This window comes from Microvirga arsenatis, assembly GCF_009910705.1.
GTDB classification, from domain to species: Bacteria; Pseudomonadota; Alphaproteobacteria; order Rhizobiales; family Beijerinckiaceae; genus Microvirga; species Microvirga arsenatis.
The window spans coordinates 1-57,121 of record NZ_JAAAXJ010000008.1; the positions used below are offsets into that span (position 1 = coordinate 1).

Consider the following 57,121-nt stretch of genomic DNA (forward strand, 5'->3'; position numbering starts at 1 on the left):
AACCGAAGCGGTGTACTCACCAAAGCGCAAGACTGGTCGATGTCTATTCCACCCGGCCCTCTCGGGCCGGCGCAAGGACACCGCCGCCTACGCTTCTCTTTCCTTCTCAACAATGTCAAAGAGCAAAACCCATCCCAGCAGGGACGGAAAAGAACCTCAAACACCCCGGCCGTCCCGAGCGGACCAGCCAGAGCCCGAAGCTCCCCACAGCACAAGCTCAACAAAGAACCGCGCCGCCGATGAGGATGTTCTATCCGAACCTCTCCGGAAGGTCAACAGCAATTTCGAAATTCCTTCGAAATTTTTTGCCTTCCCCCGCCAGATTTCAAGCATAGGCAAGCTTCACCGTTCGCAAAAGACGTATTCGTCCCCTGCGTTTACTTGATCCAGATCAACGAATTCGATCCGGATACATTCACCTGTCGTCAGAGGAGCCGCTCGGACGTGCCAATGACTGGCGTCTGCGGCTCGTGGCGTGGCCATAACCTTTCGAGATCATGGCCGGGACCGTCACGCGTTGCGGGATCCGAGGACCTCGGCTGCGTCAGGTCTCTTGTGAGATTGAAGCCTGCCCGAACTGAATTCCGGCGGGGCTGCGGATATGTCGATTCCCGGATCGTTTGTCAACACCCGAGAAGCGTCGGGTGTTCGACTCGCCTCAATCCGTAGGCTGCGTGCTTTGACCCGGGGATCGTTGGAGCGGGTAGCGGGAATCGAACCCGCGCGTTCAGCTTGGGAAGCTGACAGGCTACCATTACATCATACCCGCCTGCTCCTATTCCTACCGGAAGCCGCTGCATGGCGTCAATTGGAGATCACGGGAATGGACGAGATGCTGCCGATGGGGCAAGGCTCCCCCTTTCGCCAACCCGGAAGCGATCATCCAGAATGCAGCATTCCATCGCCCAGGCCCTCGGCACGGTCGCCGCGTCCGAGCAGCTCCTTTTCGACCTCTATGTGCGCCTGCGCGCCGACCTGCGAAAGTGGTCCAACATCACGTTCCAGACGCCGCAGGCGCGCATGGGCTATGTCGGCCAGCACCTGACCTCCGTGGTGACGGGCTACCGCGGCGGGCGGTCAGGAGCACGCGGGAAGGACCTCGTGCTTCCGGACGGCTCCTATGCGGAAATCAAGACCTGCACGCGGGTCGACCAGCTCGGGAAATGCAATGCCTGCGACGCGCCCGTGGCGAGCATCGAGCAGGCCTGCTCCGAATGCGGCAGCACGAAACTGAAGCGTAACGACGACTCGAAGTGGCTGATCGGGATCCGGCACGACGACGAGCTGCGCCAGCTCTTCGATCCGCAATGGTACTATCTCGTCCTGTTCGACTTCGCCGACTTCGCGCAGGCGGCCGACATCAACGCGCGGATCTACCGGGTCGATCCGCGGCAGAGGGGCTTCGCCTATTGCATGGTCGACTACTACTTCAACATCCGCGCGCGTTCGACCTCGAAGGCGCCGTTCAATCTCTGGCCGTTCCAGCTGAAGTTCTATCTGATGAAGCCGGAGCTGATCTATCACTCGGTCATCGGCGCCAAGGATACGATCAGCACCCTGATCTTTCCCGGCCGGGATCGCCCGCAGCCGATCCCGCTGCCGTCCCTGGTCGAATTCTCGCGCGCCAGCAACCTCTCCGATGCGGCCATCGATGCGCTGCGGGACCGCTTCGGAGTGAGGCTCGCCTCAGGGAGCAGCAAGGCCCTGTGCCTCGACATCCTGCAGCGCACGAGACTGGCGGATCGCTGGAGCGACGAGGAGCTGGCGGATGTGCTGGCTGAGGGCCTGTACCGGGACGGCATTACCGGTCACGAGGAATGGCTCCCGGCACAGCTCCGATGAATGAAAGGCAGGTCCGGGAACGCCCGGACATGCCATGCCGGCTATGAAAACAGCTCCGCGTTGAGGGCGGCGATGTCGCGCCTCTTCCGAAGCTGGGCGGCGGCCAGGGCCATCTGGTCGGAGACAAGGCTCAGGAGCTGCTCCAGCCTCTCGCCGTTGAGGCGGCCCGGATCGGGGACGAGCAGTTCCGCCGCGTCGTCGGGATAGAGGTGGGCCGTCTGGCCGCGGATCATCCTCTGGAGAACCTCCTGCGCCTGCTCCGTGCGCAGGTAGGCCAGGAGATAGAGCGGCGAGATCCGGTCCGGGTTCGCCCGCACCATCATCACCTCGCCGACGAAGGTGCATTCCGGAGGGATGAAGTCCGGCACCTCGCCCACCATGTCCACCTTCTTGCCGATATATTTCGGCGCGTGGGCCGTCGAGGTCAGCACGATGTCGGTCGGCCGCAGGATCAGGCTCTCGGCCCTGCGCGAGGCCCTGATCTTCTCCATATAGGCGCGGGACACGAAATTCCGGTCTCGCGCGAACCAGTCGATGCCGCTGCCGGTAAGATTGCCGACCTTGAGGATGAAGAAGCCGTCCTCGTCCAGGTATTGATCCCGCGGCGGCGTCTTGCCTGTTGCAACCACCGTCGCGATGTCGCCGAGCTTGAAGCCCTGCGCGCCGGAGGCCCGCGATTTCGCCGGGCGGGTCAGCTGGATGCAGAAATCCGAGAACTCCTCTCCCGGCTTGACCCGGACCGCGTGATCGAGCGCCGGCCCGCCTTTGAAGTAGGCACAGAGCGCGCGGCTGACCTGCGGCAACTCGTTGCCGGAGCGCTCGCGGCCCGTGGAATCGTAGCCGATATTGCCGGGGCGGGCGTGGAACACCAGGCCCGGCTCATGGTGCACCAGGTCGCCGCCGCCTCTTTTGACGAAGAAGAGTACCGAGGTCGTGGCCTGGGTGCCGGCGGTGTAGAAGGTTTCGGGCGGCAGCGTCACCGCCGCGACCAGGACGCCCAGGGTGTCGATGATGGAGCGCGCTTTGGAAAGCCGCGTGGTGGTCAGCACGCTGTTGGGCACCACGATGGCGAGAATGCCGCCGGGACGCAGAAGCTGCAGGCAGCGTTCGAGGAAGAGGAACTCGCTCGGAAAGCGACTGGTCGGATTGCCGGCGGACGATGTCCTGAACTCGTCCTCGCTCACCACCGACGGATCCACGTAAACTCCGAACGGCGGATTGGTGAAAACCGCATCGAAGCTCCCATGCGCGAACCAGTCCGGGGCGTCGCCGGCCTGCTTCAGGGGCATGAGGGAGTCGAGCTGCGCGCGATGGAAGCGCCCGCCGATGCGGGCGCCGATATTGATCTCCGCCAGCCGCAGGATGCGTTCGTTGCGCTCGCAGGCCCAGACGTCGTGATTCGGCTGCGCCCCGGTGCCCGAGCCCGCGATCCGGCGCCACCTCAGCAGGGAGTGCAGCAGGAAGCTGCCCGAGCCGCAGCAGGGATCGAGAAGCCTGCTTCCGGGGGCGAGATCGACCGCATCGACCACCATCTGGACGACCGTGTCGGGCGTGAGGAACACGCCGAGGCCACGCCGCGAGGCGCCCGTGAGGAAGACCCGAAGGGCGGCGCTCTTGAGATCGAAGTCGAGGCCGCGCAGATCGACCTCGCTGATCGTGCCGACCACCTGGTGCAGGGTGCGGTCGCTCAGGCGCAGCGCCGGCGCCGAGACGGACGGATCGTGCTCCTCGCGCTCGCGCAGGAAGCGGGCGAACAGCGCGCGGAACTGCCGGGCGGCCTCCTCGGGCCTGGCGCGGGACAGCTCCCGGAAGTCGACGCTGCCGCCGCCCTCCGGCGCGTGGAGGAACACGAACAGAACCTTGGTGAATTCGTCCAAGGCATCGTCGGGCTGCAGCCCGTCGCCGTTGCGGATGAGATCGTGCGCCCGGCCGAACACGCGCGCAATCTCATGGGCCGAGACCTCCGCCTTGACTGGAAAGAGCGTCTCTTGCTGGGCCGAGCTGGTTTTCATGGGCAGGGATCCGAGGCCATAGCGGGCCGTGACATGGCACAGCTTGGTTCTGGCAGATTCGGCCCCGGCCGACAATTGGAATGAATTCTAAATTTTTAGCCCGGACCGGCAGGCCCGCGGCCGGTCAGCGGAAATGCTTGGAGAGCTTCAGCCCCTGCGCCTGATAGTTCGAGCCGGCGCCGGCGCCGTAGAGCACCGCGGGCCGCTCGGCCATGCGCTCATAGACGAGGCGGCCGACGATCTGCCCGTCCTCCAGGATGAAAGGCACGTCGCGGGAGCGCACCTCGAGCACGGCGCGGGCCCCCTCCCCTCCGGCTCCGGCATGGCCGAAGCCCGGATCGAAGAAGCCGGCATAGTGAACACGGAACTCGCCCACGAGCGGATCGAAGGGCACCATCTCGGCGGCATAGTCCGGCGGCACGTGCACCGCCTCCTTGGAGGCGAGGATGTAGAACTGGCCGGGATCGAGGATCAGGGTGCGGGAGGCATCCGCGTAGAGCGGCTCCCAGAAATCCGCGATGCGGCAGGAGCCCGGCTTGTCCACGTCGACCAGCCCGGTATGGCGCTTGGCCCGGTAGCCAATGAGGTTGTCGGAGCCGAAACCCGCCAGATCCACGCTCACGGCGACGCCGTCCTGGATCGAAGGCTCGGCGGAGGTCACCACCCGCTCGCGCCGGTGCAGCGCCAGGAGGTCGGCATCGCTCAGGCGCACCTCGCCCTTGCGCAGCCGGAGCTGGGAGAGCCGCGTGCCCGTGCGCACCAGCACCGGAAAGGTGCGGGGCGAGATCTCCGCATAGAGGCGGCCGCGGTAACCGGCGCCGATCGTGTCGAATTCCTGGCCGTGATCGGTGATCACCCGCGTGAACACGTCGATCCGGCCCGTCGAACTCTTGGGATTGGCCGCTGCGGACAGGTCCTCCGGCAGGGCCAGCTCCTCCTGGAGCTCGGCGATGTAGACGCTGCCCGTCTCAAGGATGGCGCCACGGGCGAGGTCGATCTCGTGGAAGCTCAGCTGGTCGAGGCGGTCCTGCACCGTGTGCTTGCGGCCAGGCAGGAAGCTGGCGCGCACCCGGAAGGCCCTGCGCCCCAGCCTGAGGTCGAGGCTCGCCGGCTGGACCTGGTCGGAGGCGAAGGGCGTCTCCGGCCTGATGGCGCCCGCTTCCGCAAGGCGCATGATGGCCTCGGCCGATTGGATCCCGTCCTTCAACGCAACCATGTCCGTCTTCCGGGGCCCCTGCCCCTCTCGCTGTGAAGTCTGGCAGTATCTCTAAGGGTTGTTACGGAATTCTCAATCGCTTTCCTCGGGCTCGTCCCGAAAGACGTGCCAGGCGAGCGTCGCCCGGGCGAGCGCGCTCATGACGGTCAGCCCCGCGAAGGCATAGGCCAGGATCGGAAAGGACCGGGGGAACAGGATCATGGCGGCGAAGAACAGGATCGTTTCCGTGCCCTCCATGAAGCCGGCGGTGAAGGAGATCGATTTGACACCCCGGACGGTGGTAGTCATCCCCCGCTTGGCTCCCACCGCCGCAAAGGCCAGAAATCCTGCCCCGTTCACGTAGAACGAGAACAGGAGCACGGCCGCCGGCAGGGCGAAGGCCTGCGGTTCACGCAACGCGAAGGCCAGGGGCACGGCGCCATAGAGGGCGAAGTCGCAGACGATGTCGAAGAAGCCGCCCCGGTCCGTGCTCCGGCCGGCGCGGGCGATGGCCCCGTCGAGCCCATCGAGGAGCCGGTTCAACCCGAACAGGACGAGCGCCGCCCCATCACGCTGCAGGACGATCATGAGGGCCGCCGCCAGGCCGAGGCCGAGCCCGGCGAAAGTCGCCGCATCGGCGGAGATCCCTGCCCGCGCGAGCCCCTGCCCCAGCCGCTCCAGCAGCGGATCGATCCTGCGCCGCACCCATCCGTCGAGCATGGCCCGCTCTCCCCTGCCTCGATTGACGAGGTGTGAGGAGGGCCTTACCACGGGCGGGTGGAACTTCTCTACTGGCTGAAGGGGACCCATGTACAAGGCTGTGACCCGCGGCATCTCCGTGACCGTGACACCCCGCTACATGCCCGAAGAATCATCTCCCGACGACGGCCGCTACTTCTTCGCCTACACGGTGGAGATCATCAACACGAGCCTGGAGCGGGTTCAGCTCCGAGCCCGCCACTGGCGCATCACCGACGAGAACGGCCACGTGCAGGAGGTGCGCGGCCCAGGCGTCGTCGGCGAGGAACCGGTGCTGGGGCCCGGCGAGAGCTTCAGCTACACAAGCGGCTGTCCGCTCACGACGCCGAGCGGCACCATGCAGGGCACCTACCTCATGGAGACCGCGAGCGGCGAGACCTTCGAGGCTGAAATCCCCGCCTTCTCGCTCGATATCCCGCGCGCTAGGCGCGTGCTGCACTGAGGATCCTGATGCCCCGCACCGGCCAGCGGCTGACGCCGCTCGAAATGCTCGCGAAGCTCGTGTCGTTCGACACCGTGAGCACGAAGTCGAACCTGCCCCTGATCGCCTTCGTGGAAGACTACCTGCAGGGCTGGAACGTGCCTTACGTCCGCGTGCCGAACGAAGCCGGGGACAAGGCGGCGCTCTATGCGACGGTGGGCCCGCAGGACCGCGGCGGAATCGTGCTCTCGGGCCACACCGACGTGGTGCCGGTCGAGGGGCAGAGCTGGACGGCGGACCCCTTTACCCTGCGCGTCGAGAACGGGCGGGCCCATGGGCGCGGCGCGGTGGACATGAAGGCGTTCGACGCCCTGGCGCTCGCGCTGGTCCCCGAGTTTAAGGCCGCGAACCTCGCCACGCCGATCCACATCATGCTCTCCTACGACGAGGAGACGACATGCCTCGGCGTCGTCGACACCATCCGCCGGATGGGCCGCGACCTGCCTCTGCCGAGGGCAGCCATCGTGGGCGAGCCGACGATGATGGAGGTGGTGGACGCGCATAAGAGCGTCGTGACCTTCTCCACCACCGTGCACGGCTTCGAGGCCCATTCCTCCAAGCCCTATCTCGGCGCGAGCGCGGTGATGACGGCGGCCGAGCTGATCGCGGAGCTCAACCGCATCGCCGACGAGATGATGGAGCGCGGGGACACGAGCGGGCGCTTCGACCCACCTTATACGACCGTGCATGTGGGCACGATCGCGGGCGGCACGGCGCGCAACATCCTCTCCAAGTCCTGCACCTTCCACTGGGAGTTCCGCGGCCTGCCGAACCTCGACCCGCAGGAGATCCCGAACCGGCTCGACGCCTTCGCGCAGGAGGTTGCCCTGAAGCGCCTCAACCGCTTCGGCGCGTTCGGGCGCATCGAAACGAAGCTCGAAGTGGCGGTGCCGGGGCTTGCGCCCGATCCGGGCTCCTTCGCGGAAACGCTCGCCCTGCGGCTCGCCGGCAGGAACCGGACGCAGACCGTGCCGTTCGGCACCGAAGCCGGGCACTACCAGGCGGCCGGCATCCCGACCGTGGTCTGCGGCCCAGGCTCCATCGACCAGGCGCACCAGCCCGACGAGTACATCACCCTCGACCAGTTGGAGGCCGGAGCCGCCTTCATGAGGCGGCTCGCGGCGGCGTGCGCGAGTTCTTGATTACCCTCGCCTCGTCATGGCCGGACCTGTCCCGGCCATCCCAAGGAGTGAAAGCGCGGCGCTCCATCAATCGGGATCACCGGCACAAGGCCGGTGATGACGTGAAGAGAGTTAGGGGTCCTTAAGCGCGACCTGCGGGCTGCGCAGTGGCAAGCTGGATGCGGTCCTACGATTCCGATTTCGCGATCTCCGCCTCCACCTCCGCCGGATCGAGGTCGTAGAAGCGGGAGCAGAACTCGCAGGTGATGCCGATGCGGCCGTTGTCGCCGACCATGTCGCGGCGGTCCTGCGGGGAGAAGCGGCGCATCATGCCCATGATGCGCTCGTGCGAGCAGGTGCATTCCTCGTGCACGTGCTGCCCTTCGAAGACGCGCACGCCGCGCTCGTGGAAGAGCCGGTAGAGCAGGCGCTCGCTCGAGACCGCCGGGTCGATCAGCTCGTGATCCTCCACCGTCGCCAGCAGGGATTTGGCCTCGACCCAGGCATCGTCCTCCGACGGGCCTGCAAGGTCGTTCGAGGGATGGCCCTCCGGGATGTCGCCCGGATCGAGATCGGCCTGGCGCAGGCGCTCGGGGGACGAGGGCAGGAACTGGATCATCAGGCCGCCGGCGCGATAGGCACGACGGCCGTCCTCGAACTGCTCGGCCACCGCCAGACGCACTTGCGTCGGGATCTGTTCCGACTGGCGGAAATACTGGTGCGCGGCTTCCTCGAAGCCCTGGCCCTCGAGGGCGACGACACCCTGGTAGCGGCTGCGCTCGGAGCCCTGGTCGATGGTCATGGCGAGATAGCCCGAGCCGAGAAGCTCGCCGGTCCCCGGTGAGGCCTGGGCGAGCGCTTCGAGCCTGTCCTTGTCGAAGCGGGCGGTGGCGCGCAGACGGTCCGGGGCGTTGAAATCCACCACCACCATGTCGATGATGCCGTCGGTCTTGGTCTGAAGCTGGAAGCGCCCCTCGATCTTGAGGGACGCGCCAAGCATGACGGTCAGCGCCGCGGCCTCGCCGATGACGCGGGCCACCTTGTCCGGGTAGCCGTGGCGGGCCAGGATCGTATCGATGGAGGCTCCGAGGCGCACCACGCGCCCGCGCACGTCGAGGGGCTCGACCGCGAAGGGCAGGACGACGTCATCGTGACCTTCGAACGAAGCTGAACTCATGCGCTTGCTGCTCCCAGGCACCACGCCAGGATTCCCTTCTGGGCGTGGAGCCGGTTCTCGGCCTCGTCGAAGACCACCGATTGCGGCCCGTCCATGACCTCGTCCGTGACCTCCTCTCCGCGATGGGCGGGAAGGCAGTGCATGAAGACCGCGTCCTTGTCGGCTACGCCCATGAGTCTGCTGTTGACCTGATAGGGCTTGAGCAGGTTGTGGCGGCGGAACTCGTCGTCGTCGCCCATGGACACCCAGCAATCGGTGACGACCGCATGGGCGCCGTCGGCAGCCTCGAAGGCATCGGTGGTCACGCTAATCTCGGCCCCTTCCTGTTTCGCCCAGGACAAAAGCTCGGGACGCGGGGCAAGTTCCGGCGGGGTGGCGATCTTGAGCCGGAAATTGAGCCGCGCCGCCGCATGGATCCAGGAGGCCAGCACGTTGTTGGCATCGCCCGTCCAGGCGACCGTCTTGCCCTCGATGGGACCGCGATGCTCCTCGAAGGTCATGATGTCGGCCATGATCTGGCACGGATGCGTCATCTTGGTCAGGCCGTTGATCACGGGGATCGTGGCGTACTGCGCGAGTTCCGTCACCATGGCATGGTCGAGGGTGCGGATCATGATGGCGTCCACATAGCGCGACAGCACCCGCGCCGTGTCGGCGATGCTCTCGCCGCGGCCAAGCTGCATCTCCTTGCCGGTGAGCATCAGGGTCTCGCCGCCGAGCTCGCGCATGCCCACGTCGAAGGAGACGCGGGTGCGGGTGGAGGGCTTGTCGAACACCATGGCCAAGACCTTGCCCTCGAGCGGGCGCTCCTTGGCCTTTTCGCCCCGGCGGCGCTTGGCCTTGATGTCCGAGCCGATCTTGAGGAGGGTGCGGATCTCCTCGCCGGAGAAATCGCTGAGGTCGAGGAAATGACGGGTCTTCATTGAACGGCTCCCCGCTGGGCGGCCGATGCCTGCTCAGCTTCCAAGGCTTCGCAGGCGGCCTCGATGCGGTTGACGGCTTCCGAGATCTCCGCATCGCCGATGATCAGCGGCGGCAGGAGCCTGGCGACGTTGTCGCCTGCCCCGATCACGAGCAGCTTCTGCGCCCGGGCGGCGGCGATGAACCCGGTATTGGGGACCACGGTGCGCAGACCCATCATGAGACCCTGGCCGCGAACCTCGGCAATAATGCCCGGGTGGCGGTCCTTCAGCTCGGCCAGGCGCTGCTTGAGCAGCAGCCCCTTGCGCTCGACCTCCTTCAGGAAGCCGGGAGCCAGGATCACGTCGAGCACCGCGTTGCCCACCGCCATGGCGAGCGGATTGCCGCCGAAGGTGGTGCCGTGGGTGCCCGCGGTCATGCCTTGGGCCGCCTCGGCGGTGGCGAGGCAGGCGCCGAGGGGGAAGCCTCCGCCGATGCCCTTGGCCACGGACATGATGTCGGGGGTCACGCCGGTCCATTCATAGGCGAAGAGCTTGCCGGTGCGGCCGACGCCCGTCTGGATCTCGTCGAAGATCAGGAGCAGGCCGTGGCTGTCGCAGAGGGCGCGCAGCTCGCGCAGGAAGGCGTTGGACACCGTGCGGATGCCCCCTTCTCCCTGGATCGGCTCGATCATCAGGGCGGCCGTCTCGGGGCCAATGGCGGCCTTCAGGGCATTCAGGTCCTCGACGGGAACCTGATCGAAGCCCTCCACCTTGGGGCCGAAGCCCTCCAGGTACTTGGCCTGGCCGCCGGCGGCGATGGTCGCCAGGGTCCGGCCGTGAAAGGCGCCCTCGAAGGTGACGATGCGGAAGCGCTCCGGCTGCCCCTTCGCGGCATGGTACTTGCGGGCCATCTTGATGGCCGCCTCGTTCGCCTCGGCGCCGGAATTGGAGAAGAAGACCACGTCGGCGAAGGTGTTGTCGACCAGGCGCTGGGCCAGGCGCTCGCCCTCCGGGATCCGGAACAGGTTGGAGGTGTGCCAGACTTTTCCGGCCTGCTCCGTGAGGGCCTTGACGAGGTGCGGATGGGCATGGCCGAGGGCATTGACCGCGATGCCGGCCCCGAAATCGAGATATCGCTCGCCGTCTCGGCCATGGAGCCAGGCCCCCTCCCCTTTCTCGAAGGACAGGTCGGTGCGCGCGAAAACGGGCAGCAGGGGCGATGTCACGGGTTGTCTCCGCCTTGAGGGACCCAAGGTCGCACCCGGGTCCGAAAAAGAAAGCGCCGCCCCAGCGAGGGCGGCACGGCGGGGATTCTAACGAGGCGCATCACCCTGTCAATTCAAGAGAAATGAACTGACTCATCACAGGGAATTTTTCCCCTGGGAGAGTTCCTTGGGGAAAACGGCAGGCCCTGTTCGGGGACTCTTGCGCCCGAGTCCACCCATCCTGTAACTTCGGGTCAGTCGAGTACGGCATTCGTGCGGCGGCAATCACCCTCAGGAGCGACCCTCGCAACGCGGTCGGACATAAAAACCCTGTCCGCGAAGCAGCCGGGATTCTGAGTCCGAAACGCCGCCACCCATGGAGGCAGGTTAAAAATGATAGATGCGGGCGCAACTTGGACGGACGAGCGGGTCGAGCTTCTGAAGAAGCTCTGGACGGATGGCTTGAGCGCAAGCCAGATCGCTGCCGAGCTCGGCAACGTCACCCGCAATGCGGTGATCGGCAAGGTTCATCGCCTCGGCCTCTCCGGCCGCGCCAAGGACGCCAAGCCTGCCGCAGCCGCAGCCGCCCGCCCGCGCAAGGCCACCCGCGCCCCGAGCGCCCCGGCGCCCCTGCCGCCGCAGCCCCATCCCGGCAACGTGGTGATCGCGCCGGTGCCCCTGCAGCCCGTCACGAAGGAGCCCGAGGTCTTCGTCGCCGAGGAGGACGTGGCCATCCCCATGTCCGAGCGCGTGACCATCATGGACCTGCGCGAGTCCATGTGCCGCTGGCCCATGGGCGACCCGACCAAGCCGGAGTTCCGCTTCTGCGGCGCCCGTTCCATCACGGGCCTGCCCTATTGCACCCACCACGCCCGCATCGCCTACCAGCCGGTTGCCGACCGCAAGCGCGAACGCAAGCTGGCCCGGGCCTGAATTGAAGAAGTTTCATGGAAAAGGCCGCATTGGGTCTCCCCAATGCGGCCTTTCTTGTTGATGCGCCATCGGATGCCTCAGGCATCCATCGCCTGCTCCTGGCGCGCGAAGGTCTCGTCGAAGGAATAGCCGGCGCCGCGCACCGTGCGGATGGGATCGGGCTTGCGCGGCAGGTTGATCGCCTTGCGCAGGCGGCCCACATGCACGTCCACGGTCCGCTCGTCGATATAGACGTCGTGGCCCCACACCGCGTTGAGCAGGTGCTCGCGGGAGAAGACGCGGCCGGGACTCTGCATCAGGAACTCCAGCAGGCGGAACTCGGTCGGACCCAGATGCAGCTCCTGGCCGGCGCGGCGCACGCGATGCGTCTCCCGGTCGAGCTCGATGTCGCCGGCCCTGAGAAGGGTGGCGATATGAGCCGGCTTCGCCCGGCGCAGGAGCGCCCGCACCCGCGCGAGAAGCTCCGGCACGGAGAAGGGCTTGACGATGTAATCGTCGGCACCGGTGGAAAGGCCGCGGATGCGGTCGCCCTCCTCGCCCCGGGCCGTGAGCATGATCACCGGCAGGCGCTCGGTCTCCGGGCGCGCGCGGATGCGGCGGCACAGCTCGATGCCGGAGAGGCCGGGCAGCATCCAGTCGAGCAGCACGATGTCGGGAACCTGCTCCCGCAGGCGGATCTCCGCCTCGTCGCCGCGGGACACGCCGTCGACCTCATAGCCTTCGGCCTCGAGGTTGTAGCGCAGGAGGAGCATCAAGGGCTCCTCATCCTCCACGATCAGAACGCGGGGCCCCATCGTCACGCTCCCGAGGGAATGCTGGCGTCGATGGAACGGTCGTTCTTCGGCCGGTCGATGGCCAGGGTCTCGCCCGTGACGAGGTAATGGACCGTCTCGGCGATGTTGGTGGTATGGTCGCCGATGCGCTCGATGTTCTTGGCGCAGAAGAGGAGATGCGTGCAGAACGAGATGTTGCGCGGATCCTCCATCATGTAGGTGAGGAGCTCCCGGAACAGGGAGGTGTAGAGCGCGTCGATGGCGCCGTCGCGTCTCCACACGTCGAGGGCCTTCGCGGTGTCCTTCTGCGCATAGGCGTCGAGCACGTCCTTGAGCTGGCCGAGGACGAGATCGCCCATGTGCTGAAGGCCGACCACGATCTTCTGCGGCTGAAAGTCGTCGCCGATGGCGAGCGCCCGCTTGCCGATGTTCTTCGCCATGTCGCCGATGCGCTCCACATCGCCGGAGATGCGGATCGCCGAGATGGTCTCGCGCAGGTCGACCGCCAGGGGCTGGCGCCGGGCGATGGTGAGGATGGCGCTCTCCTCCACCTCACGCTGGAGGATGTCGAGGCGCTTGTCCGACGCGACGACGTTCTGGGCCAAGCCCTTGTCGTGCCGCACCAGTGCCGCGATGGAATCGACGAGCATCTTTTCGGCGATCCCTCCCATCTCGGAGATCCGCTGCCGAAGACCCTGCAGGTCGTTGTCGTAGGAGCTGACGATATGCTCCGCCATGGGATAGGCCTCCCTTGAAACGCTCCGGTCAGCCGAAGCGGCCCGTGATGTAGTCCTGGGTTTGTTTCTTGCTCGGGTTCATGAACATCTTGGTCGTGGGCCCGAACTCCACGAGCTCGCCCAGATACATGAAAGCCGTGAACTGCGAGATCCGCGCCGCCTGCTGCATGTTGTGCGTGACGATCACGATGGTGAACTCGGAACGGAGCTGCTCGATCAGCTCCTCGATCTTGCCCGTGGAGATCGGATCGAGCGCCGAGGTGGGCTCGTCGAGGAGGATCACCTCCGGGCGCTGGGCAATGGTGCGTGCGATGCACAGGCGCTGCTGCTGACCGCCCGACAGGCCCATGCCGGACTGGCGCAGTTTGTCCTTCACCTCGTCCCAGAGCGCCGCCTTCCGAAGGGCCTCCTCGACGCGCCCGTCGAGCTCGGCCTTCGAAAGCCTCTCGTAGAGCTTAATGCCGAAGGCGATGTTGTCGTAGATCGACATGGGGAACGGCGTCGGCTTCTGGAAGACCATGCCGACGCGGGCGCGAAGCTCGTTCACGTCGATGGAAGGCGAGAGGATGTTCTGGCCGTCGAGCAGGATCTCGCCATCGGCGCGCTGTTCGGGATAGAGGCTGTAGATGCGGTTGAAGGTGCGCAGCAGCGTCGACTTCCCGCAGCCGGAGGGACCGATGAGCGCCGTCACCTGCCGGTCGTAGAAGTCAAGGGAGATGTCCTTCAGGCTGCGGAAGTCGCCGTAATAGAAATTGAGGTTCCTGACGGCGATGCGCACCGGGGCGCCGGCATCGGCGGCGGCCGCGTTGCCGATGGCGCTGCTCGTGTTGAGGGCAATCGTGCTCACCGGACTTTATCCTTCTTCAGGAGCAGGCGCGCCACGATGGACAGCGCCAGGATCGACAGGGTGATGATGAGGGCTCCGGCCCAGGCCAGCTCGCGCCAGTTCGGATAGGGCGCCAATGCGAATTGATAGATGGTGACAGGCAGGTTCGAAACGCCGCCCATCAGGTTCGGGCTGAACCAGAACGTGTTGTTGAGCGCCGTGAAGAGCAGAGGTGCAGTCTCGCCGGCAATGCGCGCGGTTGCAAGAATCACGCCCGTGACCATACCCGCGCGGGCTGCTTTCCAGCTGATCTTCACGATCACCTTCGACATGGGAGCGCCCAGAGCAGCGCCTGCCTCCCGCAGGGAGCCCGGCACGAGCCGCAGCATGTCCTCGGTCGAGCGCACGATCACAGGAATGGCGATGATCGCCAGCGCCACGCCGCCGGCCCAGCCGGAATAGCCTCCCATCGGCTGCACCATGAGGATATAGACGAAGAGACCGATCAGAATGCTGGGTGCTGCGAGAAGGATGTCGTTCACGAAGCGAATGATCGTGGCGAGCGGCGAATCCTTGCCGTACTCGGCCAGATAGGTTCCGGCGAGAACGCCGATAGGCGTTGCAATCACGATGCCGAGAACCGTCAGGATCAAGCTGCCGACAATAGCATTCGCGATACCGCCCCCTTGCGTTCCCGGGCCAGGGGTCGTCTCCGTGAACACCTCGGGAGAGAGACCTCCAATGCCCTCCACCACAAGCATCAGCAGGATCCAGCCCAGGACGAATGCTCCCAGCAGCGTGAACAGCGTGCAGACGATCCTGAGCACGCGATCCGCCAGGTGGCGGCTGCGGCGCACTCGCCCCCAGGGAGCCGGAGCCGCGGTAGCGGCCTGATCATATACGGCGGTATCCATTCTCCACCTCTCAATGAGTCTTCATGCGGGCGATCAGAAGACGCGCGAGGGCAAGCACGATGAAGGTGACCACGAACAGGATGCAGCCCAGCGCCAGCAGAGCGTTCATCTGCATGCCGGCTGCCTCATTGAACTCGTTGGCGATGCGGGACGCGATCGTCGAGCTCGGATCGAAGAGCGAAAGAGACAGGCGGTTCGCATTGCCGATGACGAAGGTCACCGCCATGGTCTCGCCGAGCGCCCGCCCCAGGCCCAGCATGATGGCACCGATGATGCTGACGCCCGCCTGGGGGAGCAGCACGTAGCGCACAACCTCCCATGTGGTGCAGCCGATGCCGTAGGCGCTTTCGCGCAGCACGGTCGGAATCTGATCCAGGATATCGCGCGTGATCGATGCGATGAAAGGGATGATCATGATCGCCAGGATGATCCCTGCCGTCATCATCCCGACCCCGGACGGCACGCGGGCATAGAGAACGGTCCCCAGGATCGGTATGCCCTCGACAAGGGTCGTGAGCGGGATCTGCACATAGTTGGCGAAAAGCGGGGCGAAGACGAAAAGGCCCCACATGCCGTAGATGATGCTAGGCACTGCAGCCAGCAGCTCGATGGTCGTCGAGACCGGGCGCCGGAGCCACGGGGGGCAAAGCTGCGTCAGGAAGATCGCGATGCCGATCGAGATGGGAACGCCGATGACAAGGGCAATGAGAGCCGAGGTCAATGTGCCGGTGATGGCAACCCAGGCGCCATATTGGTCTGCCCCCACGTTCCAGATGCTGGACGTGATGAAGCCGAAGCCGAATTCCTGAAAGGCCGGCCATCCACCGTAGACCATCGTTCCGATGATCCCGGCGAGGACCGCGAGAACGATCAGGGCAGAGCCGTAGCTGGCCGAGCGAAAGCCCTGATCGAAGAGGGGTGAAGTGCGGTGGCGGACGGTCTGTTTGTTGGTCGACACGATGATCTCATCAGACAAAACAGCCATCCGCCTTACTCCATCAACAGGCCAGAAGCCAGCTTACATCTTGTAGACGGGCTGGCCGGCGCTGGTCTTGATCTCCTTGGCCCAGGTGGCGCGGATCTGCTCGACGACGTTGTCCGGCAGCGGAACATAGTCGAGGTCCGACGCGAGCTTGTCGCCGTTCTTGAACGACCAATCAAAGAACTTCAGGACCTCGGCCGTCTGCTCCGGCTTCTCCGCGGTCTTGTAGACCAGGATGAAGGTCGGGTTCGTGATCGGCCAAGCATCGTCGCCAGGCTGGTTGGTCAGCGAGATGCCGAAGCCCGGAGCCGACGTCCAGTTGGCATTGGCAGCCGCCGCCTGGAAGGATTTCATCTCGGGCTGCGGATACTTGCCGGCCTGGTTCTGAATCAGGGTGTGCGGGATGTTGTTCTGCTTGGCGTAGGCATACTCGACATAGCCGATCGAGTTCGGAACCTGCTTCACCGTGGCAGCAACGCCCTCGTTGCCCTTGCCGCCCTGGCCAACAGGCCAGTTGACGGTGGTGCCGGCGCCGAGCTCGGACTTCCAGGCGCTGGAGACCTGGGACAGGTAGGTGGTGAACACGCTGGTCGTGCCCGAGGAGTCGGAGCGGTAGACCGGGGTGATATTGGCATTGGGGAGGTTCACGCCGGCGTTCAGCTGGGCGATCTTGGGATCGTTCCACTTCAGGATCTTGCCCTGGAAGATGTCTGCCAAAACCTGGCCCGTGAGCTTGATCTGACCGGGCTGGATGCCCTGGATGTTCACGACCGGAACAACGGCGCCCATCACGGTCGGGAATTGCAGAAGACCATTCTTCTCGAGATCTTCACCCTTCATCGGGGCATCGGTTGCACCGAAATCCACGGTCTTGGCCTGAATCTGCTTGATGCCGCCGCCAGAGCCGATCGACTGGTAGTTCATGCCGTTACCGGTCTCCTTCTTGTAGGCCTCAGCCCACTTGGAATAGACCGGGAAGGGGAAGGTTGCGCCTGCGCCGGTGATGTCAGCAGCAGAAGCCGTGGTCGTAAAGCTCGCGACGGCAAGGCCGGCCGCAATGGCGAAGGACATAATCTTCACGGTTAAGTCTCCTGTTCATAAGCGCGACAGGCAGCTTCGAAGGCCAGGGCCACATCACGCGATGGGACAGCTAGGCCTGACGGATGTCTCCTCTACGACAGTTGGATGACAATTACATGACAGCGCGAAAGGATCCCGCAAACGTGGCCTCCGCCTGCCACATCGGCAGCCGCTACATGGGATCGGCTGGGCGGCCTGCCTCCGCTCCCGGCAGCGTCACCGTGAACCGGGCGCCCTTGCCCGGCTCGCTCTCGATGCTGAAACGGCCCCTGTGGCGGGTGACGATATGCTTGACGATCGCAAGGCCAAGCCCCGTTCCGCCCTTGTCACGGCTCTGGGCGACGTCGGCCCGGTAGAAGCGCTCGGTGAGACGCGGCAGGTGCTCGGGGGCGATGCCGGGGCCGTAATCCTGCACGCTGAAGGCCACATGCGGTCCCTGATCGCCGTCGGAGGCCCCGATGCGGGCAACCTCCACCTCGACCCGGCCGCCGCTCTCGCCGTATTTCACCGCGTTCTCGATCAGGTTCTCCGCCACCCGCAGCAGCTCGTCGCGGTCGCCGCGCACGGGGGTCGGGCGGTCGGGGAGCCTGGCCTGGATGGTCACGCCCCGCTCTTGCGCCAGGGGCGAGAGGGTCTCCACCATCTGGGCGGCGATGGAGGCCAGATCCACGGTCTGGGTTGGGGAGAGATGGGCGCGCATCTCGATGCGCGACAGGGACAGGAGATCGTCGATCAGACGCCTCATCCGCTCGGCCTGCCCCTTCATGATGTCGAGGAAGCGCTCCCGGGCCTTGGGATCGTCGCGGGCGGGACCCTGGAGGGTCTCGATGAAGCCGAGGAGCGAGGCGAGCGGCGTGCGCAGCTCGTGGCTGGCATTGGCGACGAAATCGGCCCGCATGGCCTCCAGGCGCCGGGCCGAGGTGAGATCGCGGAAGAACAGGACCACCCCGGTGCCGGGCGCATCGGCCTGCAGGGAGCCGATATGAACCTCGAAGGTGCGCTCCGTCGGGATCCGCTCGGAATACTCGACCTTCAGGGGCTCGCCCCGCTCCAGAACTTCCTGGATGCCGTCGAGAACATCGGGGTTGCGCAAGGCGAAGGACAGGGGATGGCCGATCTTCAACCCTCCCAGGAGCGCCTGGGCTGCCCTGTTGGCCTCGAGCACCACGGCCCTCCGATCCACCAGGATCACCGGGTCGGGGATCTGAGCCAGCACGGCCTCGGCGACGCTGGAACGCTGGGGTGCCTTCGGCCTCGCCCCGCCCTCGCCGGGCAGCCTTGCCTGCGGCTTCGCAACGAGGAACCCTGCGAGAACGGCGACGATCGCCCAGAACAGCAGCCATCCATCCCCGTAGCCCCGCACCAGGCCCACGAGCACCAGCACGAAGCATGCCACGACGGCTCCGCGCAGGGCGGCATCGCGGATCGGATTGGCGCGCCGGGACCTGGGTTCCGGCGTGAGGTCGTCGGGATCGGTCATGATGGAGGGTCTTGGAGGCGTCGCAACCCTGTTTAGGCCAGGCCCCGCCCAGTGTCATCTCCCGGCCGGACGCTACTCCGCCGGAACCTCATTGTCGTCCGGCTTGAAGGAGAGCCGGGCGGAGCGGATGCGGTTGCGGATCTCGTAGGCGCCGAGGAGCGCCAGCGCGATCACGAAGGGGATCAGGTAGTAGCAGAGACGGTAGAGCAGCAGCGCGCCCAGAACCGGCTCGCGGGGATAGGCCGAGAGCGCCAGCAGGATCGTGGCCTCGAACACGCCGAGGCCTCCGGGGGCGTGGCTCGCAACGCCCAGCATGACGGCGAAGATGTAGACCGCGACGAAGGTCTCGAAGCTCAGGTTGTGGCCGCCAGGCAGCAGCACGAACAGCACGCCCGCTCCCGCGCAGACGTCGCCGGCGCCGATCAGGATTTGGGCGAGGGACAGGCGAAAGCCCGGCAGTTCCAGCTTCCAGCCCTGGATTCTGACCGAGCGTCGCCTGAGCGAAACCCAGATCATGTAGACGACGACGAACACCGCTGCCCCGAGGCCGACCAGCTGGTTCACCCAGATGTTGGTGTAGACCAGGCTTGCGAGTTCATCGGCCTTGCGGATCAGGCTCCAGGCGAGCACGAGCGCCATGCCGAGCCAGAACGTGACGCCGGCAATCACGGTCAGGCTCGCCACCCGTCCCGGCTTGACGCCTTTCGGGGAGTAGATCCAGTACCGCACAGTTCCTGCCGTCAGGAGAGGAAAACCGAGGGTAAAGCTCACCGCATAGCTGGTGAAGGAGGCGAGCGCCGTCGTGCGATAGGGAATCTGCAGCTTGAGCTGGCGCAGGGCGATGGCGTCGTAGCAGGTGAGCAGGCTGTAGCTGAGGGCCGTGAAGAGGACCGCCAGGCCGATCTGGCGGAAGCTCGCCGCCGTGAAGGCCGCCTTCAGCTCATTGACGTCGATCTCCGACACCATGTGCCAGAGAACCACCAGCGAGGCGCCGAAGAGCACAATGCTGGCGGCCATGCCGATCCAGGCGAAGCGTCGCGAGCGGCGCTCCTTCGGGTGGAGAGCTTCGGCAGAGGACATCTCCGGCGGGGTCGCCGGGTGGGAACTCATATCGTTCATGAAAACTGTCAATCAGCCTCGGCTTAGGAGGGGGCGCCTCAAGGGGCATGGGCTGCCCTGCATCTATGCTCTGGCAGCAAGAAGCGCCAGACGCAGGGGCCTTTTAATGGTTTCGCAAGGCTGGCGCTACTCTTGCGCCCGGGAAAATGCGGCTTCAACCCATTGTGGGTTGTCAGCCTCGAAAAAGGCCGACAACTATGCTTCCCTGATAGCAAGAGAGTTAGCCTTCGGGAGAACAGGCCGCACCGGCGGTCCTCGGGAGTTCTGAGTGGATTTCAAGGAAACCGAAACGCAATTCGCCGTTCTGGCGGAGTCCCTGCCGCAACTCGTCTGGTCGGCCCGCCCCGATGGCCATGTCGACTACGTCAACCGCCGGTGGTGCGAATTCACCGGGCTGCTCCCCGAGCAATCCACGGGCGAAGGCTGGCAGAGGGCGATCCACCCTGACGAATTCCCCGGGGCTCTCGATCACTGGCATCGCTCGATCGCAACCGGCGAGCCCTACGAACGGGAATTCAGGCTCCGGAATGCCGCCGGACATTATGAGTGGTTTCTCACCCGGGCCATCCCGATCCAGGATCTCACGGGAGAGATCGCCCGCTGGTTCGGCACCTGCACCAACATCGACAGGCAGAAGCAGGCAGAGGAGTCCGTTCGGATCCTCGAATGCCAGTACCGGCTGGCCCTGGAGGCTGCAAACCTGGGAACCTGGCAGATCGATCTCGAAAACAGGCGGATCACCTGGGACGAGGGCAGCTGCGCTCTCTACCACCTGCCGCACAACGGCCTTTACAGCCTCACCCTCGAAGAGGCTTGGGAGATGGTCCACCCCGACGACCGCGAGACGGTGAAGGCGCGGATCGCGGCAGCGGCGGATCCTGCCTCCGATGGCCATTACGAGAACGAGTACCGGGCCGTGCTGCCGGACGGGAGAATGCGCTGGTTCCGGTCGCACGGTCAGGCTCTCTACCGGGAGGTGAGCGGCGAGCGGCGGGCGGTGAGCCTTTATGGCGTCATCAGCGACATCACAGAGCGCCACGCCCTGGAAGAAGGGCAGAAGCTCCTGATGCGCGAGCTCAATCATCGGGTGAAGAACCTGTTTGCCATCGCCAACGGCATGGTCTCGATGACCGCCCGCACCGCCAAGGACCCGAAGGACATGGCCACGGCCCTGCGCGGCCGCCTCAGCGCCCTGTCTCGGGCCCATGAGCTGGTCCAGCCCGTCTCGGCTGCGGAGGCGGGCGCGGGGACCGCCGTCGAGCTGTCCCGGCTGATCGGCGCCGTCCTCGATCCCTACAAGCAGGCGGGGGAGAACCGCATCGTCATCGAAGGCCCTGACGTGCCCGTGGGCGCCAACACGACCACGAGCCTGGCGCTGGTGCTGCACGAATTGGCCACCAACGCCGCCAAATACGGCTGCCTGTCCTGGGAGGGGGGCGAGCTCGCCATCTGCTGGACGGTGCAGGACGACGTCGCGGAGCTCCTCTGGACCGAGAGCGGCGGGCCGCCCATCGAGGCTCCGCCCGGCTTCGAAGGCTTCGGAACCCAGCTTTCGCAAAGGAGCATCACCGGCCAGCTCGGGGGAGCGCTGGAGCGGGAGTGGCGGCCCGAGGGCCTGCGCGTCCGCATGAGCCTGCCCCTGAGCCGCTTGACGGCCTGAGGCCATGATCGTCCACCGTCGCGTTCTCGTGCTCGGAGGAGCCCGCTCCGGAAAGAGCCGCATCGCCCAGAAGCTCGCCGAGAGCGCATCCCCGCAGCGGACCTACATTGCCACGGCCCAGGCCTTCGACGAGGAAATGGGTGAGCGCATCGCGCAGCACCGCAGGGAGCGGGAGGACGGTTCCTGGCGGACGGTCGACGCCCCCCTGGCGCTGGCCGAGGCCATCGAGGCCCAGGCCGGTCCCGCCGGGGTGGTGCTGGTCGATTGCCTGACGCTGTGGCTCTCCAACATGGTTCTGGCCGAGCGCGACCCGGAGCGGGAATCCGCCCGCCTCATCCAGGCCGTGAGGGACGCCCAGGGTCCCGTCATCCTCGTCTCGAACGAGGTGGGTCAGGGCATCGTCCCCGCCACGCCCCTTGGGCGCCGGTTCCGCGACGCGCAGGGGCGCCTGAATCAGAGGGTAGCGGAGGCTTGCGATGCCGTCGTCTTCGTGGCGGCAGGCTGCCCCATCCTGCTGAAGCCGGCCGCCCCCCTCGATCTGCGGCTCGGCTGATCGCCCTCAGCGCAGCTTGCCCCTCGCTTCCTCCGCCAGGGCTTCGATGGCGGCCGGCGTCGAAGGGCCGCCGCAGATCGTCAGGCGGGCCGGGACGGCGAGGCGCCGCTCGGGCGGCACGGCGGCGGCGAGGGCCGGGTGCGCCAGCAGAGCCGTGCCGTTGTCGATGGCCTGCTGGGCCGCCGAGTCCACGAGCAGGGCATCGGGTGGCGCCATCACGACGGCCTCCAGACGTGCAAGGCCCCCGGCGTCCAGACCGAGCGCCGGCTGGTGGAGCGCGAAGCCGAAATGGGCGAGGATCTCGCTCAACGGCGAGGACGCGGCCGCGACCCAGCCTCCCCGCTCATAGACCAGGATGCGGCGCGATCCCCGCACGATGCCGCGCGTTCCCGCCAGCGCCGCGTCGATTCTCGCGACGAGAGCTTCGCCCCGCTCGGGATGGCCGAGCCTGGCGGCAAGGGTTCGGATCTGCGCGCGCCCCTCCTCCAGGCTCGACCATGGGCCGAGCTGAAGCACCTCCAACCCCTGTTTCCTGAGAAGCGCCACCTGGTCGTTCTGCCCATAGGTGCCCGTCAGCACGAGATCGGGCCGGCGGAACAGCAGGGGCTCGGCACCCTCGCTCGTGGGCATGCCCCGCGCCCGCTCAGCCAGGAACGAGATCTCGGGGTCGCGGGCCAGACGGCTCAAGGAAGCGATCTGGCTGTGGTCGGCAAGGGCGAGGACGAGCTGGTCCGTGCAGAGATTGAGTGAGGCAACCTGTCGCGGCTGCGCCAGCCCCGCACCGGCCGGGAGCATGAGGCAGCAGGCCAAAAGTGCTGGCTTGAAAACGCTTTGCCAAGCGCGGTGCGGCATGGTCGCTGAGGTCCAAGGGAATGATGGGCTTCTAACGAAAAGTGCTGTCGTGTTGAAGCTGCCGCAATGCTTGTTCGAATAAATCATTAACCAAACAGTAATTTACGGCCAAGCATCGTCCTTTCGAAGCAAGCCCTCTGTATATGGATAGTTGCAAAACGTCGCAGGCGGAAACAAGCTGAAAATATACCGTCAAGCTGACCTATTCTGGACATATCTACCTAGCACATACCTGCCTCACTTGAACGAACAACGACCGCACACCCGTGACGAACGGCGAAGCGGCACACTTTCTGGGGGCTCTTCACATGCAAATCGCTCTCAAGGCGGCTCACGCCTCACGCCAGTCTGCAGCCGTTTGCCTCAGCGATGAAGCCAGCAGCCTCGCTGCCGGACGCGAAACCCGGAACTGCTCACGTCTTCAAGGAGGACAGACCCTGCTGAACCTCACCAAGGTTCTGGGCCTGGGAGCCTGCATCACCTTCGGCATCAGCCTGGCGGGCCCCCTGCAATCTGCGTCCGCCGCGGAACCGCGGACGCTTCTCCCGGCGGGCCTCGAGGCCGGTGCGGATGCCATCAGGCTGCCGGCCGCTCAGCCCAATGCGCCCTTCGTGATGGCCGCAAGCGATGCCGCGCCCGTCGATCCCCTCGCTCAGGTTGAGCCTGTCGAGCCGGTCGTCGCCTCCGCCTCGGAACTGCAGAAGCAGATCATTCTCTCGCTTCCCCTGACCAACCCGCCCACCTCGGAAGGCAGCGAGGACGACGAGCCCATGTCGCGGGAACTCACGGAGTACATGGAATTCGAGGACATGCGCGTCCCGGTCTGGATCGTGGACACGATCCTGCGGGCCTCCAAGTTCACCGGCGCGGACCCGGTCTACATGATGGCCCTGGCGGACAAGGAGTCGAGCTTCCTGCCCGGCAACAAGGCCTCGACCTCGTCCGCCGTGGGCCTGTTCCAGTTCATCTCGAGCACGTGGCTTGAGGTGGTTCGCTCCTTCGGCCCGGCGCACGGTCTGATTGCCGAGGCCCAATCCATCGAAGGCGCTGGCGGGAAGCTGTCGATCCCGAACGAGACCATGCGCGAGCATATCCTCGGGCTGCGCCGAAATCCCTATATCTCGGCCCTCATGGCCGCCGAGATGATGAAGCGCGACAAGGCGAAGATCGAGGCGCGCCTGGGCCGCAAGCTCAGCCGCTCGGAATTCTATCTCTCGCATTTCTTCGGCGTGGACAGCGCAAGCAAGTTCATCGCGCTCGTGGACGACACGCCCAGGAAGAGCGCCCCCGATGCCTTCCCGGCAGCGGCGAGGTCGAACAAGTCCCTGTTCTTCACCAAGGATGGCAAGAAGACCCGGCAGCTCAGCGTGGCCGAGGTCTACGGCAAGATCGACGGAATGATCGACAAGCGCCTCAACCGCTATGTCGACGTGTCGGCGCGGGCGACGGCCGATTCGTCCTTCTGATCCCCTGCCCCGTCGGGGCCGCCGTTCGCCTCCGCCCGCGGCGCCATGGCTGGAGAGGCGGAGCTCGTCGGCGCAACATCCAGGAATCCCCCTTTGGTCGGGGTGCGCTGGATGCGGATGATCCGCATCGCGATGAAGAGCGCCAGCCCCAGCGAAGCCACGGCCGCATAGATGAAGAGCCCTCGGGGGCCGATGATCTCCATCGCCAGGGCTCCGAAAAGCGGACCGACGGTGACGCCGGTCGCCCAGGAGAACAGCAGCGTCCCGACGGTGGAGACGATCTGGCCCGGCTCGACGATGTCGCAGGCATGGGCCACGCAGACCGAGTAGATGCACAGGGCAAGCCCGCCCCAGATTGCGAAGCACCAGAGGATCAGCAGGCTTGCGCCCTGCGCGCTGGCCCACAGGATCAGCAGGGACACGAGGCTCGTTCCCGCCGCCAGGCCTGCGATGACGTAGCGGCGGTCCGCCCGGTCCGAGAGCCAGCCCAGGGGCCATTGCATGGCCAGGCTGCCCGCCTGCAGGGCGAAGAGGAGAGCGGCCGCCTGATCCTGGTTGAGCCCGATGCTGACGCCGAACACGGGCGTGATGGCGATCACCGGACCGTTGACCAGCCCCACCACGAAGGCTCCCACCACGGCCGAGGGGGCGGTGGCGAGAAGCTTTCTCACCTCGATGCGCACGCCCTGCGGCGCACCGGGCTCCTTTGTCGTGGTGGCCGCGATCGGCAGCAGCGAGAGGGTGATCAGCGCGCTGACGGCCATGAAGAGACCGTCGGTGCGGATGTCGCCGAACCCGATCCCCAGCGGAGACAGCATCAGCGCGACCTTGGTGCAGATCATGTAGATCGACAGGATCCGCCCCCGATGGCTCGAGGTCGCGCGGGCGCTGATCCAGCCGTCGGTGACCGTGAAGATGCAGGCGAGCGTGACGCCGCTCAGCCCGCGCAGGACGACCCAGGCCAGGGTCGAATGCGCCTGGGTCATGGCCAGCACGAGCACGGAAACCAGCGCCGCGAGGCTCGCGAAGGCGCGGATATAGCCCACATGACGGATGAAGCTCGGCGCAATGAAGCAGCCGGTGGAGAAGCCGAGCCCATAGGCGGCAGCCACGACGCCGATGGAGGCGACGGAGATCCCCTCCGCCTGCATGCGCAGCGGCATCAGGGCCTGGAGAAGACCGTTGCCGGCCTGCAGCAGCGTGGTGGCGGCCGTAATGGTCCAGATCAGGGCAAGGGATGAATTCACGATCGGATCGAGGGTGCGAAGCGGCGGGGGCGCGGGTCACCCAGAAGAGAGCAGGCGCCGCTCAAGATCAAGGGTCGATCCGAAGCGTGGAGATTTCTCGGTGGGACGGCATGCCCGGTCGCAGGGCAGGGCACGCCGCAAGCTTTGCTCAGGCCGAGCGGTTCGCGCGGTCCTTCTGGAAGCTGGCGAAGAGGTAAAATCCGTTGAAGCGCACGCCTTCCATGGCCGCCCTCCTGTCGAAGCCGAGAGGCACTTCCCGGTCTTCGATCCGCCCGCCGAACTGCCAATGGGGTTCGACGACGAATGGAGGAACCGTGCGCTCTTCCGGTACTGCACAGACGAGGCCGTCAGGCTTCGTGCTGCGGAACAGATTATATGCGTACATGTCCTGCTCCATTTTTCGCGACGAATCGCACCCTGGCGGAAAAGAATGACAGGAGTGTGATATTGCAGCGCAATAATCGAAGAATGTCCCGCTTTTGTTGCAGATTGGGAAGTGGCGCAAAGGGATGATCCCTTGTTATGATCTTTCATCCCGAAGCCTAAGAGAGGGAAGATCCAAGCATGACCACCCACAGCGCGTTCCGGCAAAGCCTCTTTGGCCTTGGCCTTCTTGCCAGCCTGTCCATGCCGGCAGCGGCCTTTGCGCAAGCGGTTGCTCCCGCTCCCGAAGCTCCGACCGGACGCGCGGCCAAGACCGCCGGTTCGGCTGCGAAGGACATGGTTGCAGCCGCCAATCCCCTGGCCGCTCAGGCCGGCCGCGAGATCCTTGCGGCGGGAGGCAGCGCGGTCGATGCGGCCGTGGCCGTTCAGCTCGTCCTGAACCTCGTGGAGCCGCAGAGCTCCGGCATCGGGGGCGGAGCCTTCATGGTCTTCTGGGATGGAAAGACCATGACCTCCCTCGACGGCCGCGAGACGGCACCCGCCGCCGCCAAGCCGGAGCGTTTCCTGGGACCCGACGGGAAGCCGATGAAGTTCTACGATGCCGTGGTGGGAGGCCGCTCGGTCGGGGTGCCGGGAACGCTGCGCCTGCTGGAAGCGGCGCACCGGAATTGGGGCAAGCTGCCTTGGCGCCAGGTTATCGAGCCGGCCATTCGCCTCGCGGAGGAGGGCTTCGCCGTCTCGCCGCGCCTCAACGGGCTCCTGACCCAGGAGAAGTACCTGCAGAACGACCCGATCGCCCGCGCCTATTTCTACGAGGCCGATGGCAAGCCGAAGGCGGTCGGAACCGTTCTCAAGAACCCGGCCTTCGCCCAGACCCTGCGCACCATCGCTGACAAGGGAGCCGACGCCTTCTACACCGGCGAGATCGCACAGGACATCGTGGCCACCGTGACGGGCCATCCCACCAATCCGGGCGACATGACCTTGGAGGACCTCAAGGGATACAAGGTGCAGGAGCGCGAGGCCCTGTGCGGCACCTATCGCACCTACAGGATCTGCGGCATGGCCCCGCCGAGTTCCGGCCAGCTCGCCGTGCAACAGATCATGGGCATCCTGGAGACACAGGACCTGGCTTCCATGAAGCCGGGTCCGGAGGCCGTCCACTGGATCGCCGAGGCGGGTCGCCTCGCCTATGCGGATCGCGCCCTCTTCGTGGCCGATCCCGCCTTCGTGAATGTGCCGGTCAAGGGCCTGACGGATCCAGGCTACATCAAGAGCCGAGCGGCTCTCGTGGATCCCAACAAGTCGATGGGCAAGGCCAAGCCGGGCGATCCGCCCTTCCAGAAGACCTTCCTGTGGGGCTCCTCGGACGGAATCGAGTACGGCACGAGTCACATCTCCATCGTGGACCGCAATGGCCATGCGGTGTCGATGACCACCACGATCGAGGACGGGTTCGGCGCACGCCTGATGACGAAGAGCGGCTTCCTGCTCAACAACGAGCTGACGGATTTCTCCTTCGCGACGACGGAGGACGGCAAGCCCATCGCCAACCGGGTCGAAGCCGGCAAGCGCCCGCGCTCGTCGATGGCGCCGACCATCGTGCTCGACAGCAGCGGCAAGCTCCATGCGGTGGTCGGCTCCCCGGGCGGCAGCCTGATCATCAACTACGTGGTCAAGACCCTCGTCGGCATCCTCGACTGGAAGCTCGATCCGCAGGTGGCCGCCGACCTTCCCAATGTCGGCAGCCGCAACGGCCCGACCGAGCTGGAGGCCGGCACGGAAGCGGAAGGCTGGAAGGCCGCGCTTGAAGCCAAAGGCCATGAAGTGAAGCTGATCGACCAGAACTCCGGCATCCACGCTATCGTTGTAACGCCGGCGGGGCTTGTCGGCGGGGCCGACAGCCGCCGCGAAGGCGTTGCGATCGGCAATTGATCATTGAGAGCAGCGGCCCCGAGAGGGTCGCTGCCGTCATCGAGAAGGTTTCAGGTTCCATGCGTATCATCGTCGTCGGCAAGGAAGGTCAGGTTGCTCGCTCCCTCGCGGAGCGGGCGCGGGCTCACGGCGCCCAGGCCGTGCTCGTCGGCCGGCCCAAGCTCGACCTTGCCGATCCATCGGGCATCGAGGACGCCCTCATCGACACCGGCGGCGACGTGATCGTGAACGCGGCTGCCTATACGGCCGTGGATCAGGCGGAGTCCGACCGGGAGCTCGCCGAGGCCATCAACGGGATCGGCGCCGGCGTGGTGGCCGGCGCCGCTGCCTCCATGAACGTGCCCGTCATCCATCTCTCCACCGACTACGTGTTCGACGGCACGGCGGACCGGCCCTACCGGGAGGACGATCCGGTTTCTCCCCTGGGCGTCTACGGCGCCTCGAAGCTTCTCGGCGAGGAGGCGGTGGCGGCTGAGGCTGAGAACCACGTCATCCTGCGCACCGCCTGGGTCTACAGCCCCTTCGGCAAGAACTTCGTGAAGACCATGCTGCGTCTTGCCGGCGAGCGGGAGGAGGTTGGCATCGTGGCCGACCAGCAGGGCTCGCCCACGAGCGCCCTCGACATCGCCGATGGAATCATCGCCGTCAGCCGCAACCTGATCGAGCGGCCCGAGGACCGGAGCCTGCGCGGCCTGTTCCACATGGCCGGCACGGGCTTTGCCACCTGGGCGGAGTTCGCGGCCGAGATCTTTGCCGTCTCGTCGCGGCTCGGCGGCCCCTCCGCGAAGGTCCGGCCGATCGCCACGTCGGATTTCCCCACCCCGGCCAAGCGCCCGGCCAATTCACGGCTCGACTGCACCAAGCTGAAGGAGGCGCACGGGGTCGTGCTCCCGCCCTGGCGTTCCTCCCTAGAGGTGTGCGTGAAGCGCCTGATCGGGGAGGCGCGCAAGGAAGTCGCCCGCTGAGCCGCTACAAGCTGCGCCGAAGCTATCCTGCAAAAGAAGACGGTTGTTCTTTATAAAGAACAACCGTAGGGTGGCTCCATGACCAAGCCGCATGATGTTGAATACCGACTCGAAACCCGCCTCGTTCACGAGGGCCATCAGCGCACCCCCTTCGGGGAGACGGCCGAAGCGCTCTTTCTCACGCAGGGTTTCGTCTACGAGAGCGCGGAGAGCGCCGAGCGGCGGTTTCTCAATGAGGAGCCGGGTTACAGCTACAGCCGCTATTCAAACCCCACCGTCGATGCCTTCGAGCAGCGCATCGCCTCCCTCGAAGGCGCCGAGGCGGCGCGCGCCACGGCGAGCGGCATGGCCGCGGTCACGGCGGCCATGGTCGGTCAGGTCCAGGCCGGAGACCACGTGGTGGCCGCCCGCGCCCTGTTCGGCTCATGCCGCTGGGTGGTGGAGGATCTGCTGCCCCGGTTCGGGGTCGCCTGCACCCTGGTGGATGGAAGGGACCTCGACGGCTGGCGCAGGGCGGTGCGGCCGCAGACCAAGGCCTTCCTGCTGGAAACGCCCACCAATCCGAGCCTTGAGATCATCGATATCGCCGCCGTTGCCGCCATCGCCCATGAGGCCGGGGCAACGCTTACCGTCGACAACGTGTTTGCAACCCCGCTCTTTCAGAAGCCCCTCGCCCTGGGCGCCGACTGCGTGGTCTATTCCGCGACGAAGCACATCGACGGGCAGGGCCGATGTCTCGGCGGCGTGATCCTGGGCTCTCAAGAGTTCATCGAGACCAAGGTGCAGCAGTTCCTGCGCATGACAGGTCCCTCGATCTCGCCTTTCAATGCCTGGGTTCTTCTCAAGGGCCTTGAGACGCTGCCCCTGCGCGTCGAGCGGCAGACGCAGACCGCAGCCTATCTGGCCGATGCGCTGCACGATCATCCGAAGCTGCGGAAGCTGACCTATCCGGGGCGTCCCGATCACCCCCAGGCCGCCCTCATCAAGCGGCAGATGAGCGGCGCCTCCACCATGATCGCCCTCGAGGTGAAAGGCGGCAAGGCCGAGGCCTTCCGGTTCCTGAACGCGCTGAGGCTGATCCGGATCTCGAACAACCTGGGCGATGCCAAGAGCCTCGTCACGCATCCGGCGACCACCACCCACCAGCGCTTCACGCCCGAGCAGCGTGCGGAGATGGGCATCTCGGATGGGCTCGTGCGCCTCTCCGTCGGCCTGGAGCATCGCGACGATCTGCTGGCTGACCTCGCCTGCGCTCTCGAACAGGTCTGACGCAGCACACTTCGTGCTTCACGATAACGTGAAACCTCGCGCCGCGCGGGCCGTCGCCGGGCCCGGTCGGCCGAGGCGGACTTGAGGCTCTCACCGATCGCTTCTTCAGAAGCGGCAAAGCACCTGCTCACAGCAATTCGGGGGAGCAGCCCTCTGCAGGTCGAGAGCGTCTGCGACTGAGGTCTATGGTCGGTGTCCGGCGCCGGCCCTTGAAGTCCCTAGGGAAATGCCACACCATCCCCTCAGGAACAACGCGGCCCGAACAGAAGAAGACGCGGTCCTCACAACAAACCAGGGGGTTGAGGGAGGAAGCCATGAAGAAGGACAATCCAGGACCAAAGACTTCAAGCCCGTCCAAGCAGTCACGTCGCCGCTTCCTGCAGGTCGCCGGCCTCGGAGCGGCAGCAACGGTCGCCGCTCCCCAGGTCTCCCGGGCCCAGACGGCCACCTGGAAATTCCAGTCGACGTGGCCCAACCGGGACATCTTCCACGAGTTCTGCAACGACTTCGCCAAGCGCGTGAACGACATGTCCGGCGGGCGCCTGAAGCTCGACGTTCTCGCCTCCGGCGCGGTGGTTCCGGCCTTCCAGCTGCAGGATGCGGTGCATGCGGGCATCCTCGACGGCGGTCACGGCGTGGCGGCCTATTGGTACGGCAAGAACAAGGCTTTCGCCCTGTTCGGCACCGGCCCATCCTTCGGCTGGAACGCCAATTCGTTCCTGGGTTGGATGAATCACGGCGGCGGCTACGATCTCTACAACGAGCTGCAGAACCAGATCCTGAAGCTCAACATCGTCGGCTTCCTGTCCGGCCCCATGCCGGCCCAGCCCCTCGGCTGGTTCAAGAGCGAGGTGACCTCGGCCGATGCCTTCAAGGGGCTGAAGTACCGCACGGTCGGTCTCGCAGCGGATCTCAACCGCCAGCTCGGCGCGGCCGTCACCATCCTGGCCGGCGGCGAGATCGTGCCCGCTCTCGAGCGCGGCGTGATCGATGGTGCGGAGTTCAACAACCCGTCCTCCGATCTGGTGCTCGGATTCCCCGACGTGTCGAAGAACCTGATGCTTCAGAGCTATCACCAGTCCGGCGAGACCTTCGAGATCATCTTCAACAAGGCAAAGTTCGATGCACTCCCGGCGGAGCTGAAGGCCATCATCAAGTACGCTGCCGAGTCCTCTTCGGCCGACATGTCCTGGAAGGCGCTCGACCGTTACTCGAAGGATTTGGAGGCCATCCGCGGCCGCGGCGTCCAAGTCAGGAAGACCCCGGACTCGGTGCTGAAGGCGCAGCTCGATGCCTGGAACAAGGTGATCGACGAGTTCTCGAAGGATCCGTTCTTCAAGAAGGTGATCGACAGCCAGAAGGCCTGGGTGCAGCGCACCTATGCCTATGAGCGGCTGAACGAGCCCTCGCGCGACATGGCTTACGACCACTTCTTCAAGTCCACCTGAGGAGTGGCCTGAAGGCTCGCCTCCAGCCAAGGCACGACTTTGTAACGGCGCGGGCGGCACAGACGATGCCGCCCTCGTAGTATCCCGCAGGCTTCCGGAAGGGCCTTGCCCCATGCGCTTCGTCTATGTCATCGACCGCATCAACACCTTCATCGGCAAGGCCGTGGCCTGGGCGATCCTCGCCCTCACCTTCGCCGTTTGCTACGAGGTGTTCGCGCGCTATGTGCTGCGAGCCCCAACGGAATGGGCCTTCGACGCAAGCTATATGCTCTATGGGCTGCTCTTCATGGTGGCGGGCCCATACACGCTGGCACGTAACAACCACGTGAGAGGTGACTTCCTCTACCGCAACTGGCCGCCGCGCCGGCAGGCGGCCATGGACCTCGTGCTCTACTTCCTGTTCTTCTTCCCCGGCATCCTCGCCCTCGTCTATGCAGGCATTCCGTTTTCCCAGATGTCATGGATGATGAACGAGCACTCCATGAACTCGCCGAACGGGCCGCCGATCTACCCCTTCAAGGCGCTGATCCCTCTCGCGGGCATTCTGATGGCTTTCCAGGGCATGGTCGAGGTGATCCGCTGCATCGAATGCCTGCGCACCGGCGCATGGCCGCAACGGCTCCATGACGTGGAAGAAACCGAAAAGCTCATTCTCGAGCAGGCCGAGCAACAAGGCCTTACGAAGGGGACCGTCTGATGCTGGCATCTTGGGGGTTGGGAAATCCCGAACTGGGCGTGCTGATGCTCGGCCTGTTCGTGGTCTTCATCATGTTCGGGTTTCCCATCGCCTTCACGCTGATGGCGCTGGGCTTCGGCTTCGGCTACATGGCCATGGGCGACATCGTGTTCTCCCTCGTGGTGCAGCGCGCCTATTCGGTGATGACGAACGACACGCTTGTCGCCATCCCGCTCTTCGTCTTCATGGGCTACATCATCGAGCGGGCGAACATTCTCGACCGGCTCTTCTACTCGATCCAGATCGCCGTCGGCGGCCTTCCCGGATCGCTCGCCATCGCGACGCTGCTGACCTGCGCCCTGTTCGCCACCGCCACGGGAATCGTGGGCGCGGTCGTCACGCTCATGGGCCTTCTCGCCTTCCCGGCCATGCTGCGGGCAGGATATGATATCCGCCTGTCGGCCGGCGTCGTCTGCGCCGGCGGCTGCCTCGGCATCCTGATCCCGCCCAGCGTGATGCTGATCCTCTACGGCGCAACCGCCGGCGTGTCGGTGCCGAAGCTCTATGCGGGCGCCCTGTTCCCGGGCCTGATGCTCGCCGGATTGTACATGCTCTACGTGCTCATCCGCTGCATGATCAATCCGAATCTCGCGCCCAAGCTGCCGGCCGAGGAACGCAGGGTTCCGCTCGCCAAGATCATCTGGTCGCTGGCCACGTCGTTCTTCCCCCTCGCCCTGCTCATCCTGTCCGTGCTCGGAGCGATCTTCTTCGGCATCGCGACCCCGACCGAGGCGGCAGCCGTGGGGGCGATGGGCAGCCTGCTGCTCGCCGCGGCCTATCGCTCGCTCTCCTTCGGCAAGCTCAGGGAATCGGTGATCCTCACCGCTCGCACCTCGGCCATGGTGTGCTGGCTCTTCGTCGGGTCCTTCATCTTCTCGTCGATCTTCGCCTTCCTCGGCGGCCACCAGCCCATCGAGCACTTCGTCACGGGCCTGAACCTCTCGCCCTTCTGGTTCCTGATCCTGACGCAGGTGATCATCTTCGTGCTCGGCTGGCCGCTGGAATGGACGGAGATCGTGGTGATCTTCGTGCCGATCTTCCTGCCGCTCCTCGACAACTTCGGCATCGACCCGATCTTCTTCGGCGTGCTGATCGCCCTCAACATCCAGACATCGTTCCTATCGCCGCCGGTGGCGATGGCGCCCTTCTACCTCAAGGGCATCGCGCCGCCGCATGTGAGCATCAACGACATCTTCGCCGGAGTGATGCCGTTCCTGTTCCTCGTGATCGTCGCCATGGCCATGTTCTACATCTTCCCGGGACTCGGCCTGTGGTTGCCGCGCTATCTCTACGGGTAATCGGGCGTCATCCCTGCGGCGCAATCCGCGGTGAACGGAACGGCCAAGCCGGAACCGTCACTCCCCCTTCACGTTGGCCTCCTGTTCGTGCCGCAAAGGAGGCCATCATGAAGTGCCAGTTCTGCCACCAGGACATCGACAATCCCTGCCACAACGCACAGGAGATGCAGCAGCGCGCCCAAAGCCATGTCGAGCGCTGCGAACATGCGCTTCAGTCTCAACAGGGTGCGGGCGCGGGGTCCCACCGCAGCGACATCCAGAGCAACGGCTAGGCCATGGCCGCCGCGCCCGAGGACCGCACGGAAGGCCTGGCCGAGCGGAGCCTGAACACCAGCATCGTGCCCCCGGCAGAAGACCACCGGGACAGGCCTGCGCAGGACAATTCGACGGGCCAGAGAAGCTCGGCCGGCAACGATCAGCGGAAGGGTCTGGAGCAAGCCAGTCCCAAGTCTCCCCATCACGAGCGCTAGGAGCCGTTCATGTCCCGCAAAGCCCGGATGAGACCGTCTTGGAAGAAGGGAAGCCGACGCAAGCAGAAGGTGTCGGGCTCCCGCAAGGCCCGCGTCACCCGACGCAGCTGAGTGCAGGGCAGCAAAAAGGAGGGCGGCCTGCGCTGCCCTCCTTCTGTGTGCATCATGCCCTTAAGGCTCGCCCAGCCCTTTAGAGCACGAACCAGCCCTTCTGCAGGTCGATCGCGCCTTTGAGCTTGATCACCGCTTCGGCAGCCTTGTCGCTGTCGGTGTTCAGGTAGACGTAAGTGTCCTTGCCCGCCTTTTCGTAGCGCACCTGTCCGGCTTTGGTGAAGTCGGTCTTGCCGATGAAGCTGAAGGCCTGATCGCCCTTCTTCTTCACATCCGCATCGATCAGCTTCAGGTCGAGGCGGTCGCCCTCCCGGCCTTTGAAATCGGTGATCGTGTCCGCCGTGCCTTTGCTGGTGCCGGTGTCCTTGGCACCGAAGGCAAACACGTCCTTGCCGGCGCCGCCGCTCAGGGTATCCTGTCCACCACCGCCGATGAGACGGTCGTTGCCGATGCCGCCCTCCACCTTGTCCTTGCCGGCGCCGGCATCCAGAACGTCATTGCCGCCGCCACCCGCGAGCGTGTCGGAACTCGCCCCGCCCGAGACCGTGTCGCTCCCGGTGGTGCCGGTCGTGTTCTCCTTGTCCACGTTCTGCAGGACGACGGTCAGGTCATAGGTGATGCTCTTGTTCAAAGCCTCATCGATCGCCTGGACCGTGATCCTATGGGTTGCGGCCTGCTCATAGTCGAGAAGAATGCCGTTCTTGACCACGATGGATTTTCCGTCGGCTCCGATCATGAAGCGGCCGCCGGCATCGTTGAGCAGCGCGTACTTGGTGTAGTTGCTGGCGGCATCCGGATTCGCCACCGTCAAGGTCCCGACTTGAGTACCCGCGGCGCTGTTCTCTGCGACTACCCCGTTGCTCATGCCAATTCCGGAGCCGTAATTGAGCACCTCGGCCAGGTTGAGGATCGTGCCGCCGAAGTTGAAGAACTCGGCGTCGATTACCGTGTCGGTGCCATCCGCGCCATTGCGTTGATCCGCAACTGTAAGAGTCGTTCCATTGATCGTAACGCGATAGTTGGACCGGTTTCCGCTGTAGATGATTGTGTCTGCTCCGGCACCGCCCTGAAGATCATCGTTTCCGGCACCGCCTCTGAGGAGATCGTTGCCTCCATCACCCCTCAGGCGATTGTTCAGATCGTTGCCATAGATGATATCGGCATGATCGGTGCCGCGGGCCCGCTTGATGTTGATGAGGGTGTCGACGCCTCCGGTGGCATCCAGCACCTGTCCCGCGGCGAGGTCGATCGTCATGCCGACCGTGCGGCCGGCGGCCCTCGCCTCGGAGCGGTAATCGACCTCCGCATTGCTGTCGAGGCTGCCCTCGAACGTATCGTTGCCGCCATGGCCGATAAAGCGGTAGTTGCCTGTGCCGCCTTTGAAGGAGTCGCCAAACTGCGATCCATGAACGGCATTGATGTTCGTGAAGGTGTCCTGGCCTCCGCTGCCGTCATCCGTCACCACGCCGGCCAGTGCCTGATTGTCGTCAAAATCGATGACGATACCGGCAGAGGCCGTGTTGCGGTAGGAGATGTCATTGAAGGCATCGGGATTGGGATCTCCGCCTCCTCCATCGATGGTGTCGTCACCGCCACCGACTTCGAAGTAGTCATCCCCGAAGCCTCCATTGACCGTATCGTTCCCAGCGCCGTCCTGAAGGGTATCGTTCCCCAATCCTCCGGTGATGGTATCGTTGCCATCGCCACCCTCGAGACGATCGTCACCGTCACGGCCGTCGATGATGTCGTTGCCTTTGTCACCACGCAGGCGGTTGTTGAGCCCGTTGCCACGCACGGTATCGTTCTGCTCCGTCCCGCGGACACGCTCGATCAGGGTCAATGTATCGGTGTTGCCGCTGAGATCGGTCACCGTGGCGGTATTCTGCGATCCGAGATCGACAGTGATGCCGGTCGTGATCCCCAGGACCCTTGCTTCGGTCCGATAATCGACCTCGTTGACGCCCTTGGTTCCGTCGAAGGTGTCGTTCCCTTTGTAGCCGACGAAGCGCTGGACACCATAAGTGTCTCCGCCACGGAACGTGTCCGCACCATTCGTGCCGAGAATTGCTTGGATGGCAGAGAAAGTATCGGTGCCGACAACACTGCCGCTACCATTCTTCTTCTGGACAGTTCCCGGCCCGCCATTGTCACCGAACTGAACCTCGATACTCCCAAAGCCGCTGTCGAAGTACCGGATCTCGTTCCAATTGAAGTCGGGGTTGTCGCCCTGGAATTCGCTCCCGCCGTAAATCGTATCGTTGCCGTTGCTGGCGAGGAAGTAATCCTCATCGGTCAGATTGCCGATGCCGCCGATCAGGAGATCGTTGCCGTTGCCGCCATCGAGGGTATCCCAGCCGGCAGCGCCTAGAAGCGTGTCGTTGCCTTCGTCACCCAAAAGGACATTGGCGCCATTATGACCAACAATGTGATCGTCGCCATCGTGGCCGTATGCCGTGACGACCTTGTTCACAATCCCCGGCGAAACAACGGATTCATTGATGTTGAAGGTGTCATCGCCGGCCGTTCCGCCGACGATGTAGCCGTCATTGTTGGGATCGCCATAAGCGATGATGCCGAAGGTTGCTCCGGTGAACTTCGCCGGGTCCTCGAAGTTGCCGCCGATCGAGATATTGATCGCATCGACATTGGTCAGCGTGTCGATTCCGTAACCTATGTTCCTTGCATCGACGGTCCAGGAACCATCCTGATTGCGGGTCGCGGTGACGAGGGTGTGGACGACTCCTCCGTCGGTCCGTGTGAATATGATCGTGTCCTCACCCTGATCTACGTCCAACGTGCCGTTCGTATCGGCCGGGAGGATATAGTTCATCGAATCGCCCCAGCCGGTGCCTCCGTTGACGGTGTCATTGCCGGCATCGGCTTCGACGTAATTGACGCCACCGCCTGCGTTGATGACGTCATTGCCGTCGCCGCCGTTCAGCCCGTTGTCGCCATTGTGCCCGGTGATCGTGTCGTTGCCGTCTCCGGCGAAGATGTTGACACTGTCTGTTTGCTTAAGGCCCACAATGAGATTGGCATTGATGGTGTTGTCCAGGAAGCCCCCATAGATATTGTAGCCCTGCTGATCCTGATGTTGATAAACCGATACGCCGATCTGGAGCCGGAAGCTGTCGTTCGGACGGCCGGGGAAGTAGAACAGCATCTCATCGACATTCGAGACGGTGTCGGTTCCGAGAGGCGAACCATCGCGCAGATCTTGGACTATAAATGTGGCGGTGGTCGATGTCGTCCGCGTGATACTGAAGATGTCGACAGGCTGCCCCCCGTCCGTCAGGGTGATGTAAGCCTCGGTCTCCGATACGACCCTGATTCCGAGTTCCCCCGGGATCGAGCCCAGGTTGTATGCCGCCCGATCGTTGGTATTGCTGGCTCCGCCTGTGCCGGCGCCGCCATAAATCGTATCGTTGCCGGCGCCGCCTTCCATGGTGTCGGCGAATCCTGCTCCGCCGATCAGAACATCATTGCCTGCGTCGCCCAAGAGAAGGTCGCGCCCATCGCCACCGTCAAGATTGTCATGGCCATTCCCGCCTTCGAGAGTGTCATCGCCATTGAGGCCGTTGAGTGCATCACTCCCGGCATCGCCGCGCAGGCGGTTGGAGCCATTGCTTCCGGTGATGGTGTCGTTGTTGCGTGTGCCGCGGATCCTCTCGATGCTGATGAGAGTATCCACGTCCCCATTCGCGCCAGCGACCGTGACGACGCCTTGAGCATTGACGCTCGACAGGTTGAGGTTGATACCCGCCTTTCCGGCGACCTCCGCAGTGTCGCTCCGGTAATCGACCTCGTCGTCTCCTGCGCCGCCGTCGAAGGTATCGTTGCCGCCGAAGCCGCGGAAGCGCTGATATCCTTCCGCGCCTTTGAAAGAATCGGCCTTGTCGGTGCCGTAGACGAATTCGACGTTTGTGAAGCTGTCGATCTCTCCCGCTCCACCAGCCACGATCCCTGAATGCGCAGAGTCGAAGGTGACCTGGATGCCGTTCGTGCGGGTTTCGAGGCCTCTGTAAGAGATCATGTCGAAGCCGTCGCCGCCATCGATGATATCATTGCCGAACCCGCCCCAGAACTCGTTGTCGTAGGCGTCGCCTGTTATGCGATCGTCGAAGGCTGTCGCATAAACACCGCCGATGCCGTTCAGGGTGTCAGTTTCGACCGTACCACCCTTCTCGATGGTCACCTTGCCTGCACTGTCTTCGTCGTCGCCATCGTCGAGATCCACGATGATCCCGATATCGCGATGCGAATAGTCGACATAATCGATTGTCGTGAAGTTGATGAAGTCGCTGTAACCGTTGATCGTGTCGTCGCCCGTGCCGCCAACGAAGCGGTCGTCGCCATTGCCTCCGTTCAGAACGGAGCCTCCGCCGAGAAGCAGGGAGAACACATCGTTCGGCGACGCCGTATCGGTGAGCCAAGCCTGCTCGAAGTCGGCTAGGGCCACATTGTCGACACCTGTGAACTCAGCGAGCACGGTCGCCCCATCGGCACCGTACAACCTGACGGTCTGGATCGTCGTGATCGTGCCCGAACCGCCGTCCGTTCCGATGACAACAATGGTGCGCGATGCAGATCCGGTCCCATAGGTGTAGGATTTTTCCGTCGCCGTCGGCTCCTCTTGCGTGATGCCGGTGCTGGGAAAGACGCTCGCGGGCGTAAGGCCGGACGCGGCGAGAATATCAAATGTAGCCATGGATTGCCCCTCTAGATCCGTCAGGTTGGTCTTCGGTCCAGTCGGGGGCTAACACAGCTTCCTACTTGCAGCCGAAGTTTATCGTTTGAAGAAATCTATTCAGAAGTTGGTACCACAAACAAGTACCTCCAAAGAGGAGTCCTTGCATGGTTTTGCAGTTCTAATCTGAGAGGCTATTCTGAGGATTGCACCTGCTCCAAGAAATAAAGGCCCAGAGGCTCTTCTTGTACGCATAACGCTGAAGTTTGTCTGGGTTAGAAGCGACAATGTTTTCTAATTATAAGTATGTTTAGAGAAAATCTAAAATGAATTGTTGCGTTATCACATAACATATAACGCTGAGATAATCTGTTGTGATTTTGAGCACATCAGTCAATGTGAGCATGGCTGTAATAAAAAGCATCCCTCAGCCAGGGAATACTTCCGGAGGACCCGATCATGAATGCTTCTACACTCAGCTTCAGGCTTGCCGTTCTGTTCGTCATCGCGGGGATGGCGATGGGGATCGGAATGGCTGCGACACAGAACCACGCCATCATGCCCGCCCATGCCCATCTCAACCTGCTGGGCTGGGTCTCCCTGTTCCTCTTCGGCATCTACTACGAGCGCCGCCCTGCGCTTGATGCGAGCAGGCTGGCAAGAATTCAGGTTGTCCTGTGGTCGCTCGGCACCGTTGTGCTGACGATCGCCGTTGCCGCCATTCATCTGGGCTACCCGGCGGCCGACCCGATCGCCGCGCTCTCCTCCCTTGCCGTGCTGGCTGCGATGATCCTGTTCGCCTACTTCGTCTTCCGTCCGGCACGGGACCTTGCTCCCGGCCCAGCGGTTCATCTGACGCCTGCCGAATAGGCGCGAGGCCCAGGGGCGGCCGCGGCCGCCCCGCCAACATTCCACGAGTGGAAAACTGTCGGATCTTTCTCGATCCGAAGGATGCGGCCACCCGAGGGCAGCTCGAAACGCAGGTTGGACCAACCGCGGCTCAGCCTCCGCGCAACAAAAAAGCCCCGCACATGGCGAGGCTTGCCTATCGAACCTTTGGCGCTCCCTAGGGGACTCGAACCCCTGTTTTCGCCGTGAGAGGGCGACGTCCTAGACCGCTAGACGAAGGGAGCTAGCAAGGTGGAGGCCGCTCGTATAACCACCCTTCTGATTTGCTTCAAGCCCTTTTGCCGAAAAAAGCGAGGGCGCGACGGAAATGAGGATGCGGTGAACGACGCGACCCGGCAGGAATGGATTGTGGATGAGGATGGCGCGGGCGAGCGGCTGGACCGGGTGCTCGCGCGGCTCCAGGGCAGCCTGTCGCGCAGCCGCCTGCAGGCGCTGATCCGCGACGGCCAGGTCACCCTCGACGGCGCGCCGGTCCTCGACCCGAACCGCAAGGTCCCCGGTGGCGCCCGCCTCGCGCTCACCGTCCCGCCTCCGGCACCGGCGGAGCCCGCGGGCGAGGCGATGGCTCTCGCCGTCGTCCACGAGGACGAGGACGTCATCGTCATCGACAAGCCGGCCGGCCTCGTGGTCCACCCGGCAGCGGGGCACGATTCCGGCACCCTCGTGAATGCGCTGATCGCCCATTGCGGCGAGAGCCTGTCCGGCATCGGCGGCGTGAAGCGGCCCGGCATCGTGCACCGGCTGGACAAGGACACCTCCGGCCTGCTCGTGGTAGCCAAGAACGATCTCGCCCATCAGGCGCTCGCGGCGCAGTTTGCCGATCACGGGCGAACGGGCCCCCTGGAGCGCGCCTATCTCGCCATCGCCTGGGGCGTGCCGGGGCGGCGGCGCGGAACCGTGGAGGCGGCGCTCGCCCGCTCCACGCACAACCGCGAGAAGATCGTCGTGGTGGGCGAGGATCGCGGACGCTACGCCATCACGCATTACGAGGTTCTGGAGGATCTGCCGCCCGCGCAGCCGCTGGCGAGCCTGGTGCGGTGCGAGCTGGAGACCGGACGCACCCACCAGATCCGGGTGCATATGGCCCATCTCGGGCACCCGCTCCTGGGCGATGCCGCCTATGGATCCGGATTCAAGACGAAGGCGAACCGCCTCTCGGCCGAGGCCAGGGAGGCCCTTTCCACCCTGAGCCGGCAGGCGCTGCATGCGGCCGTTCTCGGCTTCGAACATCCCCGAAGCGGCAAGCTCCTGCGTTTCGAGAGCCCGCTTCCGCCGGATATGGCGGCCCTTCTCATGGCCCTGCGCGGGGGCGTTTAAGCGTCAATCCGTCGCAAAATGAGGCCACGCTGGCACCCTTGCGGATTTGGAGCGTTCACCACGTCTTGAAGCCTGACGCCTCTATTCGGACAAGGCGGGACCGCTTATATAAGCAAGTTGGGCGGCCGGCCAGAGAGGGGGCCGCCTCAGGCTTGCCTCATGGTGAGGGAGCCAAAGGAGGAGAGACTATGGCTACAGCGCTTCCGGTGCTTGCCAACGAAGGGGGCCTTTCGCGCTATCTCGACGAGATTCGTCGCTTCCCCATGCTCGAGCCGCATGAGGAATACATGCTCGCCAAACGCTGGCGCGAGCATGGGGACCGCGAAGCAGCCCACAAGCTCGTCACATCCCACCTGCGCCTGGTCGCCAAGATCGCCATGGGCTACCGCGGCTATGGCCTGCCGATCAGCGAGGTGGTGTCGGAGGGCAATGTCGGCCTCATGCAGGCCGTCAAGCGCTTCGAGCCCGACAAGGGCTTCCGCCTCGCCACTTATGCCATGTGGTGGATCAAGGCGGCGATTCAAGAATACATCCTGCGGTCCTGGTCGCTCGTGAAGATGGGCACCACGGCGAACCAGAAGAAGCTGTTCTTCAACCTGCGCAAGGCCAAGGGCCGCATCTCCGCCCTGGAGGAAGGCGACCTGCGCCCGGACCAGGTGAAGCAGATCGCCACCCAGCTCGGCGTGACCGAGCAGGACGTGGTGGAGATGAACCGCCGCCTCGGCGGCGACGCGTCGCTCAACGCCCCCCTGCGGGACGAGGGCGAGGGCGGCGGCGAATGGCAGGACTGGCTCGTCGATCAGAGCCAGAGCCAGGAGCAGGTGCTTGTCGAGGAGGAGGAGGGCCAGAACCGGCTGAAGGCCCTGCGCAATGCGCTCTCCGTGCTCAACCCGCGCGAGCGCCGGATCTTCGAGGCACGCCGCCTCTCGGACGACCCGATCACCCTGGAGGAGCTCTCGACCGAGTTCGGCGTCTCCCGCGAGCGCGTCCGCCAGATCGAGGTGCGCGCCTTCGAGAAGGTGCAGGAGGCGGTCAAGAAGAACCTGACGCAGATCGAGACCTCGTCGGCCGAAGCCTGAGGCCTCAACGGCAAGCCCGACAAAAAAGCCGCGCCTCACGCGCGGCTTTTTGCTGTCCGAAACGCTCCCGCCCTACTGCCACTGGCTGAAGGCGTCGTTGATGATCTGCTCCCCCGAGCCTCCCTTCTCGAAGCTGAGGATCGCGCGCTGGCCCGAGGCCATGCGCACCGGCAGGTCGATCCAGTTGCGGCGCACGAAGAGCTGCGTATTGCGCGCCACGTCGCTCTGGAGGTTGGAGAGGCCGATCAGGAACAGGTTTTCGCGCACGGGGACGGGCAGGCCGGCCACGGGGGTGCCGCGGGCGGCCTCCTCGCTCTTGAACTGGAGCAGGCCCACATCCCGGATCACGCGGGCGGTGTCCCCCTCCCGGGTGGTGAAGGTGAGCTCGACGGTGTGGGAGGCCGGCAGCGTGGTGTCGAGGTTGCGCCGCAGCACCATCTTCATGGTCAGCCCCGCATCGGGAATCTCCACCTGGGCGATCACCGCGCGCTCGAGCGGCTGTCCCTGGCCCGGATTGACGTTCTCGAGACGCCACGTCACGCGGCCGACCTGGGCTTTCGGCGCCTGCGGGTTGGCCGGGTCCTCCTCGTAGAAGACGGCGCGCTGCGCCACGCCCGTCTCCTGCCGGGGAGCGGCGGGAGCCGAGGAGGCCGGCGGGGGAGCCTGACCGCCCACCCGCTCGTTGATCTTGGACTCGGCCGGGGCGGGCGGGGGCGCCTCCGCCACAGGCGTCTCGGGGGGCAGGTTCTCCGGCCTGTCGCGCCAGAGGAAGGCGAAGGCGGCGATGGCTGCGATGACGAGGGCCAGCACGGAGCCGAAGACGATCGTGCGCGTGCGGCCCCGGTTCTGCATGGCCGGATGGGGGCGGCTGTCGATCCTCGGGCGAGCCACGGCGGGCTCCGCATAGGCATCGCCCGGCTGGTCCTCCACGGCAGGAGCGGGAGCCCTCAGGCCGTGGACGGCGGCGCGGGAGGCATCGGCGGCAGGCTGGGTGGGCCGGTCGTCGGCGAGGGTGCTCGCGAAGGCCTCGGCATCGAACCCTGCAGGCGGCGGTGCATAATCCGCCTCGACCCGGACGATCGCCTCGTCGAGGGAGCGGATTTCCTGCTGGATCTCCGCCTCCGAGAGAGGAGGATCGAGGGAGCGCAGCTGGGCCGTCAGAGCCGTGCGGGCACGCTCGTAGACAGCCTGACGCCTGTCGGGGCTCTGCTCCGACAAGCCTTCGACGGCGCGGGCGATGAGAGGGTAATAATCTGCCATTTCTCTTCGCAATGGACCCGCTGAGGCCCCCTCGTCAACCCTCGAAGGGGTTCTTCATGAGGATTGTGTCGTCCCGTTCCGGCGAGGTGGAGAGCACCGCGACGGGCGCCCCGATCAGCTCCTCGATGCGGCGGACATATTTGATGGCCTGCGCCGGCAGATCCGCCCAGGAGCGGGCCCCCGCGGTCGAGCCGCTCCAGCCCTCGATCTCCTCGTAGATCGGCTCCACGCGTCCTTGCGCGCCCTGGCTCGCCGGGAAGTAGTCGATGGTCTCCCCGTCGAGCCTGTAGCCGACGCCGATCTTGATGGTCTCGAAGCCGTCGAAGATGTCGAGCTTGGTGAGCGCGATGCCGTCGATGCCCGATGTGCGCACCGTCTGGCGCACGAGGGTGGCGTCGAACCAGCCGCAGCGGCGCTTGCGGCCCGTGACCACGCCGAACTCCTTGCCCTTCTGGCCGATCAGCTCGCCGGTCTCGTCGAAGAGCTCGGTCGGGAACGGCCCCTCGCCCACGCGGGTGGTGTAGGCCTTGGCGATGCCGAGCACGTAGCCCACGCCCCCCGGGCCGAGGCCCGAGCCGGTCGCCGCCTGGCCCGCCACCGTGTTGGACGAGGTGACGAAGGGATAGGTGCCGTGATCGACGTCGAGCAGCGCCCCTTGCGCGCCCTCGAACAGGATGCGCTTGCCGGCGCGACGCTGTTCGTCGAGGAGGCGCCACACGGCATCCATGTAAGGCAGCACCTTGGGAGCGACGGAGGCCAGCTCCTCGTAGATCGCCTTCGGCTCGAACTCGTCGAGGCCGAATCCGCGGCGCAGCGCGTTGTGATGCGAGAGCAGCCGTTCGATCTTCTCAGGCAGCGCCGAGAGGTCGGCGAGATCCATGAGGCGGATGGCGCGGCGGCCGACCTTGTCCTCGTAGGCCGGACCGATGCCGCGCTTGGTGGTGCCGATCTTGGTGCCGGCGCTGCCGCTCTCCCGCAGGGCATCGAGCTCCCGGTGGATCGAGAGGATCAGCGTGGCGTTCTCGGCCACGCGCAGGTTCTCGCGGGAGATCGAGACGCCCTGCTCGGCGAGCCGCTCCACCTCGCCGGCGAGCGCGTGCGGATCGAGCACGACGCCGTTGCCGATGACCGAGAGCTTGTTCGGGCGCACGACGCCGGAAGGCAGGAGCGAGAGCTTGTAGACCTTGTCGCCGATCACGAGGGTATGGCCGGCATTGTGCCCGCCCTGGAAGCGCACGACCACATCCGCCTGCTCGGACAGCCAGTCGACGATCTTGCCCTTGCCCTCGTCGCCCCACTGGGCGCCCACGACAACCACGTTCGCCATCGCTTGAAACCCTCACATGAAAAAGCCCCGGCGCAAGGCCAGGGCTGGGTCAAAAACCTTGCAAACCCTCATGGTGGATCACGCGCCTCAGGTCAAGGCGGAATGAGCCCTGCACCCCCGCATCATAGGCATCCGAAAGGCGGGAATGTGGTTTTCCACTGCCGCGTCGAAGATCCAGCGCCTTCGGGCCCGCAGCGTGAGCTGCGAGCCGTCAGGGTTGCTCGAGGGTGGCGCTTGGGGCAGCCCGGCTCGATGGGGGATGGTGGTGAGTGTGAGAGCCAAGCTGCTCGTCACGCGCGGTTCTTTTCAGGCGGACCTGGAACAAGCCAGGATCGGCCTCCCGCGACCACAGGTGTGCGAGACCTGCGGCGGGACCGCGCCCCGTCCCGCATCTGCGACGCCTCGCGAGCGCGCCCCTCACCGGACGAGGATGAGCCATGATATAGCCCAGCTTAGAGCAACTGTCAAGAACAAAGTAAGAACATAAAAATACGCCTTCCCACGTCATCACCGGCCTTGTGCCGGTGATCTCGATGGTCTGAGGCGCATCGCTCTTCCAGTTGGGATGGCAGGGACAAGCCCGGCCATGACCGTGGAGGGATGACCCCACTCTATCGTGGATAGGGATGACGATAGGGAAGCGTCAAAGCCTCACGCCCGCCCGCGGGCACTCTTTTCCGTCCTGACCCGATGCTCGATGAAGTTGCGGATCTCGCGGGTGCGGCGGGCGGGCTCCAGAACCTCCGCGTCGATGCCGTGGCGCCAGGCGAGATCGAAGCGGGCCGGGTCCCGGTCGAGGGCCGCCAGATCCTCCGCATAGGCCAGGGCCTCCGCCTGCGTGCGGCAGAAACCTTCGCGCACGAGAATGTCGGCGCGGCGGCTCAGGATGGCGGCGAGCTCGCCGAGCGAGAATTCCGGGTGGTACTGCACGCCCCAGAACGTGCCGCCATCCTGGCGGATCTCCGCCGCCTGGACGGGAGAGACCGCATTGCTCGCCAGCACGGTGCAGTCCCCCGGCAGGGCCGTGACCATGTCGAGATGGATGGCGGGCGCGTCGTAGGCGGCAGGCCGCCCGTCGAGAAGAGGATGCGTCCTCCCGGCCTCCGTCGGCGTCAGCCTGCGGGCGATGCCGACCTCCCGGCCGAGCGGGTTCTGCCGCACGTCGCCGTCCGCCGCCACGGCCGCCACCTGCAGCCCCCAGCAGGAGCCGAAGGAGGGGGTGCGCGAGGCATAGATCGCCCGCATGAGGTCGATCTGGCGCAGGATCTCGGGGGTGCGGTCGTAGATGTTGAGATGGGAGCCGGTGAGCACGATCCCGTCATAGGATTCGAGCCCCGCCGCATCGGGAAGGTTCGCGCCCTCGTCCGTGGGAAAGGCGATGTCGCAGACGGCGTCCTGCGCGATGGCCTGGATCACCTCCGCATAGGACTCGGAGAGCGTCTTTCCATAGGCCTCCCTGTGGGCCTGCCTTGCGCCCCGCGTATTGCCCTCGACCACCAGAAACCTTAAGGCCATGCGTGTCACCCGCTTGCTGTCATGCCGGTTTAGCCGAAAGGCATGCGGCGGCAAGCGTCATGAGGTCCCGCCAGCCATGAAAATCCTGCATTCGTTCTGGAAAGGGCTGTGGGGGCAGGCTTACGTGCTCCTCACCCTCACCACGCTGATGTGGGGCGGCAATGCCATCGCGGGCCGGCTCGCCGTGGGCGAGGTCTCGCCCATGATGCTCACCTGCCTGCGCTGGGTGATCGTGGTCAGCGTGCTGCTGCCGCTGGTGGGGCGGCAGGTGGCAGCGGCATGGCCGCAGATCAGGGAGCGGTGGCTCTTCACGATCCTCATGGGGGCCTTCGGCTTCACCGGCTTCAACGCCCTCTTCTACGCGGCCGCGCATCACACGAGTGCCGTGAACCTCACGATCATCCAGGGATCGATCCCGGTTCTCGTGCTTCTGGGCACCGTCCTTTTGTTCAAGGCCCGCGTGATCCCCCTGCAGGTCATCGGCATGATCGTGACGATCCTGGGCGTGATCCTGGTCTCGGTGAAGGCCGATTTCGAGATCCTGCGGACGCTCGCGCTCAACATCGGCGATGTGTGGACGCTCGTCGCCTGCGTGTTCTATGCGGCCTACACGCTGGGCCTGCGCCACCGCCCGGCCCTTCCGGGACTGATCTTCTTCGCGGCCCTTGCGGCGGTGGCCTTCGCAACCTCCCTGCCGCTGCTCTGGATCGAGATCGTGCAAGGAGACGCGCAACTGCCGACGCTGAAGGGCTGGCTGATCCTGCTCTATGTGGGCCTCCTGCCCTCGCTGCTGTCGCAGGTGTTCTTCATGCGCGGAGTGGAGCTCATCGGCCCGGCGCGGGCCGGCCTCTTCGTCAATCTCGTGCCGGTCTTCGGCGCCCTGCTTGCGGTGGTGCTGCTGGGCGAGCCCTTCGCCCTCTATCACGCGCTGGGATTGGTGCTGGTTCTCGGCGGCATCTGGCTTGCGGAGAGGAAGCGGTAACCGAAACTCCTGCAGCCTCCAACTCGCCACGTCATGGCCGGGCTTGTCCCGGCCATCCCGATTGGAAGAGCGATGCGCCTCAGACCATCGAGATCACCGGCACAAGGCCGGTGATGACAAGGCGGGAGGTGCGTGACGATGAACGACTTCAGTCCGCGAACACAACCGTCTTGCGACCGTTGAGCAGGATGCGGTCCTCCAGGTGGTAGCGCACTGCGCGCGCCAGCACGCGGCGCTCGATGTCGCGGCCCTTGCGCACGAGATCCTCCGCGGAGTCGCGATGGGTGATCGGCTCCACGTCCTGCGCGATGATCGGGCCTTCGTCCAAGTCCGACGTCACGTAATGCGCGGTGGCGCCGATGAGCTTCACGCCGCGGGCATGGGCCTGATGGTAGGGCTTGGCGCCCTTGAAGCTCGGCAGGAACGAATGATGGATGTTGATGCAGCGCCCCGCGAGCTTTGCGGCGAGCCCGTCCGAGAGCACCTGCATGTAGCGCGCGAGCACCACGAGATCGGCCTGCGCGTTGCGGATGATCTCCCAGACCTGCGCCTCCTGCTCCAGCTTCGTGTCCTTCGTCACGGGCAGGTAGTGGAACGGGACGCGGCCCAGATCCACGTGGCTGTAGGTTTCGATGGGGTGGTTGGCGATGACGCCGACGGGCTCGAAGTCGAGCTCGCCGATGCGCCAGCGGTAGAGGAGATCCGCGAGGCAATGGTCGAACTTCGAGACCAGCAGCATGACGCGGCGCTTCTCGGCCTGGTCGCGCAGGGTCCAGGTCATGCCGAACCGCTGGGCGAGCGGAGAGAACCCGTCCTTGAGCGCGGCGATGTCGCCTTCCCCGGAAACGGGATTGAAGACGACGCGCATGAAGAACCGGTCCGTCTGCGTGTCGTCGTATTGCTGGGCGTCGAGGATGTTGAGACCCGCATCCGACAGATGCCCTGCCACGGCGGCCACGATACCAGGGCGGTTCGCGCAGGCGAGCGTCAGAACGAAGCGCTGCGGCAGGGGCGACGGCATGATGCTTTCCTCACAAGTCCTTTTAAAACCGCACCGCGCGGGCGCGCTTGACCTGCGGGATCTCCTCGATCCGGCGCAGGAGCTCGTCGGAAACCGGCTGATCGACCGAGACGAAGCAGATGGCGTCGCCGCCGGGCTTGTCGCGGCCCAGCGCGAAGGTCGCGACGTTCACGCCGGATTCCCCGAGCAGCGTGCCGAAGCGGCCGATGAACCCAGGCTTGTCGTCGTTCCTCACATAGATCATGTGCGGCGCGAATTCCGCATCCACCGCGATGTCGCGGATCTCGATGACCCGCGGCTTGCCGTCCTGGAACACGGTGCCGCCGGCATGGCGCGGCATGTCGTCCGCATCGACGACGATGCGGATGAAGCTCTCGTAGTCGCGCGCCGCGTTCTCGCGCTTGACCTCCTCCACCATGATGCCGCGCTCGCGGGCGACGACCGGCGCCGACACCATGTTGATGTCCTGCAGGAAGGGACGCAGCACGCCGGTCACGGCAGCGGAGGTGAGCGCACGGGTGTTCATCTCGGCCACCGCGCCCTCGTACTCGATGCGGATGCCCTTGATGGGGGCTTCCGTGAGCTGGCCGAGGAAGGAGCCGAGCTTTTCCGCGAGCGCCACGAAGGGCTTGAGGCGCGGCGCCTCTTCCGCCGTAATCGACGGGAAGTTCACGGCGTTCTGGATCGCACCCTGCAAGAGGTAGTCCGACATCTGCTCGGCCACCTGCAGCGCCACGTTCTCCTGCGCCTCCGTGGTGGCCGCGCCCAGGTGGGGCGTGCAGACCACGTTGGGATGGCCGAAGAGCGGGTTCTCCGTTGCAGGCTCCTCCGAGAACACGTCGAAGGCCGCTCCCGCCACATGGCCGGATTCGAGCGCCGCGCGCAGGGCCACCTCGTCGACCAAGCCGCCGCGGGCGCAGTTGATGATGCGCACGCCCTTCTTGGTCTTGGCGATGTTCTCGGCCGAGAGCACGTTCCTCGTCTTCTCGGTCATCGGCACGTGCAGCGTGATGATGTCGGCGCGGCGGAGCAGGTCGTCGAGCTCCACCTTCTCGACGCCGAGCTCAACGGCGCGCTCGGGCGACAGGAAGGGGTCGTAGGCGATCACCTTCATGCGCAGCCCGATGGCGCGATCGGCCACGATGGAGCCGATATTGCCGCAACCGATGACGCCGAGGGTCTTGCCCGTGAGTTCGACGCCCATGAAGCGGTTCTTCTCCCACTTGCCGGCCTGGGTGGAGGCATCGGCCTGCGGGATCTGGCGCGCCAGCGCGAACATCATGGCAATGGCATGCTCGGCGGTGGTGATGGAATTGCCGAAGGGCGTGTTCATGACGATGATGCCCTTCGCCGTGGCGGCGGGGATCTCGACATTGTCGACGCCGATGCCGGCGCGGCCGATGACCTTCAGGTTTCTGGCCTGTTCGAGAATCTTCGCCGTGACCTTGGTGGCGGAGCGGATGGCGAGGCCATCGTAGTCGCCGATGATCTGGGCGAGCTTCTCCTTGTCCTTGCCGAGGTCGGGCTGGAAATCGACCTCGATGCCGCGATCCTTGAAGATCTGCACGGCGGCGGGTGAGAGAGCATCGGAAATGAGAACGCGGGGTCGGGGCATGGGGCACCTCAGTTTGGCCGCCCCTTCACCCTCCCCTTGAGGGGGAGGGTCGGCTCGAAGAGCCGGGGTGGGGTGAACGGCGCTGTCGTTTTGAATAGTTGGCGTTAGGTCAGAGGGCAGTCGGTAAAGAGTGGCGTTGCCACCCCACCCCGCCGCCCTAGCGGGCGTCGACCCTCCCCCTCGGATCTCGGGTGTTCCCGAGATCCGCATCCTCAATGCGCAAGTCGGGAACACCCGACTTGCGTCGGGGAGGGTGAAGTTCAAGCCGCTTTCGCGAGCTTCGCCTTTTCCTGCGCGAAGGCCCAATCGAGCCAGGGCGTCAGGGCTTCGAGATCGGAGCGCTCGACCGTGGCGCCGCACCAGATGCGCAGGCCCGCCGGCGCATCGCGATAGGCGCCGATGTCGAAGGCGACGCCCTCCCTGTCGAGGGCGGACACGATCCCCTTGGCCACCTGCGCCACGGCTTCGGGGCCTTGTCCCACCACGTCCGGATCGGCGATCACGAGGCACACGCTGGTGTTGGAGGCTGTGGCCGGATCCTTGGCGAGGTTGGCGATCCAGGGTGTCTCCGCCACCCAGTCGTGGATGACCCTGGCGTTGGAATCCGCCTTGGCCACGAGGGCGTTCAGGCCGCCGATGGACTTCGCCCATTCCAGCGCATCGATGTAGTCCTCGACCGCGAGCATGGACGGGGTGTTGATGGTCTCGCCCTCGAAGATGCCCTCGATGAGCTTGCCGCCCTTGGTCATGCGGAAGATTTTTGGCAGCGGCCAGGCCGGCTTGTAGCTCTCGAGCCGCTCCACCGCGCGGGGCGAGAGGATGAGCATGCCGTGGGCCGCCTCGCCGCCCAGAACCTTCTGCCAGGAGAAGGTCACCACGTCGAGCTTGGCGAAGTCGAGCTTCTGGGCGAAGGCCGCCGAGGTGGCGTCGCAGATGGTCAGGCCCTCGCGGTCGGCCGCGATCCAGTCGGCGTTGGGCACGCGCACGCCGGAGGTGGTGCCGTTCCAGGTGAAGACCACGTCGCGGGTCTTGGTGTCGACCTGTGACAGGTCGGGAAGCTCGCCGTAGGGCGCGCTGATGACGCGGGCATCGGCAAGCTTGAGCTGCTTGACCACGTCCGTGACCCAGCCCTCGCCAAAACTTTCCCAGGCCAGCATGTCGACGGGGCGGGCGCCCAGCATCGACCACAGCACCATCTCCACGGCGCCGGTGTCGGAGGCGGGCACGATGCCGATGCGGTAATCGGCCGGCACATCGAGCACCTCGCGGGTGAGGTCGATGGCGAGCTTCAGGCGCGCCTTGCCGAGCTTGGCCCGGTGCGAGCGGCCGAGAGAGTCGGTTTTCAGGTTCTGGAGAGACCATCCGGGGCGCTTCGCGCAGGGGCCGGACGAAAAGAAGGGCGCGCGCGGACGCGCGGCGGGCAGGCTCGTCATGTGATCCATCCTTTCAGATGGGCGCCTCTCGGTGGGGAGAGGTGTCCCGCCGACCGGTATGACGGAGGCGGAGCGCGCGGTCAAGGCGACAATGGGCTGATCTGTCGTTGCGGCAGGAAGGCAGATTACGAAATCGTAATACAAAACATTGTGTTCACAGGGATCTCTTCGGATTAATTGGCATATATTGTGCTGTAAGAAATTCCGGCATTGAGAACGACAAAGACCGAAGGTCGAGGAGCGAGCATGCGTGTGTCCGGTCAACTCGCCGTCATAGCCTTGCTGGGGGCAGCGGGCTTCGGCGGCTGGTACGCCTACAAGGGCGGCCATTTGGCCAATGTGCCCGTGATCGGCGCCTATGTGAGCCAGCCTTCGGGCCAGCAGGCGGCCGCCCCGGGCGGCCGCGGGCGCGGCGGCCCGGCGGGCCCTGCGACGGTCGAGGTCGACACGGTCAGGACCGGGCGCATCGTCGAGACCCGGGAATCGGTGGGCACGGTGCGCGCCTTCGAGTCGATCACCGTCACCGCCAAGGTAGCCGGGATCATCAGCGAGATCGGCTTCGAGGAAGGCCAGAAGGTCAAGGCCGGCGACCTGCTGGTCCAGTTCGACGCAGCGGAGCGCCGCGCCGCCATCGAGCAGGCCAATGCGGAAGCCGCCCGCGCCGCCGCCCAGCGCAACGAGATCGCGATCAAGCTGGAGCGCGCCCAGGCCCTGCGCCGGACGGGCGCGGGCACGGAGGCGCAGGTGGAGGACCTGACCGCCCAGGTGAAGTCCCTCGAAGGCTCGATCGCTTCGGCCCAGGCCCAGCGCAAGGCCGCCGAGGCGCGGCTCGAGGAACTGACCATCCGCGCGCCCTTCGCCGGCCGCGTCGGCACCCGCTCCGTCTCGCTCGGCGCCTATGTGGCCCCGGGCACCCGCATCACCACCCTCGACGACCTGTCCAAGGTGCGCCTGGATTTCGCGGTGCCCGAAAACCTCCTCGGCCGGCTGCAGCCGGGCCAGACGGTGAATGCGATGTCCGCGGCCTATCGCGGCCGCACCTTCAAGGGCACGGTCTCGACCATCGACACCCGCGTGGACCAGACCACCCGCACCGTGCGGCTTACGGCGGATTTCGAGAACCCTGACGAGGCCCTCAAGCCCGGCATGTTCCTCTCCGTGGCGCTGGAGGTCTCCACCAAGGACGATGCCGTGGTGGTGCCGGAGGAGGCCATCGTCAGCGAGGGCCTGCGCCACATCGTCTATCCGGTGAAGGACAACAAGGTGGAGCGCCGCGTCATCGTCATCGGCCAGCGCCAGGGCGGCAAGGTCGAGGTGGTGGAGGGGCTCAAGGCCGGCGAGACCGTCGTGGTGCTGGGCGTGCAGCGCGTGCGGCCCGGGGCCGAGGTGATCGCCCGCCCCGTGGGCTCGGCGCCGCCCGCCTCCGCGGTGCCTGCCGCCAACCGGGAGCAGCCCTCCCGCTCCTCGCTGAACGTGCCGCAGGCCATCGGCAGCGCGCAGGCGGCGGAGCGCAAGTAATTCCATCTCCCGCTCCGGCGGGAGGTTTCGTTTTCAGGATTGGACCAGAGCCGAACCGTCATGCAGGTTTCAGACCTCTTCATCCGCCGTCCCGTCTTCGCCGTGGTGGTCAGCCTGCTGCTGATCGTGGGCGGCCTTGCCTCGCTCATGAACCTGCCGGTGCGCGAGTACCCGCAGGTCGACCGGCCCGTGGTGTCGGTGTCCACCGTCTATCGCGGCGCCTCGAACGAGGTGATCGAGAGTCGGGTGACGGAGATCGTGGAAGGCGCGGTGGCCGGCATCGAGGGCATTCGCCAGATCACCTCGCAGAGCCAGAACGACCGCTCGTCCGTGTCGATCGAGTTCGAGGTGAGCCGCGACCCGGAGGCCGCCACGTCGGACGTGCGCGATGCCGTGTCCCGCATCACCGGCCGCCTGCCGGACGGCGCCGACACGCCGGTGGTGCGCAAGGTCGACGCCAACGCCTCCGCCATCATGTGGATCGGCGTCACCTCCACGACCCTCGACGCCCTCGAACTCAGCGACTTCCTCAAGCGCGTCTATGTGGACCGCCTCTCCACGGTCCCCGGCGTCGCCAACGTCAACTTGAGCGGCGAGCGGCGCTTCGCCATGCGCGTCTGGGTGGACAGGCCGGCGCTCGCCGCCCGCGGCCTGACGGTCCAGGACCTCGAAACCGCCATCAAGCGCCAGAACGTGGAGCTGCCGGGGGGGCGCATCGAGTCGTCCCAGCGCGAGTTCACGGTCAAGACCGATTCCCGCCTCGCGACGCCGGAGCAGTTCAGGCAGGTGATCGTCAGCAGCAAGAACGGCTACCTGGTGCGCCTCGGCGAAGTGGCGCAGGTCGAGGTCGGCCCGGAGGATACGCGCTTCGAGTTCTACCAGTCGGGCGAGACCGCCATCGGCATGGGCGTCGTGCGCCAGTCGACCGCGAACACGCTGGCGGTGGTCGACGGCGTGCGCAAGGAGCTGGAGGAGCTCAAGGATTCCCTGCCGCCCGGCACCACGGCGGAAATCTCCTACGACGAGAGCCAGTTCATCCGCGCCTCGATCAACGGCGTGCTGCGCACGCTCATCGAGGGCGTGGCGCTCGTGATCCTGGTGATCCTGGTCTTCCTGCGCGACTGGCGCTCCACCATCGTGGCCATGGTGGCGATCCCGGTCTCCATCATCGCGGCCTGCATGGTCATGGCCTTCTTCGGCGCCTCCATCAACGTGCTGACCCTGCTCGCCGTGGTGCTCGCCATCGGCATCGTGGTGGACGACGCCATCGTGGAGATCGAGAACGTGCACCGGCGCATCGAGGAGGGTCAGCCGCCCCTGCTCGCCGCCTTCGACGGCGCGCGCGAGATCGGCTTCGCAGTGATCGCCACCACCGCCACCCTCATGGCGGTGTTCGTGCCGCTGGCCTTCATGACCGGCAACACCGGCAAGCTCTTCCGCGAGTTCGGCATCACGCTTGCCGCCTCCATCTTCTTCTCCGGCGTGGTGGCGCGCACGCTCACGCCGATGATGTGCTCGAAGCTGATGGTGCCGGCCCACGGCCGGATCCAGCGCATGACCGAGCCGCTCTTCGAGAAGATGAACAGCGGCTACCGCTGGCTCCTGTCCCAGGCCCTGAAGATCCCGGTCGTGATCCTTTTCATCGGCTTCCTGGTGTCGCTCTCCGCCTACGGCCTCTTCCAATCCCTGCCGAAGGAGTTTGCGCCCACCGAGGATCGCGGCGCCATCATCGTGCGCATCCAGGCTCCCGAGGGCGCGAGCCTCGACTACACCCGCGACCGGGTGAAGGAGATCGAGCGCGCGATCCTGCCCCTGCAGGAGCAGGGCCTCGTGGGCTCGACCCTGAGCCAGGTGGCACCGGGCTTCGCCCGCCCCTCCCCGGTCAACGAGGGCATGGTGATCGTGCGCCTGGTGCCCTGGGAGCAGCGCAACCAGAGCCAGCAGGACATCGTGCGCCAGCTGACCCCGAAGGTGTCGAACTTCCCCGGTGCGCGCGTGTCCGTGGTGAACCCTCCGGCCTTCGGCGGCGCCGGCGGCTTCGGCCAGCCGATCCAGTTCGTGCTCGGCGGCCCCGACTACGAGACCCTGCGCGGCTGGCGTGACACCGTCATGCAGAAGGCGCAGGAGACGGGCAAGTTCGTGAACCTCGACTCCAACTACCGCGAGTCGCAGCCGGACATCCGCGTCCAGATCGACCGTCAGCGCGCCGCAGATCTCGGCGTCTCGGTGGAGGATATCGGCCGCACGCTGCAGCTCATGTTCGGCGAGACGGAGGTCTCCACCTTCGTGAGCCGCGGCGACGAGTACCCGGTGATCATGCGCGCCCGCGCCGAGGATCGTGCGAGCCCGAACGATCTCACCAACACCTTCATCCGCGCCGCCAACGGCGAGCTCGTTCCCCTCTCCTCCTTCGTGACGCTGACGGAATCGGCGGCGCCGCAGGCGCTCAACCGGTTCGACCGCCTGCGCTCGATCACGATCCAGTCCTCGCTGGCGCCGGGCATCTCCATCGGCGAGGGGCTCGAGACGCTCCAGCAGATCGTGCGCGAGAACCTGCCGCCGGAGGTGCGCATCGGCTATACGGGCCAGTCGAGGGACTTCCTCGATTCCACCAATGCGATCTACGTGACCTTCGCCATGGCGCTGCTCGTGGTGTTCCTGGTGCTGGCGGCGCAGTTCGAGAGCTGGATCAACCCGTTCATCATCATGCTCACCGTGCCGCTCGCGGTCACGGGCGGCCTGCTCGCCCTGTTCGTCACGGGGCAGACGCTCAACATCTACAGCCAGATCGGCATGATCCTGCTGATCGGCCTGATGACCAAGAACGGCATCCTGATCGTCGAGTTCTCGAACCAGCTGCGCGAGCGCGGCTACGGCGTGCGCGAGGCGGTGCTCGAGGCCTCGGTGCTGCGCCTGCGGCCGATCCTGATGACCTCCATCGCCATGATCGGCGGCGCCGTTCCGCTCGCCTGGTCCACCGGCGCGGGCGCCGAGGCGCGCAACGCCATTGGCACGGTGATCGTGGGCGGCGTGACGGTCTCCACCATCCTCACCATGCTGGTGGTGCCCTCGATCTACCTGCTCATCGGCGGCTTCACCAAGCCTGCAACTTACGTGGGCGAGATGCTGGAGCGGCTGCGCGCCCAGACGGGCCAGCGCCCCCACGGCGAGGACCTGCCGCGCCACACCGCCCCGCAGCCTCCGGCTCATCCGGCCGAGTGAACCGGCTTCTTCCCTCCCCCCTTGCGGGGAGGGATTGAGGGTGGGGGTCGGGACGGTGGAGCGCGGCTCTCGATGACGCCCTCAGCGTCGTCACCGGCCTTGTGCCGGTGATCCCGATTGTTTGAAGCGCCTCACCTGTCCGTATCGGGATGGCCGGGACAGGCCCGGCCATGACGGGAAGGTCTCACCCGGCCACACCACCCCCACCCCTGCCCCTCCCCGCAAGGGGGAGGGAGGTATGGCAGAATGGAGAAAGCCCCGGCGATCATCTCGCCGGGGCTCTTGCTTAAAACTCTGGAGGGAAGCAGCGCTCTTACGCCGCGACCTTGGAGGCCGCCTGGCTCACGGCCTGCACCACGTCGTCCACCACGCGGTTGACGAGATCCTCGTTGTCGCCCTCGCCCATCACGCGGATGACCGGCTCGGTGCCGGAGGGACGGATCACCAGGCGCCCGGCGGCGCCGAGGCGCTCGCGCCCGGCCTCGATGGCCTGGATGACGGAGGCGTCCTGGAGCGGCTTGCCCGACTTGTAGCGCACGTTCTTGAGCACCTGCGGCAGGGGCTCGAAGCAGTGGCAGACCTCGGAGACCGGCTTGCCCATGCTCTTGACCACCGCGAGCAGCTGGAGGGCCGCCACGAGGCCGTCGCCCGTGGTGGTGTAGTCCGACATGATGATGTGGCCGGACTGCTCGCCGCCGAGGTTGAAGCCGTGGGCGCGCATGTGCTCGAGCACGTAGCGGTCGCCGACGGCGGTGCGCACCAGGTTGAGGCCCATCGCGTTCAGGTAGCGCTCGAAGCCGAGATTGGACATGACCGTGGCGACGATGCCCGGCTGCGCCAGGCGCCCGTCCTCCTTCCACGAGCGGGCGACCACCGCCATGAGCTGGTCGCCGTCGACCTTGTTGCCCTTCTCGTCGACGATGAGGACGCGGTCCGCGTCGCCGTCCAAAGCGATGCCCACGTCGGCCCGCATCTCGCGCACCTTGTTGACCAGGGCATCGGGCGCGGTCGAGCCGACGTCGTGGTTGATGTTGAAGCCGTTGGGCTCCACGCCGATGGAGATGACCTCGGCGCCGAGCTCCCACAGGGCCTCGGGAGCCACCTTGTAGCCGGCGCCGTTGGCGCAATCGACCACGACCCGCATGCCCTCCAAGTCGATCTGGCGCGGCAGGGTGCGCTTGGCGAACTCGATGTAGCGGGCATGGACGCTCTCGATGCGCTTGGCGCGGCCGAGGGTGGCGGAGCCGGAGAGGCGCTGCGTCAGGTCGGAATCGATCAGGGCCTCGATCTGGAGCTCCATGTCG

General features: G+C 65.5%; 48 protein-coding genes, 2 tRNA genes and 1 pseudogene (1 of these 51 cut by a window edge). 23 read left to right on the top strand and 28 right to left on the bottom strand.

The window, feature by feature from the left end:
• Positions 1-385 (top strand): hypothetical protein (locus GR303_RS24485; protein WP_210253388.1); only part of this gene is annotated, 385 nt, incomplete at its 5' end.
• Between the two features lie 310 nt (positions 386-695).
• Here the strand turns inward: GR303_RS24485 and GR303_RS15235 are convergent.
• A tRNA-Gly gene (locus GR303_RS15235) sits at positions 696-769 on the bottom strand.
• Between the two features lie 119 nt (positions 770-888).
• Between GR303_RS15235 and GR303_RS15240 the strand changes: the two genes are divergently transcribed.
• Positions 889-1,842 carry a MamI family restriction endonuclease gene (locus GR303_RS15240; RefSeq protein WP_161725383.1) on the top strand — a complete coding sequence of 318 codons (954 nt, stop codon included), beginning with the start codon at positions 889-891 and terminating at the stop codon, positions 1,840-1,842.
• Between the two features lie 41 nt (positions 1,843-1,883).
• Here GR303_RS15240 and GR303_RS15245 read toward each other — a convergent pair whose 3' ends face one another.
• From GR303_RS15245 to GR303_RS15255, 3 genes are all read right to left on the bottom strand, one after another.
• Positions 1,884-3,854: an N-6 DNA methylase gene (locus GR303_RS15245; protein ID WP_161725385.1), complete on the bottom strand. Its 1,971-nt coding sequence runs from the start codon at positions 3,852-3,854 to the stop codon at positions 1,884-1,886.
• Between the two features lie 124 nt (positions 3,855-3,978).
• The gene (locus GR303_RS15250; protein WP_161725386.1) at positions 3,979-5,070 is read right to left on the bottom strand and encodes a 2'-deoxycytidine 5'-triphosphate deaminase; all 1,092 of its coding nucleotides are present in this window, start codon (positions 5,068-5,070) and stop codon (positions 3,979-3,981) included.
• A gap of 72 nt (positions 5,071-5,142) precedes the next feature.
• Positions 5,143-5,769: a CDP-alcohol phosphatidyltransferase family protein gene (locus GR303_RS15255; protein ID WP_161725388.1), complete on the bottom strand. Its 627-nt coding sequence runs from the start codon at positions 5,767-5,769 to the stop codon at positions 5,143-5,145.
• A gap of 88 nt (positions 5,770-5,857) precedes the next feature.
• Between GR303_RS15255 and apaG the strand changes: the two genes are divergently transcribed.
• Together apaG and argE are read left to right on the top strand one after the other, a co-directional pair.
• Positions 5,858-6,250 (top strand): Co2+/Mg2+ efflux protein ApaG, encoded by a 393-nt coding sequence (gene apaG / locus GR303_RS15260; protein WP_161725389.1) that lies wholly within the window; start codon positions 5,858-5,860, stop codon positions 6,248-6,250.
• Between the two features lie 8 nt (positions 6,251-6,258).
• Positions 6,259-7,431 (top strand): acetylornithine deacetylase, encoded by a 1,173-nt coding sequence (argE, locus tag GR303_RS15265; protein WP_161725390.1) that lies wholly within the window; start codon positions 6,259-6,261, stop codon positions 7,429-7,431.
• A gap of 166 nt (positions 7,432-7,597) precedes the next feature.
• Here the strand turns inward: argE and GR303_RS15270 are convergent, their stop codons facing one another.
• The 3 genes from GR303_RS15270 to GR303_RS15280 are packed head-to-tail and all read right to left on the bottom strand — an operon-like array spanning position 7,598 to position 10,715.
• On the bottom strand, positions 7,598-8,587 hold the full coding sequence (locus GR303_RS15270) for an Hsp33 family molecular chaperone (protein ID WP_161725392.1): 990 nt from the start codon (positions 8,585-8,587) through the stop codon (positions 7,598-7,600).
• Positions 8,584-9,510: an ornithine carbamoyltransferase gene (gene argF, locus GR303_RS15275; RefSeq protein WP_161725394.1), complete on the bottom strand. Its 927-nt coding sequence runs from the start codon at positions 9,508-9,510 to the stop codon at positions 8,584-8,586. Before argF ends, GR303_RS15270 begins: the two co-directional genes overlap by 4 nt.
• Complete coding sequence (locus GR303_RS15280) at positions 9,507-10,715, bottom strand: acetylornithine transaminase (protein ID WP_161725395.1); 1,209 nt, start codon at positions 10,713-10,715, stop codon at positions 9,507-9,509. The genes argF and GR303_RS15280 overlap by 4 nt, the downstream gene beginning before the upstream one ends.
• A gap of 372 nt (positions 10,716-11,087) precedes the next feature.
• On the opposite strand from GR303_RS15280, the gene GR303_RS15285 reads away from it, so the two are divergent.
• Positions 11,088-11,627, top strand: coding sequence for a GcrA family cell cycle regulator (locus GR303_RS15285; protein ID WP_161725397.1), 540 nt, complete (start codon positions 11,088-11,090; stop codon positions 11,625-11,627).
• A gap of 77 nt (positions 11,628-11,704) precedes the next feature.
• Here the strand turns inward: GR303_RS15285 and phoB are convergent, their stop codons facing one another.
• The 8 genes from phoB to GR303_RS15325 all read right to left on the bottom strand — a co-directional run bounded on the left by phoB (position 11,705) and on the right by GR303_RS15325 (position 19,538).
• Positions 11,705-12,421: a phosphate regulon transcriptional regulator PhoB gene (phoB, locus tag GR303_RS15290; RefSeq protein ID WP_161725398.1), complete on the bottom strand. Its 717-nt coding sequence runs from the start codon at positions 12,419-12,421 to the stop codon at positions 11,705-11,707.
• 2 nt (positions 12,422-12,423) lie between these two features.
• Positions 12,424-13,137: a phosphate signaling complex protein PhoU gene (gene phoU / locus GR303_RS15295; RefSeq protein WP_161725400.1), complete on the bottom strand. Its 714-nt coding sequence runs from the start codon at positions 13,135-13,137 to the stop codon at positions 12,424-12,426.
• Between the two features lie 28 nt (positions 13,138-13,165).
• Positions 13,166-13,984: a phosphate ABC transporter ATP-binding protein PstB gene (pstB, locus tag GR303_RS15300; RefSeq protein ID WP_425487128.1), complete on the bottom strand. Its 819-nt coding sequence runs from the start codon at positions 13,982-13,984 to the stop codon at positions 13,166-13,168.
• On the bottom strand, positions 13,981-14,877 hold the full coding sequence (gene pstA, locus GR303_RS15305; protein WP_161725401.1) for a phosphate ABC transporter permease PstA: 897 nt from the start codon (positions 14,875-14,877) through the stop codon (positions 13,981-13,983). Before pstA ends, pstB begins: the two co-directional genes overlap by 4 nt.
• Positions 14,878-14,887: 10 nt before the next feature.
• Positions 14,888-15,862, bottom strand: a complete 975-nt coding sequence (pstC, locus tag GR303_RS15310; RefSeq protein WP_161725402.1) for a phosphate ABC transporter permease subunit PstC — start codon at positions 15,860-15,862, stop codon at positions 14,888-14,890.
• 33 nt (positions 15,863-15,895) lie between these two features.
• Entirely contained in the window at positions 15,896-16,930 is a 1,035-nt protein-coding gene (gene pstS, locus GR303_RS15315; protein ID WP_201752089.1) for a phosphate ABC transporter substrate-binding protein PstS, read from the bottom strand.
• 181 nt (positions 16,931-17,111) lie between these two features.
• Complete coding sequence (locus tag GR303_RS15320) at positions 17,112-18,419, bottom strand: ATP-binding protein (protein WP_161725405.1); 1,308 nt, start codon at positions 18,417-18,419, stop codon at positions 17,112-17,114.
• Between the two features lie 72 nt (positions 18,420-18,491).
• The gene (locus tag GR303_RS15325; RefSeq protein WP_161725406.1) at positions 18,492-19,538 is read right to left on the bottom strand and encodes a lysylphosphatidylglycerol synthase domain-containing protein; all 1,047 of its coding nucleotides are present in this window, start codon (positions 19,536-19,538) and stop codon (positions 18,492-18,494) included.
• A 268-nt stretch (positions 19,539-19,806) separates the two neighbouring features.
• Between GR303_RS15325 and GR303_RS25325 the strand changes: the two genes are divergently transcribed.
• Positions 19,807-21,198 carry a PAS domain-containing protein gene (locus tag GR303_RS25325; RefSeq protein WP_161725408.1) on the top strand — a complete coding sequence of 464 codons (1,392 nt, stop codon included), beginning with the start codon at positions 19,807-19,809 and terminating at the stop codon, positions 21,196-21,198.
• A gap of 4 nt (positions 21,199-21,202) precedes the next feature.
• Positions 21,203-21,751: a bifunctional adenosylcobinamide kinase/adenosylcobinamide-phosphate guanylyltransferase gene (cobU, locus tag GR303_RS15335; protein WP_161725410.1), complete on the top strand. Its 549-nt coding sequence runs from the start codon at positions 21,203-21,205 to the stop codon at positions 21,749-21,751.
• Between the two features lie 6 nt (positions 21,752-21,757).
• Here cobU and GR303_RS15340 read toward each other — a convergent pair whose 3' ends face one another.
• On the bottom strand, positions 21,758-22,546 hold the full coding sequence (locus tag GR303_RS15340; RefSeq protein WP_246205721.1) for an ABC transporter substrate-binding protein: 789 nt from the start codon (positions 22,544-22,546) through the stop codon (positions 21,758-21,760).
• A gap of 365 nt (positions 22,547-22,911) precedes the next feature.
• On the opposite strand from GR303_RS15340, the gene GR303_RS15345 reads away from it, so the two are divergent.
• Positions 22,912-24,069 (top strand): transglycosylase SLT domain-containing protein, encoded by a 1,158-nt coding sequence (locus tag GR303_RS15345; RefSeq protein WP_161725414.1) that lies wholly within the window; start codon positions 22,912-22,914, stop codon positions 24,067-24,069.
• Here GR303_RS15345 and GR303_RS15350 read toward each other — a convergent pair.
• Together GR303_RS15350 and GR303_RS15355 are read right to left on the bottom strand one after the other, a co-directional pair.
• Entirely contained in the window at positions 24,024-25,316 is a 1,293-nt protein-coding gene (locus tag GR303_RS15350) for an MFS transporter (protein WP_161725415.1), read from the bottom strand. The genes GR303_RS15345 and GR303_RS15350 overlap by 46 nt on opposite strands.
• Before the next feature lie 148 nt (positions 25,317-25,464).
• Positions 25,465-25,701, bottom strand: a complete 237-nt coding sequence (locus GR303_RS15355) for a hypothetical protein (RefSeq protein WP_161725416.1) — start codon at positions 25,699-25,701, stop codon at positions 25,465-25,467.
• A 179-nt stretch (positions 25,702-25,880) separates the two neighbouring features.
• Here GR303_RS15355 and ggt point away from each other — a divergent pair, with 179 nt between their 5' ends.
• From ggt to GR303_RS15395, 8 genes are all read left to right on the top strand, one after another.
• Positions 25,881-27,635: a gamma-glutamyltransferase gene (ggt, locus tag GR303_RS15360; protein WP_161725417.1), complete on the top strand. Its 1,755-nt coding sequence runs from the start codon at positions 25,881-25,883 to the stop codon at positions 27,633-27,635.
• Positions 27,636-27,694: 59 nt separating this feature from the next.
• Positions 27,695-28,600, top strand: coding sequence for a dTDP-4-dehydrorhamnose reductase (gene rfbD, locus GR303_RS15365; protein ID WP_161725419.1), 906 nt, complete (start codon positions 27,695-27,697; stop codon positions 28,598-28,600).
• A gap of 78 nt (positions 28,601-28,678) precedes the next feature.
• Positions 28,679-29,869, top strand: coding sequence for an O-succinylhomoserine sulfhydrylase (locus GR303_RS15370; RefSeq protein ID WP_161725421.1), 1,191 nt, complete (start codon positions 28,679-28,681; stop codon positions 29,867-29,869).
• A 314-nt stretch (positions 29,870-30,183) separates the two neighbouring features.
• A complete protein-coding gene (locus GR303_RS15375; RefSeq protein ID WP_161725422.1) occupies positions 30,184-31,317 on the top strand; it encodes a TRAP transporter substrate-binding protein in 1,134 nt (377 codons plus the stop codon).
• A 112-nt stretch (positions 31,318-31,429) separates the two neighbouring features.
• Positions 31,430-32,014: a TRAP transporter small permease subunit gene (locus GR303_RS15380; protein ID WP_161725424.1), complete on the top strand. Its 585-nt coding sequence runs from the start codon at positions 31,430-31,432 to the stop codon at positions 32,012-32,014.
• A complete protein-coding gene (locus GR303_RS15385; RefSeq protein WP_161725425.1) occupies positions 32,014-33,351 on the top strand; it encodes a TRAP transporter large permease in 1,338 nt (445 codons plus the stop codon). The genes GR303_RS15380 and GR303_RS15385 overlap by 1 nt, the downstream gene beginning before the upstream one ends.
• Positions 33,352-33,458: 107 nt before the next feature.
• The gene (locus GR303_RS15390; RefSeq protein WP_161725426.1) at positions 33,459-33,623 is read left to right on the top strand and encodes a hypothetical protein; all 165 of its coding nucleotides are present in this window, start codon (positions 33,459-33,461) and stop codon (positions 33,621-33,623) included.
• Positions 33,624-33,626: 3 nt separating this feature from the next.
• Positions 33,627-33,821: a hypothetical protein gene (locus GR303_RS15395; RefSeq protein ID WP_161725428.1), complete on the top strand. Its 195-nt coding sequence runs from the start codon at positions 33,627-33,629 to the stop codon at positions 33,819-33,821.
• A gap of 190 nt (positions 33,822-34,011) precedes the next feature.
• On the opposite strand, the gene GR303_RS25175 is transcribed toward GR303_RS15395, so the two are convergent.
• The gene (locus GR303_RS25175) at positions 34,012-37,623 is read right to left on the bottom strand and encodes a beta strand repeat-containing protein (protein WP_343232011.1); all 3,612 of its coding nucleotides are present in this window, start codon (positions 37,621-37,623) and stop codon (positions 34,012-34,014) included.
• Between the two features lie 33 nt (positions 37,624-37,656).
• Here GR303_RS25175 and GR303_RS24785 point away from each other — a divergent pair, with 33 nt between their 5' ends.
• Positions 37,657-37,899, top strand: coding sequence for a hypothetical protein (locus tag GR303_RS24785; protein ID WP_246726449.1), 243 nt, complete (start codon positions 37,657-37,659; stop codon positions 37,897-37,899).
• Here GR303_RS24785 and GR303_RS25475 read toward each other — a convergent pair.
• Positions 37,783-38,640 (bottom strand): annotated as a pseudogene (locus tag GR303_RS25475) (hypothetical protein); the annotation flags it as partial. The gene GR303_RS24785 and the pseudogene GR303_RS25475 overlap by 117 nt on opposite strands.
• Positions 38,641-39,078: 438 nt before the next feature.
• Here GR303_RS25475 and GR303_RS15405 point away from each other — a divergent pair.
• Positions 39,079-39,489 (top strand): hypothetical protein, encoded by a 411-nt coding sequence (locus GR303_RS15405; RefSeq protein WP_161725431.1) that lies wholly within the window; start codon positions 39,079-39,081, stop codon positions 39,487-39,489.
• 187 nt (positions 39,490-39,676) lie between these two features.
• On the opposite strand, the gene GR303_RS15410 is transcribed toward GR303_RS15405, so the two are convergent.
• Positions 39,677-39,752: transfer RNA gene (locus tag GR303_RS15410), tRNA-Glu, on the bottom strand.
• 94 nt (positions 39,753-39,846) lie between these two features.
• On the opposite strand from GR303_RS15410, the gene GR303_RS15415 reads away from it, so the two are divergent.
• Together GR303_RS15415 and rpoH are read left to right on the top strand one after the other, a co-directional pair.
• Positions 39,847-40,845, top strand: a complete 999-nt coding sequence (locus GR303_RS15415; protein ID WP_161725432.1) for an RluA family pseudouridine synthase — start codon at positions 39,847-39,849, stop codon at positions 40,843-40,845.
• A 188-nt stretch (positions 40,846-41,033) separates the two neighbouring features.
• Positions 41,034-41,924 carry an RNA polymerase sigma factor RpoH gene (rpoH, locus tag GR303_RS15420; protein WP_161725433.1) on the top strand — a complete coding sequence of 297 codons (891 nt, stop codon included), beginning with the start codon at positions 41,034-41,036 and terminating at the stop codon, positions 41,922-41,924.
• 72 nt (positions 41,925-41,996) lie between these two features.
• On the opposite strand, the gene GR303_RS15425 is transcribed toward rpoH, so the two are convergent.
• From GR303_RS15425 to GR303_RS15435, 3 genes are all read right to left on the bottom strand, one after another.
• Positions 41,997-43,184 (bottom strand): histidine kinase, encoded by a 1,188-nt coding sequence (locus GR303_RS15425; protein ID WP_161725435.1) that lies wholly within the window; start codon positions 43,182-43,184, stop codon positions 41,997-41,999.
• Between the two features lie 34 nt (positions 43,185-43,218).
• Entirely contained in the window at positions 43,219-44,511 is a 1,293-nt protein-coding gene (locus tag GR303_RS15430; protein ID WP_161725436.1) for an adenylosuccinate synthase, read from the bottom strand.
• Between the two features lie 651 nt (positions 44,512-45,162).
• On the bottom strand, positions 45,163-46,026 hold the full coding sequence (locus tag GR303_RS15435; protein WP_161725438.1) for a type 1 glutamine amidotransferase: 864 nt from the start codon (positions 46,024-46,026) through the stop codon (positions 45,163-45,165).
• Positions 46,027-46,102: 76 nt separating this feature from the next.
• Here GR303_RS15435 and GR303_RS15440 point away from each other — a divergent pair, with 76 nt between their 5' ends.
• Entirely contained in the window at positions 46,103-47,008 is a 906-nt protein-coding gene (locus tag GR303_RS15440; RefSeq protein ID WP_161725439.1) for a DMT family transporter, read from the top strand.
• Between the two features lie 148 nt (positions 47,009-47,156).
• Here the strand turns inward: GR303_RS15440 and purU are convergent, their stop codons facing one another.
• The 3 genes from purU to GR303_RS15455 all read right to left on the bottom strand — a co-directional run bounded on the left by purU (position 47,157) and on the right by GR303_RS15455 (position 51,077).
• Positions 47,157-48,029 (bottom strand): formyltetrahydrofolate deformylase, encoded by an 873-nt coding sequence (gene purU, locus GR303_RS15445; RefSeq protein WP_161725441.1) that lies wholly within the window; start codon positions 48,027-48,029, stop codon positions 47,157-47,159.
• Positions 48,030-48,051: 22 nt separating this feature from the next.
• The gene (gene serA, locus GR303_RS15450; protein ID WP_161725442.1) at positions 48,052-49,644 is read right to left on the bottom strand and encodes a phosphoglycerate dehydrogenase; all 1,593 of its coding nucleotides are present in this window, start codon (positions 49,642-49,644) and stop codon (positions 48,052-48,054) included.
• Between the two features lie 260 nt (positions 49,645-49,904).
• Positions 49,905-51,077 (bottom strand): phosphoserine transaminase, encoded by a 1,173-nt coding sequence (locus tag GR303_RS15455; RefSeq protein WP_161725444.1) that lies wholly within the window; start codon positions 51,075-51,077, stop codon positions 49,905-49,907.
• Positions 51,078-51,323: 246 nt separating this feature from the next.
• Between GR303_RS15455 and GR303_RS15460 the strand changes: the two genes are divergently transcribed.
• The gene (locus tag GR303_RS15460; RefSeq protein ID WP_161725445.1) at positions 51,324-52,595 is read left to right on the top strand and encodes an efflux RND transporter periplasmic adaptor subunit; all 1,272 of its coding nucleotides are present in this window, start codon (positions 51,324-51,326) and stop codon (positions 52,593-52,595) included.
• Positions 52,596-52,655: 60 nt separating this feature from the next.
• Positions 52,656-55,817, top strand: a complete 3,162-nt coding sequence (locus GR303_RS15465; RefSeq protein WP_161725446.1) for an efflux RND transporter permease subunit — start codon at positions 52,656-52,658, stop codon at positions 55,815-55,817.
• 313 nt (positions 55,818-56,130) lie between these two features.
• On the opposite strand, the gene glmM is transcribed toward GR303_RS15465, so the two are convergent.
• Positions 56,131-57,121: the 3' portion of a phosphoglucosamine mutase gene (glmM, locus tag GR303_RS15470; protein WP_161725448.1), read on the bottom strand. 365 nt of this gene lie beyond the right edge of the window; 991 of the gene's 1,356 nt are visible here — the last part of the coding sequence; its start codon lies beyond the right edge, outside the window; the stop codon is at positions 56,131-56,133.

Bases quoted from the DNA above. Each gene is read 5' to 3' on its own strand.
- GR303_RS15240 (WP_161725383.1), top strand. From the start codon at position 889: ATGCAGCATTCCATCGCCCAGGCCCTCGGCACGGTCGCCGCGTCCGAG.
- GR303_RS15245 (WP_161725385.1), bottom strand. From the start codon at position 3,854: ATGAAAACCAGCTCGGCCCAGCAAGAGACGCTCTTTCCAGTCAAGGCG.
- GR303_RS15250 (WP_161725386.1), bottom strand. From the start codon at position 5,070: ATGGTTGCGTTGAAGGACGGGATCCAATCGGCCGAGGCCATCATGCGC.
- GR303_RS15255 (WP_161725388.1), bottom strand. From the start codon at position 5,769: ATGCTCGACGGATGGGTGCGGCGCAGGATCGATCCGCTGCTGGAGCGG.
- apaG (WP_161725389.1), top strand. From the start codon at position 5,858: ATGTACAAGGCTGTGACCCGCGGCATCTCCGTGACCGTGACACCCCGC.
- argE (WP_161725390.1), top strand. From the start codon at position 6,259: ATGCCCCGCACCGGCCAGCGGCTGACGCCGCTCGAAATGCTCGCGAAG.
- GR303_RS15270 (WP_161725392.1), bottom strand. From the start codon at position 8,587: ATGAGTTCAGCTTCGTTCGAAGGTCACGATGACGTCGTCCTGCCCTTC.
- argF (WP_161725394.1), bottom strand. From the start codon at position 9,510: ATGAAGACCCGTCATTTCCTCGACCTCAGCGATTTCTCCGGCGAGGAG.
- GR303_RS15285 (WP_161725397.1), top strand. From the start codon at position 11,088: ATGATAGATGCGGGCGCAACTTGGACGGACGAGCGGGTCGAGCTTCTG.
- phoB (WP_161725398.1), bottom strand. From the start codon at position 12,421: ATGGGGCCCCGCGTTCTGATCGTGGAGGATGAGGAGCCCTTGATGCTC.
- phoU (WP_161725400.1), bottom strand. From the start codon at position 13,137: ATGGCGGAGCATATCGTCAGCTCCTACGACAACGACCTGCAGGGTCTT.
- pstA (WP_161725401.1), bottom strand. From the start codon at position 14,877: ATGGATACCGCCGTATATGATCAGGCCGCTACCGCGGCTCCGGCTCCC.
- pstC (WP_161725402.1), bottom strand. From the start codon at position 15,862: ATGGCTGTTTTGTCTGATGAGATCATCGTGTCGACCAACAAACAGACC.
- pstS (WP_201752089.1), bottom strand. From the start codon at position 16,930: ATGTCCTTCGCCATTGCGGCCGGCCTTGCCGTCGCGAGCTTTACGACC.
- GR303_RS15320 (WP_161725405.1), bottom strand. From the start codon at position 18,419: ATGACCGATCCCGACGACCTCACGCCGGAACCCAGGTCCCGGCGCGCC.
- GR303_RS15325 (WP_161725406.1), bottom strand. From the start codon at position 19,538: ATGAACGATATGAGTTCCCACCCGGCGACCCCGCCGGAGATGTCCTCT.
- cobU (WP_161725410.1), top strand. From the start codon at position 21,203: ATGATCGTCCACCGTCGCGTTCTCGTGCTCGGAGGAGCCCGCTCCGGA.
- GR303_RS15340 (WP_246205721.1), bottom strand. From the start codon at position 22,546: ATGCTCCCGGCCGGTGCGGGGCTGGCGCAGCCGCGACAGGTTGCCTCA.
- GR303_RS15345 (WP_161725414.1), top strand. From the start codon at position 22,912: ATGCAAATCGCTCTCAAGGCGGCTCACGCCTCACGCCAGTCTGCAGCC.
- GR303_RS15355 (WP_161725416.1), bottom strand. From the start codon at position 25,701: ATGTACGCATATAATCTGTTCCGCAGCACGAAGCCTGACGGCCTCGTC.
- ggt (WP_161725417.1), top strand. From the start codon at position 25,881: ATGACCACCCACAGCGCGTTCCGGCAAAGCCTCTTTGGCCTTGGCCTT.
- rfbD (WP_161725419.1), top strand. From the start codon at position 27,695: ATGCGTATCATCGTCGTCGGCAAGGAAGGTCAGGTTGCTCGCTCCCTC.
- GR303_RS15370 (WP_161725421.1), top strand. From the start codon at position 28,679: ATGACCAAGCCGCATGATGTTGAATACCGACTCGAAACCCGCCTCGTT.
- GR303_RS15375 (WP_161725422.1), top strand. From the start codon at position 30,184: ATGAAGAAGGACAATCCAGGACCAAAGACTTCAAGCCCGTCCAAGCAG.
- GR303_RS15380 (WP_161725424.1), top strand. From the start codon at position 31,430: ATGCGCTTCGTCTATGTCATCGACCGCATCAACACCTTCATCGGCAAG.
- GR303_RS15385 (WP_161725425.1), top strand. From the start codon at position 32,014: ATGCTGGCATCTTGGGGGTTGGGAAATCCCGAACTGGGCGTGCTGATG.
- GR303_RS15390 (WP_161725426.1), top strand. From the start codon at position 33,459: ATGAAGTGCCAGTTCTGCCACCAGGACATCGACAATCCCTGCCACAAC.
- GR303_RS15395 (WP_161725428.1), top strand. From the start codon at position 33,627: ATGGCCGCCGCGCCCGAGGACCGCACGGAAGGCCTGGCCGAGCGGAGC.
- GR303_RS15405 (WP_161725431.1), top strand. From the start codon at position 39,079: ATGAATGCTTCTACACTCAGCTTCAGGCTTGCCGTTCTGTTCGTCATC.
- rpoH (WP_161725433.1), top strand. From the start codon at position 41,034: ATGGCTACAGCGCTTCCGGTGCTTGCCAACGAAGGGGGCCTTTCGCGC.
- GR303_RS15425 (WP_161725435.1), bottom strand. From the start codon at position 43,184: ATGGCAGATTATTACCCTCTCATCGCCCGCGCCGTCGAAGGCTTGTCG.
- GR303_RS15430 (WP_161725436.1), bottom strand. From the start codon at position 44,511: ATGGCGAACGTGGTTGTCGTGGGCGCCCAGTGGGGCGACGAGGGCAAG.
- GR303_RS15435 (WP_161725438.1), bottom strand. From the start codon at position 46,026: ATGGCCTTAAGGTTTCTGGTGGTCGAGGGCAATACGCGGGGCGCAAGG.
- GR303_RS15440 (WP_161725439.1), top strand. From the start codon at position 46,103: ATGAAAATCCTGCATTCGTTCTGGAAAGGGCTGTGGGGGCAGGCTTAC.
- purU (WP_161725441.1), bottom strand. From the start codon at position 48,029: ATGCCGTCGCCCCTGCCGCAGCGCTTCGTTCTGACGCTCGCCTGCGCG.
- serA (WP_161725442.1), bottom strand. From the start codon at position 49,644: ATGCCCCGACCCCGCGTTCTCATTTCCGATGCTCTCTCACCCGCCGCC.
- GR303_RS15455 (WP_161725444.1), bottom strand. From the start codon at position 51,077: ATGACGAGCCTGCCCGCCGCGCGTCCGCGCGCGCCCTTCTTTTCGTCC.
- GR303_RS15460 (WP_161725445.1), top strand. From the start codon at position 51,324: ATGCGTGTGTCCGGTCAACTCGCCGTCATAGCCTTGCTGGGGGCAGCG.
- GR303_RS15465 (WP_161725446.1), top strand. From the start codon at position 52,656: ATGCAGGTTTCAGACCTCTTCATCCGCCGTCCCGTCTTCGCCGTGGTG.